The 46,739-nt window shown below is 68.7% G+C and carries 38 protein-coding genes and 1 pseudogene (1 of these 39 cut by a window edge); 11 read left to right on the top strand and 28 right to left on the bottom strand.

Features of this window, described 5'->3' with window-relative positions; genetic code table 11:
• Both B116_RS27775 and B116_RS0105745 read left to right on the top strand, forming a co-directional pair.
• Positions 1–600: pseudogene (locus B116_RS27775) on the top strand (hypothetical protein); the annotation flags it as partial.
• A complete protein-coding gene (locus tag B116_RS0105745) occupies positions 584–1,276 on the top strand; it encodes a class F sortase (RefSeq protein ID WP_027659448.1) in 693 nt (230 codons plus the stop codon). The pseudogene B116_RS27775 and the gene B116_RS0105745, both read left to right, overlap by 17 nt.
• 55 nt (positions 1,277–1,331) lie before the next feature.
• On the opposite strand, the gene B116_RS0105740 is transcribed toward B116_RS0105745, so the two are convergent.
• The 6 genes from B116_RS0105740 to B116_RS0105715 form a co-directional block, all read right to left on the bottom strand.
• Positions 1,332–6,389 (bottom strand): NAD-glutamate dehydrogenase, encoded by a 5,058-nt coding sequence (locus tag B116_RS0105740; RefSeq protein ID WP_027659447.1) that lies wholly within the window; start codon positions 6,387–6,389, stop codon positions 1,332–1,334.
• 323 nt (positions 6,390–6,712) lie between these two features.
• A complete protein-coding gene (locus tag B116_RS0105735; protein WP_027659446.1) occupies positions 6,713–7,840 on the bottom strand; it encodes an arginase family protein in 1,128 nt (375 codons plus the stop codon).
• A 63-nt stretch (positions 7,841–7,903) separates the two neighbouring features.
• Positions 7,904–8,806, bottom strand: coding sequence for a tetratricopeptide repeat protein (locus tag B116_RS0105730; RefSeq protein ID WP_027659445.1), 903 nt, complete (start codon positions 8,804–8,806; stop codon positions 7,904–7,906).
• 113 nt (positions 8,807–8,919) lie between these two features.
• Positions 8,920–10,608, bottom strand: a complete 1,689-nt coding sequence (locus B116_RS0105725; protein ID WP_018720382.1) for an acyl-CoA mutase large subunit family protein — start codon at positions 10,606–10,608, stop codon at positions 8,920–8,922.
• 92 nt (positions 10,609–10,700) lie between these two features.
• Positions 10,701–11,711 carry a methylmalonyl Co-A mutase-associated GTPase MeaB gene (gene meaB / locus B116_RS0105720; protein WP_027659444.1) on the bottom strand — a complete coding sequence of 337 codons (1,011 nt, stop codon included), beginning with the start codon at positions 11,709–11,711 and terminating at the stop codon, positions 10,701–10,703.
• 40 nt (positions 11,712–11,751) lie between these two features.
• On the bottom strand, positions 11,752–12,951 hold the full coding sequence (locus tag B116_RS0105715) for an acetyl-CoA C-acetyltransferase (protein ID WP_018720384.1): 1,200 nt from the start codon (positions 12,949–12,951) through the stop codon (positions 11,752–11,754).
• 402 nt (positions 12,952–13,353) lie between these two features.
• On the opposite strand from B116_RS0105715, the gene mce reads away from it, so the two are divergent.
• The 5 genes from mce (at position 13,354) to B116_RS0105690 (ending at position 20,771) form a co-directional block, all read left to right on the top strand.
• Positions 13,354–13,827 carry a methylmalonyl-CoA epimerase gene (gene mce, locus B116_RS0105710; RefSeq protein WP_026321380.1) on the top strand — a complete coding sequence of 158 codons (474 nt, stop codon included), beginning with the start codon at positions 13,354–13,356 and terminating at the stop codon, positions 13,825–13,827.
• Positions 13,828–14,137: 310 nt separating this feature from the next.
• Complete coding sequence (gene ccrA, locus B116_RS0105705; RefSeq protein ID WP_027659443.1) at positions 14,138–15,493, top strand: crotonyl-CoA carboxylase/reductase; 1,356 nt, start codon at positions 14,138–14,140, stop codon at positions 15,491–15,493.
• A gap of 297 nt (positions 15,494–15,790) precedes the next feature.
• Positions 15,791–17,077, top strand: coding sequence for a DivIVA domain-containing protein (locus B116_RS0105700; RefSeq protein ID WP_018720387.1), 1,287 nt, complete (start codon positions 15,791–15,793; stop codon positions 17,075–17,077).
• Between the two features lie 162 nt (positions 17,078–17,239).
• Complete coding sequence (locus B116_RS0105695) at positions 17,240–19,570, top strand: hypothetical protein (protein WP_027659442.1); 2,331 nt, start codon at positions 17,240–17,242, stop codon at positions 19,568–19,570.
• A 103-nt stretch (positions 19,571–19,673) separates the two neighbouring features.
• Entirely contained in the window at positions 19,674–20,771 is a 1,098-nt protein-coding gene (locus B116_RS0105690; protein WP_027659441.1) for an AI-2E family transporter, read from the top strand.
• Between the two features lie 13 nt (positions 20,772–20,784).
• On the opposite strand, the gene B116_RS0105685 is transcribed toward B116_RS0105690, so the two are convergent.
• The 3 genes from B116_RS0105685 to B116_RS0105675 all read right to left on the bottom strand — a co-directional run bounded on the left by B116_RS0105685 (position 20,785) and on the right by B116_RS0105675 (position 23,853).
• Positions 20,785–21,585: an alpha/beta hydrolase gene (locus B116_RS0105685; protein WP_018720390.1), complete on the bottom strand. Its 801-nt coding sequence runs from the start codon at positions 21,583–21,585 to the stop codon at positions 20,785–20,787.
• Between the two features lie 71 nt (positions 21,586–21,656).
• On the bottom strand, positions 21,657–21,983 hold the full coding sequence (locus tag B116_RS0105680; protein ID WP_018720391.1) for a hypothetical protein: 327 nt from the start codon (positions 21,981–21,983) through the stop codon (positions 21,657–21,659).
• A 79-nt stretch (positions 21,984–22,062) separates the two neighbouring features.
• Positions 22,063–23,853 (bottom strand): 3-hydroxyacyl-CoA dehydrogenase family protein, encoded by a 1,791-nt coding sequence (locus tag B116_RS0105675; RefSeq protein ID WP_018720392.1) that lies wholly within the window; start codon positions 23,851–23,853, stop codon positions 22,063–22,065.
• Positions 23,854–24,065: 212 nt separating this feature from the next.
• Between B116_RS0105675 and B116_RS0105670 the strand changes: the two genes are divergently transcribed.
• On the top strand, positions 24,066–25,562 hold the full coding sequence (locus B116_RS0105670; RefSeq protein ID WP_018720393.1) for an aldehyde dehydrogenase family protein: 1,497 nt from the start codon (positions 24,066–24,068) through the stop codon (positions 25,560–25,562).
• A gap of 35 nt (positions 25,563–25,597) precedes the next feature.
• On the opposite strand, the gene nucS is transcribed toward B116_RS0105670, so the two are convergent.
• A complete protein-coding gene (nucS, locus tag B116_RS0105665) occupies positions 25,598–26,257 on the bottom strand; it encodes an endonuclease NucS (protein WP_018720394.1) in 660 nt (219 codons plus the stop codon).
• A 90-nt stretch (positions 26,258–26,347) separates the two neighbouring features.
• On the bottom strand, positions 26,348–28,369 hold the full coding sequence (locus tag B116_RS0105660) for a protein meaA (RefSeq protein WP_027659440.1): 2,022 nt from the start codon (positions 28,367–28,369) through the stop codon (positions 26,348–26,350).
• A gap of 106 nt (positions 28,370–28,475) precedes the next feature.
• On the opposite strand from B116_RS0105660, the gene B116_RS0105655 reads away from it, so the two are divergent.
• A complete protein-coding gene (locus tag B116_RS0105655; protein WP_018720396.1) occupies positions 28,476–29,324 on the top strand; it encodes an ABC transporter ATP-binding protein in 849 nt (282 codons plus the stop codon).
• The gene (locus B116_RS0105650) at positions 29,321–30,163 is read left to right on the top strand and encodes an ABC transporter permease (protein ID WP_018720397.1); all 843 of its coding nucleotides are present in this window, start codon (positions 29,321–29,323) and stop codon (positions 30,161–30,163) included. The genes B116_RS0105655 and B116_RS0105650 overlap by 4 nt, the downstream gene beginning before the upstream one ends.
• 92 nt (positions 30,164–30,255) lie before the next feature.
• On the opposite strand, the gene B116_RS0105645 is transcribed toward B116_RS0105650, so the two are convergent.
• Together B116_RS0105645 and murA are read right to left on the bottom strand one after the other, a co-directional pair.
• Positions 30,256–31,107, bottom strand: coding sequence for a 3-hydroxyacyl-CoA dehydrogenase family protein (locus B116_RS0105645; RefSeq protein WP_026321383.1), 852 nt, complete (start codon positions 31,105–31,107; stop codon positions 30,256–30,258).
• Between the two features lie 113 nt (positions 31,108–31,220).
• Entirely contained in the window at positions 31,221–32,648 is a 1,428-nt protein-coding gene (murA, locus tag B116_RS0105640) for a UDP-N-acetylglucosamine 1-carboxyvinyltransferase (RefSeq protein WP_018720399.1), read from the bottom strand.
• On the opposite strand from murA, the gene B116_RS0105635 reads away from it, so the two are divergent.
• On the top strand, positions 32,647–33,219 hold the full coding sequence (locus B116_RS0105635) for a cob(I)yrinic acid a,c-diamide adenosyltransferase (protein WP_027659439.1): 573 nt from the start codon (positions 32,647–32,649) through the stop codon (positions 33,217–33,219). The genes murA and B116_RS0105635 overlap by 2 nt on opposite strands.
• A 211-nt stretch (positions 33,220–33,430) precedes the next feature.
• Here the strand turns inward: B116_RS0105635 and B116_RS0105630 are convergent, their stop codons facing one another.
• The 15 genes from B116_RS0105630 to B116_RS0105560 form a co-directional block, all read right to left on the bottom strand.
• Positions 33,431–33,886 (bottom strand): DUF2550 domain-containing protein, encoded by a 456-nt coding sequence (locus B116_RS0105630; RefSeq protein WP_018720401.1) that lies wholly within the window; start codon positions 33,884–33,886, stop codon positions 33,431–33,433.
• 13 nt (positions 33,887–33,899) lie between these two features.
• Positions 33,900–34,184, bottom strand: a complete 285-nt coding sequence (locus tag B116_RS0105625) for a F0F1 ATP synthase subunit epsilon (RefSeq protein WP_027659438.1) — start codon at positions 34,182–34,184, stop codon at positions 33,900–33,902.
• Between the two features lie 114 nt (positions 34,185–34,298).
• Positions 34,299–35,441: an LCP family protein gene (locus B116_RS0105620; protein WP_018720403.1), complete on the bottom strand. Its 1,143-nt coding sequence runs from the start codon at positions 35,439–35,441 to the stop codon at positions 34,299–34,301.
• A 240-nt stretch (positions 35,442–35,681) separates the two neighbouring features.
• Entirely contained in the window at positions 35,682–37,139 is a 1,458-nt protein-coding gene (atpD, locus tag B116_RS0105615) for a F0F1 ATP synthase subunit beta (protein WP_018720404.1), read from the bottom strand.
• Positions 37,139–38,068: a F0F1 ATP synthase subunit gamma gene (locus tag B116_RS0105610; RefSeq protein WP_027659437.1), complete on the bottom strand. Its 930-nt coding sequence runs from the start codon at positions 38,066–38,068 to the stop codon at positions 37,139–37,141. Before B116_RS0105610 ends, atpD begins: the two co-directional genes overlap by 1 nt.
• A gap of 3 nt (positions 38,069–38,071) precedes the next feature.
• Positions 38,072–39,724: a F0F1 ATP synthase subunit alpha gene (gene atpA, locus B116_RS0105605; protein WP_027659436.1), complete on the bottom strand. Its 1,653-nt coding sequence runs from the start codon at positions 39,722–39,724 to the stop codon at positions 38,072–38,074.
• 91 nt (positions 39,725–39,815) lie between these two features.
• The gene (locus B116_RS0105600) at positions 39,816–40,640 is read right to left on the bottom strand and encodes a F0F1 ATP synthase subunit delta (protein WP_027659435.1); all 825 of its coding nucleotides are present in this window, start codon (positions 40,638–40,640) and stop codon (positions 39,816–39,818) included.
• Positions 40,640–41,167, bottom strand: coding sequence for a F0F1 ATP synthase subunit B (locus B116_RS0105595; RefSeq protein WP_018720408.1), 528 nt, complete (start codon positions 41,165–41,167; stop codon positions 40,640–40,642). The genes B116_RS0105600 and B116_RS0105595 overlap by 1 nt, the downstream gene beginning before the upstream one ends.
• 31 nt (positions 41,168–41,198) lie before the next feature.
• Positions 41,199–41,420: an ATP synthase F0 subunit C gene (atpE, locus tag B116_RS0105590; protein ID WP_018815065.1), complete on the bottom strand. Its 222-nt coding sequence runs from the start codon at positions 41,418–41,420 to the stop codon at positions 41,199–41,201.
• Positions 41,421–41,514: 94 nt separating this feature from the next.
• A complete protein-coding gene (atpB, locus tag B116_RS0105585) occupies positions 41,515–42,336 on the bottom strand; it encodes a F0F1 ATP synthase subunit A (protein WP_027659434.1) in 822 nt (273 codons plus the stop codon).
• Positions 42,337–42,558 (bottom strand): MATE family efflux transporter, encoded by a 222-nt coding sequence (locus B116_RS0105580; RefSeq protein ID WP_018216786.1) that lies wholly within the window; start codon positions 42,556–42,558, stop codon positions 42,337–42,339.
• Positions 42,559–42,747: 189 nt separating this feature from the next.
• Positions 42,748–43,236 carry a hypothetical protein gene (locus B116_RS0105575; protein ID WP_027659433.1) on the bottom strand — a complete coding sequence of 163 codons (489 nt, stop codon included), beginning with the start codon at positions 43,234–43,236 and terminating at the stop codon, positions 42,748–42,750.
• Positions 43,237–43,442: 206 nt separating this feature from the next.
• Positions 43,443–45,554 carry a transglycosylase domain-containing protein gene (locus tag B116_RS0105570; RefSeq protein ID WP_027659432.1) on the bottom strand — a complete coding sequence of 704 codons (2,112 nt, stop codon included), beginning with the start codon at positions 45,552–45,554 and terminating at the stop codon, positions 43,443–43,445.
• A gap of 93 nt (positions 45,555–45,647) precedes the next feature.
• Positions 45,648–46,262 carry an arsenate reductase/protein-tyrosine-phosphatase family protein gene (locus tag B116_RS0105565; protein ID WP_018720412.1) on the bottom strand — a complete coding sequence of 205 codons (615 nt, stop codon included), beginning with the start codon at positions 46,260–46,262 and terminating at the stop codon, positions 45,648–45,650.
• Positions 46,263–46,739, bottom strand: partial view of an L-threonylcarbamoyladenylate synthase gene (locus B116_RS0105560; protein WP_018720413.1) — the 3' portion only. Its footprint extends 168 nt past the window's final position; the window shows 477 of its 645 coding nt (coding positions 169–645); its start codon lies beyond the right edge, outside the window; the stop codon is at positions 46,263–46,265.

Genomic DNA, 46,739 nt, shown 5'->3' with positions numbered 1-46,739 from the left:
TACGACCACAACGGCCGCGACCACCACGAAGACCGCGACCACAAGGACGACTGGGACGACAAGCGCCACGACTACAAGGGCGACTACGACCACAACGGCCGCGACCACCACGAAGACCGCGACCACAAGGACGACTGGGACTCCGACAGCCGCGGCGACTGGGACAGCGAGGGGGAACGTCGGCACTCCAGCGGCCCAAGGTCCGCTGAGGACACCGAGGCGGAGTGGGGAGGTCAGGCGGGCGGACACCACGACGACCGCGACGAGCGGCGTGGCCGCGACGACCGGCACGGCGACGACCGCGACGACCGACGTGGCCGCGACCACGACGGGGACCGCTGGGAGCACAAGCGGGACTACGTCTACTACGGCGAAGCCGAGGTGGACAAGCACGCCAAGCCGGGCACCTACAAGCTCAAGGGCTCGTGCGGCGAGGGTGAACTCGTTGTGCTGCCACGGGGCGGGGTTGACGGCGGTGACGGCGGCATGAGTGCCGGCGACAACCGGGGCCTGGCCGTCGGTGGAGCTGGTCTGCTCGGTGCGGCCGCCCTGGGCGGTCTGGTGCTGCTGCGGCGCCGAACCGATGGTTCCCTGGTCTGAGGGGACGACGACCCGGGCCGGTGGCCGTCACGGACTCCCGTGGCGTGCCGCCGGCCCCATCGTCGTCGTCCTGCTCGCCCTGTCCGGCTTCGGCCTGATCGGGGCGTCGTTTACGGAGAGCCCCCCGGACCGTCCCCCGCAGCCTCCCGCGCTGGCCGACTCTCCCGTCGGGGCAGCGGCCATCGGGCCGGACACCGCCCAGCCCGCTCCGTCCGGCCGCCCCCGCTCCGCTCCCAGCCAGATCGTCATCCCCAAAATCGGGGTCAACGCATCGATCATGAAGATCGGGACCAATCCGGATGGGACAGTCGAGGTGCCTCCGCTCGACCAGGCGCAGCTGGCCGGCTGGTACGAGCCGGGAGCGAGCCCCGGCGAAGTTGGCAATGCCGTGATTGTCGGACACGTCGACTCGGCGGAGCTCGGCCCTGCGGTCTTCTTCTCCCTCGGTGAGCTGCGACCGGGCGACACAGTTGGCGTGATCCGTGAGGACGGCGAGCAGGTCGACTTCACCGTCGAGTCGGTGAAGTCCTATCCGAAGACCGAATTTCCGGCCGAACTGGTCTACGGCTCCACCGACCAGATCGGACTACGGGTGGTGACCTGTGGCGGCGTTTTCGACGAGGCGGCCGGCAGCTACCCGGACAACATCGTCGTGTTCGCTACCCAGGCCCAATGACCCAGGGATCGGGTGTCCCGGCGGCCGAGGTCCGGCCGCCGGGACAGCCCGCAAGTCAGGACGCCGCCGAGGTCCGCACCAGGGTCCGGATCTGACGTAGCAGCACCGATAGGGCGGCCAGGTCGGCCCGGGACTCGTCGAACTCCCCCATCGCCCGCTGTGCACGGTGGATCGAGGTAGCGTTCGACTGCTCCCACTGCTGCACCCGTTCCACTGGTGGCAGATCGCCCGGGGTACCGCCCAACACTTCGGTGGTCAGCGCGGCGAGCGCGGCGTACAGGTCGTACCGCAGCGCCATCCGGGCCAGTGTCTGCCACCGGTCCTCTCGCGGCAGCAGCGAGATCTTGGACAGCAGCGAGTCGACCCGGAACCGGTCCGACAGGACGAAGTAGACCGATGCGACTTCGGACACGTCCCGCCCACTGCCCGCCGCGGTCTCGACGACGTCGAGCAGGCCGAAGCTGTATATCAACCGGACCGTCTGCTGCGCCAGATCCCGCGGCAATCCCTTGGCGACCATCGCCTCGATGTGCGCCGCGATTGCCTCCCGTTCGCTGCCGTAGAAGAGCGTCTCCATCCGCGGTAGGAGGTGGGCGACCCCGTCACGCAGCCGCGCGATCTCCGCCGGCACGTCGATCGGAGAGCGACGGTTGGTCACCAGCCACCGCACCGCCCGGTCCAGTAGACGCCGGAAATCCAGGTAGACGTCGGTCTGCAAGTCAGGGGCGACTCGGTTGTCCAGCTCCTCGACGGCGTTCCAGATCCCGCGCAGTCCGAACACCTCGCGGACCACCACGTACGCGCGAAGCACGTCGGCGGCGCTCGCCCCGGTCTCCTCGACCACCCGGTAGACGAACGAGATGCCGCCCCGGTTGATCGTCTCGTTCACCAACATGGTGGTGACGATGTCCCGGCGCAACCGGTGGCGGGACATCCGCTCGGCGAACCGCTCCCGCATCGGCGTGGGGAAGTAGTTGACCAACAGCTCAGTCGTCCACGCCTCGTCGGCCACGCCTTCCGCCAGGATCTCCTTCTCGAGCACGATCTTGACGTACGCGAGAAGCACCGCGAACTCCGGTGCGGTCATCCCGGACTCCATCCGGACGGCCAGTTCCTCGTCCGGTGGCAGCGCCTCCAGCGCCCGGTCCAGGGCACCGGAGCGCTCCAGGTCAACGATCATCCGCCGGTGCACCGGCAACAGCGACGGCGCCTGGGCCTGTGCGTTGCTGATCGCCCGCGCCTGGTCGTAGTTGTCCCGCAGCACCAACTCGGCGACCTCGTCGGTCATCTCGGCGAGCAGCTTGTCCCGCTCACCAACGGTCAGCTCCCCGTCGGCGACCGCCGTGTTCAGCAGGATCTTGATATTCACCTCGTGGTCCGAGCAGTCCACCCCGGCCGCGTTGTCGATGAAGTCGGTGTAGATCCGACCACCCGCCTCGGCGTACTCGATCCGGCCAAGCTGGGTGCAGCCCAGATTGCCTCCCTCACCGACGACCCGGCAGCGCAGGTCTTTGCCGTCAACTCGGATCGCGTCGTTGGACTTGTCCCCGACCTCGACGTTGGTCTGGCTCGAGGCCTTGATGTAGGTGCCGATGCCGCCGTTCCAGAACAGGTCGACCGAGGCGGTGAGGATCGCCTTCATCAACTCCAGCGGGCTGAGCTGGGACACGCCGTCCTCGATACCGAGCGCCGCCCGTACCTCCGGCGAGATCGGCACCGACTTCGCGGTACGGAGGAACACACCGCCCCCCTCGGAGATCAACTCCGGGTTGTACTCCTCCCACGTCGACCGAGACAAGTCGAACAGCCGCTTCCGCTCCACCCAGGAGGTGGCGGCGTCCGGATTCGGGTCGAGGAAGATGTGTCGGTGGTCGAAGGCGGCCACCAGCCGGATGTGCCGCGACAGCAGCATCCCGTTGCCGAAGACGTCACCGGACATGTCGCCGACGCCGACCACCGTGAATTCCTGGGTCTGGGTGTCGTGCCCCAACTCACGGAAGTGCCGCTTCACCGACTCCCAGGCGCCGCGGGCGGTGATCCCCATCTTCTTGTGGTCATAGCCCGCGGACCCACCGGAGGCGAACGCGTCGCCCAGCCAGAAGTTGTGGGCCGTGGAGATCTCGTTGGCGATGTCGGAGAAGGTGGCGGTGCCCTTGTCCGCCGCGACAACCATGTACGGGTCATCCCCGTCGTGGCGAACCACATCCGGCGGCGGCACGATCTCGCCACTGACGATGTTGTCGGTGGCGTCCAGCAGCGCGGAGATGAACTCCTTGTAGCAGGCCACGGCTTCGTCCCGGTCGCCCGGCTTCTGCTTGAGCACGAAGCCACCCTTGGCACCAACGGGGACGATCACCGCGTTCTTCACCATCTGTGCCTTGACCAGCCCGAGTACCTCGGTACGGAAGTCCTCCCGCCGGTCGGACCAGCGCAACCCGCCCCGGGCCACCGGCCCGAAGCGCAGGTGCACCCCCTCGAACCGAGGCGAGTACACGAAGATCTCGAACCGGGGCCGCGGCGCCGGCAGATCCGGAATCGCCTGCGGATCCAGCTTCAGGGCGACATACGGCTTCGGCCGCCCGTCAACGCGCTTCTGGTAGAAGCTCGTCCGCAGGGTGGCCTGGATCAGCGTCAGGTACGACCGGAGGATTCGGTCCTGGTCGAGACTGGCCACGTCGTCGAGCGCGGCACGCAGCTCGGCGACCAGCTCCTTACTCTGCTGCTGACGCTGCTCGGGGCTCGTTGAGCCCGGCGCGAATCGGGCCTCGAAGAGCCGCACCAGCAGGGCCGCGATCCGTGGATACGCGATGAAGGTCGACTCCATGTAGTCCTGGGAGAAGACCGTGCCCGCCTGACGCAGGTACTTGGCGTACGCCCGCAACACGACCACCTGCCGCCAGGTGAGGCCGGCGCGCAGAACCAGCGCGTTGAAGCCATCCACCTCGGCTTCACCCCGCCACGCCGCCGCGAAGGCGTTCTCCACGTGCGGACGAACCTCGGCCAGTTCCTGGTGCCCCTCCGGCAACCGCAGGCCGAAGTCGTACAGCCAGATCCGACCGTCAATGCGCTCTACCTCGTACGGGTGCTCGTCAACCGCACTCACCCCGAGCGAGTGCAGCACCGGCAGCACCGCCGAGAGCATCATTGGCTCGCCGTACCGGTAGACCTTGAACCGGACGTCCATCGACTCGTCGCCGCCGGCCACCCGACTCGCCGCCCGAGGCGCCAACTGCTTCCGGAACAGGTGCATCTCCAGCTGGCCGGGCTCCTCCAGCAGCTCCAGCTTCGCCAGGTCCTTCATCGCCTCGTACGGCGTGTGCCCGTCCTTGTAGCCCTCCGGGAAAGCGTCGGCGTACCGGGAGAAGAGGTGCTTGGCCTGCTCGTCGCCGAGCTTGCGCTCCAACACCAACCGGTAGTCGTCGTCCCAGAGGCGAGTGGCGTCGGCCAGCTCCTCGGCGAGCAGGTCGGCGTCGATATCCTCCGGTGGCTTGGTCGGATCTGTGCGCACGATGAAGTGCACCCGGGCCAGCATCGACTCGGTCACCCGGGTGGTGTAGTCGACCCCGACCCCATTCAGCTCCCGGAGCAGAATGTCCTGCATTCGCAGCCGGTTCTGGGTGGTGAAGCGATCCCGCGGCAGATAGATCAGGCAGGAGATGAAGCGTCCGTACGCGTCCCGGCGCAGGAACACCCGCAGTTGACGGCGGCCCGCCATCCGCAGCACACCGATCACCGCGTGGTACAGGTCATCGGTCTTGATCTGGAACAGCTCGTCGCGCGGATAGGTCTCCAGGATCTGGAGCAGATCCTTGCCGGAGTGGCTACGCAGGCTCAGCCCGGAACGATCGACCACCTCCGCCACCTTGCGCCGTACCACCGGCAGCTCCTGCACGCTGGTGCGGTACGCGGCGGTGGCGAACAGACCGATGAACCGACGCTCCCCGACCACCTCGCCGGCCTCGTCGAACACCTTGAAGCCGATGTAGTCCAGGTACGCGGATCGGTGCACGGTAGCCCGTGAGTTCGCCTTGGTGATGACCAGCAGGCGCTTCTCGGTGACCCGCTGGTGTGCCTCGGGCGTCATCGACGACAACGCCCGGGACTCCGTGGAATCCGAGCGCAGGATCCCGAGACCGGTGCCGAGCACCGCCCGCAGGGCCTTGCCGCCCGCCTCTCCCTCGGCGTCTACCAGGCGATACTCCCGGTAGCCGAGGAAGGTGAAGTGGTCGTGGGCGAGCCAGCGCAGCAGCTCGACCGAGTCGGTGATGTCCTTCTCCGGCACCGGCGGCCGGTTCTCGCTGTTCCGCGCGGCCGCCAGCTCGTCGGCGAGCGTCAGCGCCTGCTGACGCATCCGGGGCCAGTCCTCGACCGCCTCCCGCACGTCGGTGAGCACGCGTTGCAGCTCCCGACGCAGGTTGTCCCGGTCCGCAGCGTCCCGGACCGGGTCGATCTCAATCCGCATCCAGCTCTCGATCAGGCCGCCGGTGGTCACCTCGTCGGGCTCCACGTCGGCGGCCACCTCGATCAGCCGGCCCAGCGGCTCGCGTCGAATCACCAACAACGGATGGACCAGTAGGTGCACATCCAGGTGATGCGAATTGAGCAGCGCGGTCACCGAATCCACCAGGAAGGGCATGTCGTCGGTGACGATCTCGACCACCGAGTGGTGCTGATCGGCATCCGGCTCCTGGATGCGCAGTTTGAGTTCGCCCGGTACCCGCTGCTCGGCCAGCTCTCGGTGCGTACGCACGGAGTCGAGCATCTCCTCGGCGGTGAAGCCGATCAGTTCCTCATCTGGCGCGAACCGCCAGTATCGGCGGACCAGCGACGCCGAGTCGTGGTCGTCGCCAGCGAGCGCGATCGCCTGCGCCACCAGGCGCTCCGCGTTGGGTACCGTCTCGTCGAGGTCCGAATCCTCGGCGTCCTCCCCCAAAGCGCTGGCGGGCAGGCCCAAGTCGTAGATCGAGTCGATGCTCGAACCGGTCAGGCCGGTCACACCAGTCTCGACGTGACCGAAGCCGTCGGAATCGGTTGCCGAATCGAAGTTGTCGTCCCGGCCGGTATCAACCTGCCGGAGGTCGGGTCCCGGTTTGGTAGCCGGACGCCGGTCCATCGGTGCCACTCCCCTCGACCCACCGCGTCGTGGGTCACTCTGCGCCCAGCCTAGGCCCTGCCTATCCGCGCCTTGGTCGGCGGACCATCATCCGGACGTCCGGTTCGGGACTGCCGTCTTTCACCTACTGCGATAGGGGTCGACCCACCCCGGGTTACCCCACCTCCGGATGTTCATCACCCAGTCGGGGCCCGTCTTCGGCCTCTCGACCGCCAGCCGGGGGACGAACGGGCCGGCACAGCCGCATTACGGTGCAGAAGGGCCAGGATTCTGGGGGCTACCGAGGCGACCAACCGGCGTCCGCCGATTGGTCGCCTCCGGGTCTACGGGTGCCTGGGGTCTGCTGCAAGCGCCGCCGGATCAGCAGGCACCGCCGGATCAGCAGGCACCGCCGCGCCAATCGACGGCTCCCGGGGCTGCTCCACCTCGGCCGGCCCACCCTGGTTGACGAGGAGGACCGGCTGCTCCGGGCTCCGGCGGCGCTCCGACCCCCGACGCGGCGAGGCAGCAATAGGCAGCCGGGGCCGGACGGATCCCGGCGCGGTGACCGGGCGGAGACCCCCGACCAGGGTGTTAACGATCTCGGCAGCGTACGACCCGTCCGGGTCGTAGTCCGGGTCAAAGACGGTCAGCTCGACGCCGAGACAGTGCGGGGTGTCGACCAGGCCGGCGAGAAGATTCTCCAGTTCGGCGAAGGCGATTCCGCCCGGGTCGGGAGCGTCCACGGCGGGCATCACGGCCGGGTCCAGCACGTCCACATCAACATGCAGCCAGTAGCCAGCGCAGTGCGTGAGCTGGTCGTGCGCCCACTGCGCGGTACGGGCCGCACCCTCCGCGCGCAGCGCCGGCACCGGTCGGGTAGTGATCCCGGCGGCCTGGAGGTCGAGCCGGTAATCGTCCTGCGCCCGGATGCCCAGCACTACCACGTCGATGTCCCGAAAGTACGGCCGCCGACCTTCAATAGCGGTCAGATCGAGCTGACCACGGCCGGTGACCAGGGCCAGCCCCTCGCCGGCCGCCGCGCCCACGTAAGAGGCGTTGCCGGGGTGCCGAAAATCCGAATGCCCGTCCACGAAGACGAGCCCGATCCGACCACCCACCGCCGCACCGAGCCGATGCATGGCCAGCGCAGAGCCGAGTACGACCGAGCAGTCCCCACCGAGCACCAGCGGGAACTCGCCTCGGTCTATCACCATTCCAATCCGGTCAGCGAGCGCCACCGAGTAGTTAGCGATCTCATACGCGTGACATACGCCATCTCCGGGCCGCCAGTCGCCCGGGTCATACCGGGACGGGGTCAGGCAGCCGGCATCCCGGGCCCGGAGCCGGCCGAGCAGGCCCTGATCGCGCAGGGCACCAGGAGCCTTACCGCAGCCCGGCACCGAGGTGGCCGTGGGCGGGCGCAGCCCGAGGTTGGTGGGCGCGTCGAGGACGGCGATCCGGCGCATCAGGGGCTCCCGTCCTCAAGCTCGTGCGGGCCGGTCGTCACACCGGCCCGCGCCGACGTGACTGGATCAGAACAGGGCGCTGGCCAGTGCCCGACGGGCCAGCGCCACCGCGGCATCTTCGGGGCCGGCGATGGTGAAGAGGCCGACTAGGTGCTGACGCACCTTCTCGCGGTCCTCGCCAGCGGTACGGCGAACCAGCCCGACCAGACGTTGGTAGGCCTGCTCCGCCATCCCACCGAGCACCTCGACATCGGCGGCGAGCAGCTGGGCGTCGATGTTGTCGGCGGCCGCGGCCGCCGCGGCGAGCGCCGCCTGCGGGTCGGCACCGGCGACCCGACGGGCAAGCCCGACCTGGGCCAGCCCCGCCTCCGCCGCGGCGTCCGATGGCGCCTCAGCCAGGATCTTGCGGTACGCCTGCTCCGCCGCGTCCAGATCACCGTTGAGCAGCGATTCGTCGGCCTCGTCCAACCGTGGGTCGGCCGTCTCGGCCACGCTCGCGCCACCAGCCTTGAGAACCGCCTGGATCCACTGCCGCAGCTGCGCCTCGGGCACCACCCCGGAGAACGCGTCGACTGGCTGGCCGCCGACCACCGCGTAGACCATCGGGATGCCCTGCACCCGGAACATCTGCGCCAACCGGGGGTTGGCATCCACGTCGACCTTGGCCAGCACCCAGGCGCCACCGCCCTCGACGGCGAGCCGCTCGAGCACCGGCGAGAGCTGCTTACAGGGTTCGCACCACTCGGCCCAGAAGTCGACGACCACCGGCGTGCTGAGCGACCGTTCGAGGACCTCGGTCTGGAAGGTCGCCTCGGTGACATCAATGACGGCGGCAGTACTCCCGGCGGCGTCATCGGACGGGCCGGACTGGGCGGACGCGGGGGCCGGGGAGGGTGCGGGGGTGCGCAGCGCGCTGAGGTCTACCGCGCCGCGGGTAAAGATCGACGGGGTGATCCGTGGGTCGCTCATGGTTACCTAGTCTCGCACGGGTGACGCCAATCTCCGCCCTTCGGCGACGCCGAAGGTCACGGTTCTCACGCAGGTCACCACACCTCCCCGCCGCGCCGCGCCGATGCCGGTGGTCAGAAGCGAGCCGGTTCGCGGTAGACGCCCCACTCGAGGCGTAGCGCATCGCAGATCTCGCCCAGGGTCGCCTCGGCACGGACCGCGTCGAGCATCGCCGGAATCATGTTCCCGCTGGTCCGGCTGACCGCGACCATCCGCTCCAACGCCGCGCTGACCTCGGCGTCATCCCGAGCTTCCTTCCGCTCGCCGAGCGTGCGCCGCTGTTCCAGCTCAACCTCGTGCGAGATCCGCAGGATCTCCAGGTCCTTGGCGACCGTACTGGTGTGGCAGTTGACCCCGACGATCTTCTTCTCGCCCTTCTCCAGCGCCCGCTGGTAGGCGAACGCCGCCTCGGCGATATGCCCGGTGAACCAACCATCCTCAATGCCCCGCAGGATTCCCGAGGTCATCGGACCGATCTCGTGCGGTCCCTCACCACCGAGTTGCCGGATCCGGGCGAAGATCTCCTCCGCCTCGGCCTCGATCTTGTCGGTGAGTGCCTCGACGTACCAGGAGCCGCCCAGCGGATCGGCCACATTGGTGACCCCGGTCTCCTCCATCAACACCTGCTGCGTCCGCAGGGCGATCTCGGCCGACTCGTCGGTGGGCAGCGCCAGGGTTTCGTCGAGGGCGTTGGTGTGCAGTGAGTTGGTGCCGCCGAGCACGGCCGCGAGGGCCTCCACTGCCGTGCGGACCACGTTGTTGACCGGCTGCTGTGCAGTCAGCGAGACCCCAGCAGTCTGCGTGTGGAAGCGCAGCCACTGCGCCTTCTCACTGGTGGCGCCGTAGACGTCGCGCAGCCAGCGAGCCCAGATCCGGCGCGCGGCACGGAACTTCGCGACCTCCTCGAAGAAATCCACATGGGAATCGAAGAAGAAGCTCAGGCCGGGGGCGAAGACGTTCACGTCGAGGCCGCGGGAGAGGCCCAGCTCGACGTAGCCGAAGCCGTCGGCGAGGGTGTACGCCAGCTCCTGCGCGGCCGTCGAGCCCGCCTCCCGGATGTGGTAGCCGGAGACGGAGAGCGGTTTGTACCGAGGAATCTCCCGGGCGCAGTACTCCATCAGGTCGCCGATCAGGCGCAGGTGCGGCTCCGGGTCGAAGAGCCACTCCTTCTGCGCGATGTACTCCTTGAAGATGTCCGTCTGCAGGGTGCCATCCAGGCGGGAGAGGTCCGCTCCCTGCCGCTCGGCAGCGATCAAATACATGCAGAAGACCGGAACGGCCGGCCCGGAGATGGTCATACTCGTCGTGACACCGGCTAGGTCGATGCCGTCGAAAAGCACCTCCATGTCGGCGGCGCTGTCCACCGCGACCCCACAGTGCCCGACCTCGCCGAGTGACTGCGGGTCATCTGAGTCGCGTCCCATCAGCGTGGGCATATCGAAGGCGACGGAGAGGCCACCACCCCCAGCGCCCAGGATCATCTTGTAGCGCTCGTTGGTCTGCCGGGCATTACCGAAGCCGGCGAACTGCCGGATGGTCCAAGCCCGCCCCCGGTAGCCGGTCGGGTGCAGACCACGGGTGTACGGGAACTCACCCGGCCAGCCGATCCGCTCAAAGCCGGGGTGGTCCTCCCCCTCTGGCGGCCCATACACCGGGGCAACGGTCATCCCGGAGAGCGTGGTGAAGTCGGCATCCCGTTTGCGAGCGGCATCGTAGCGGTCCTGCCAGCGTCTGCGTCCAGCGGCGATCTCGTCGGCGTTCATCCGCGGGGCTCCTCCTCGGGTCTTCGACTCCACCTCCGAGTGTAGATCCCATCCTGAACGATCGCTAAGGACGTTCGTACCGGCCGGTAGGGTTACCCGGTGCTATCGCCGGCGATCTGGGCGAGGAGCTGATCAGCAGCCGCGTACGGGTCGAGCGAACCCGCGGCCACCTGGGAAGCGAGCGTCGACAGCTCCGTGCCGTCACGCAGCGAACCGATTCGGTCCCGGAGTACGCCCAGCGCGATCGCCTCCACCTCAGCAGCGGCCCGTGCCTCCTGGCGACGACGCAGTTCACCCCGCTCGACCAGCCAACCCCGGTGCTTGTCGAGAGCCGCGGCGACGTCGTCGATTCCCTCGCCGCGGACGGCGACAGCGCGTACCACTGCGGGCCGCCACTGCCCCGGCCCTCGCTCCCCCAGCGCGATCATGCCCTGGATGTCCCGGACCGTGGCATCGGCGCCATCCCGGTCGGCCTTGTTAACCACGAACACATCGGCGATCTCAAGGATGCCGGCCTTGACCGCCTGAATCGCGTCCCCCATTCCGGGCGCAAGCAGCACAAGGGTGGTGTCCGCAAGCGAGGCGACCTCGACCTCTGCCTGGCCCACGCCGACGGTCTCCACCAGAACCACGTCGCAGCCGGCGCCCTCCAGCACCCGAACCGCCTGCGGCGTTGCCGCCGAAAGTCCGCCGAGGTGCCCCCGGCTGGACATGGAACGGATATAGACCCCGGGATCGGTGGCGTGGTCCTGCATCCGGACCCGATCGCCGAGGATCGCCCCACCGGTGAAGGGGCTGGACGGGTCGATGGCCAGCACGCCGACCCGGTGCCCCCGGGAGCGCAGCGCTCGCACCAACTCGTTGGTAGTGGTCGACTTTCCCACCCCGGGCGAACCCGTCAGGCCGACCACCTGGGCCTGGCCCGCGTACGGGGCAAAAGCCGCCGCAATCAGCGGCAGTGTCGCGTCCCCGGATTCGACCAACGTGATGAGCCGGGCGACCGCGCGGGGGTCACCCGCGCGGGCTCGCTCGACGAGCATGGGAATGTCCCGGCTGCGACGCACCGGCGGCGCGGCCGGGACATTGTTGACGGCGTCAGTCATGGTGCCTTTCGTTCCCGACCACGGGGCTCGCCGGTCCGGCTCACCCCTGGCTCTCGGCCCCCGCTGGGACGTGGATGATCAGCGCGTCGCCCTGGCCACCACCGCCGCAGAGCGCCGCCGCGCCGGTGCCGCCACCGCGCCGCTTGAGCTCCAGCGCCAGGGTCAGGACCAGCCGGGCACCGGACATACCGATCGGGTGCCCAAGGGCGATCGCACCGCCGTTGACGTTGACCTTGTCCGGGCTGACCCCGAGGTCACGGATTGACTGAATGCCCACCTGCGCAAACGCCTCGTTGATCTCGATCAGATCCAGATCATTGATGGTGAGGCCCGCCTTCCGGAGCGCGTGGCCGATCGCGTTGGACGGCTGCGAGTGCAGCGAGTTGTCCGGGCCGGCGACGTTGCCGTGCGCACCGATCTCGGCCAGCCAGGTCAGCCCCAGTTCCTTGGCCTTGGCCTTACTCATCACCACGACGGCAGCAGCGCCGTCGGAGATCGGCGACGAGCTGCCAGCGGTGATACTGCCGTCCGGGGCGAAGGCCGGGCGCAGCTTCGCCAGCGACTCCGCGGTGGCGTCCGGACGAATGCCCTCGTCCTCGCTGATCACCAGCGGCTCGCCCTTACGCTGCGGAAGAACGACCGGGGTGATCTCTTCGGTGAAGTGCCCGTTCTTCTGGGCGGCAGCAGCACGCTGGTGGCTTCCCGCGGCGAAAGCATCCTGCTCCGCACGGCTGATCCCCTTGGTGCTGCCGTGCCGCTCGGTCGACTCCCCCATCGAACAGCAGTCCCAGGCGTCGGTGAGCCCGTCGAGGGCCATGTGGTCCTTGATCACCACGTCGCCGTACTTGTAGCCACCCCGCTGCCCGAGCAGTAGATGCGGGGCATTGGTCATCGACTCCATGCCGCCGGCCACGACGACGTCGAACTCCCCAGCCCTGATCAACTGGTCGGCCAGGGCGATCGCGTCCAGCCCGGAGAGGCAGACCTTGTTAACAGTCAGCGCCGGAACAGAGAGCGGAATGCCCGCCTCGGCGGCCGCCTGCCGGGCCGGAATCTGACCGGCTCCCGCCTGCAGAACCTGCCCCATGATCACGTACTGGACCTGGTCGGGAGCGACCTCGGCACGCTCCAGCGCTGCCTTAATCGCCACGCCACCCAGCCGGGTCGCGGAAAGATCCTTGAGGTTACCCAGCAGTCGCCCCATCGGGGTTCGAGCGCCGCTGACGATCACCGAAGCCATACCTGCCTCCGAGGGTGCCGACCTGTACGCCTTAACGATTGTTAGGACGCACCTTAGCTTCTGGGAGCAGATCGACGACGGTGACCCCGCGCACATCGACGACACCCGGCGGGCCACCCCGGTGTGCGGCTACTCATCGCCCCGCCGCGCAAGGAGCACTGGAGCTCCTGCGCGACCGTCCGGACAGCGTAGCGGCTCGCACCCAGTCCCGCAGGCCCCGACCGCAGTCCCGGCACCCCCAACGTCGATACAGCCCACCGGCACGGGCGACCGCCGCAGCCTTCCGTGGCACAGCTCCGCACCCTTCCCACAGCGTGAGATAGCCACCCGGCCGCGCTTCCCGCGGCGTGAAAAACCCAACCGGCCGCGCTCCGCACACACGTGTTCGGCCAGACTGACGCCATGGCCCAGAATCCCCCCGTCGAGTCCGCTGCGGACTACGACACAGACATCGGACTGCGCCGCATCGACCACGTCGGTATCGCCGTACCCGACCTGGACGAGGCGATCGACTTCTACCAGCGCGCCTTCGGCATGCGGTGCGTACACACCGAGACAAACGAGGAGCAGGGCGTCCGCGAGGCGATGCTGGCGGTCGGCCCAACCGCCGCCGGCGGCTGCGTGCAGCTGCTCGCCCCACTCTCGCCGACGTCCACGATCGCACGGTTTCTCGATCGACAGGGCCCGGGCGTGCAACAGGTCGCCTACACGGTCGCCGACATCGACGCCGCCTGCACGAAGCTACGCGAGCGGGGACTCCGCCTGCTGTATGAGCAGCCGAAGCGAGGTACCGCGAACTCCCGGATCAATTTCGTCCACCCGAAGGACGCCGGTGGCGTCCTGGTCGAGCTGGTCGAGCCCGCCGCGGACCACTGAGGCAGGGGCCCGCCCTGCTTCCTGCCGGGCCGGGCCCACCCCCACCGTCCCCGGTCCCGAGCCGCCAAGTAGCCGAGCTACCGAGCTCGACTTTGCGCAGTTTCGCACCCCACCGGACAACATCGCTCGTCAATCGATGCACTTTTTCACACAGCACTTCCGGGGATAGCTACTGTTCAGTAGCGTCCGCCTCCACAACAGCGCGGTCGATGCCGGATGCGTCGATACCGAAACGGTGACTGACACACCGGGCGCCGACGATGACAGGCCCCTGCCGGCAACGCGCGGGGCAGACGAACGGGAGGTCGAAGTGCAGGACATCCTCGAAACGATCATGGCTGCGGAGGGTTCGGCGCAGCCCGAACGTGAACTCGCTGGTGTTGCCCGGCTCCCGATTCCGCAGTCCTACCGAGGCGTGGTCGTACGCGCCGAGGAGACCCAGATTTTCGACGGGATGGCCACGCGGGACAAGGACCCGCGCAAGGCGCTTCATGTCCAGAACGTGCCGACCCCGCAACCCGGTCCCGGCGAGGCACTGGTCGCGGTGATGGCCAGCGCCATCAACTACAACACGGTCTGGACGAGCATCTTCGAACCACTACCGACCTTCAAGTTTCTCCAGCGCTACGGCCGGCTCTCCGAGCTGACCAAGCGACACGACCTGCCGTACCACGTGGTCGGTTCGGATGCGGCCGGCGTCGTGCTACGCACCGGCCCCGGCGTAACCCGGTGGCAGGCCGGCGACGAGGTCGTCGCCCACTGCCTCTCCGTGGAACTGGAGGACGCCGCCGGACACGACGACACCATGCTCGACCCACAGCAGCGAATCTGGGGCTTCGAGACCAACTTCGGCGGTCTGGCCGAACTGGCGATCGTTAAGGCCAACCAGCTCATGCCGAAGCCCCGCCACCTCAGCTGGGAGGAGGCGGCGAGCCCAGGGCTGGTGAACTCCACCGCGTACCGCCAGCTCGTCTCCCACCACGGCGCCAACATGAAGCAGGGGGATGTCGTGCTGATCTGGGGGGCCTCCGGCGGTCTGGGCAGCTACGCCACCCAGATGGCGCTCACCGGCGGGGCGATTCCGGTCTGCGTGGTCTCCTCGCCGGAGAAGGCGGAGCTGTGCCGGCGGATGGGCGCGGAGCTGGTGATCGACCGGGCAGCCGAAGGCTTTCAGTTCTGGAAGGACGAGCAGACCCAGGACCAGGACGAGTGGCGCCGCTTCGGTGAGCGCATTCGCGAGCTGACCGGCGGCGAAGACCCCGACATCGTCTTCGAACACCCGGGGCGGGAGACCTTCGGAGCCAGCGTCTTCGTCACCAAGCGCGGCGGCACTGTGGTCACTTGCGCCTCGACCAGTGGCTACCAGCACCAGTACGACAACCGCTACCTCTGGATGCACCTGAAGCGGATCGTCGGCAGCCACTTCGCGAACTACCGGGAGGCGTGGGAAGCGAACCGGCTGATCGCCCTCGGCAAGATCCACCCAACCGTGTCGAAGACCTACAGTCTGGAGCAGACCGGCCAGGCCGCATATGAGGTACACCGGAACGCGCACCAGGGCAAGGTCGGGGTCCGGTGCCTTGCTCCGGAGGACGGCCTCGGTGTGCGCGACCCCGAGTTCCGCGGGCGGCACGAGGCAGCGATCAACCGGTTCCGCGGTCACTGACCATACGGCGAGGCTCGCCACCAATGTGGCGTCTGGGTTCTTTCCATTCGCTGGACAGGATGCCCATTCGCACGAGACCGGCGAACCCGGTACCGGCTCCGAACGGAATGGGGTCGCGGGTCCTTGCTCGCGGCCCCATTCCCGGAGCCACACTTCAGACCGTCACGGCGTCCGAGAGCTGCCAAGATCGCCGATTGGCCCGGCCGCTGCGGTCCAACTGGGTTGACCATGTAATGAGGACGTCAAAGGTCGGGGCGCTCTTGCGAAGGACCCCAGGTCGTCTGCCAGTATGTCCCAATGCCCCAGCAGCAGTCCTCCCCTCTTGCGTTCTTCGATAACGCGAACAGCCAGCCGGACTTCACCGTCACCCTGCGCGGCTACGACAAAGGTCAGGTTGACGACTTCCTTGGTCGGCTGAGCGCCGCGCTGACCCAGTCCGAGCAGGCCCGCGCCGAGGCCGAGCAGCGAATGAACGACGCGCAGCGCCGGCTCCGCCAGGCCGAGCAGCGGATGACCGCCCTCGAGCAGAAGCTCTCCGAGGCCAGCAAGCAACTCGAAGAGAACAATCGGCCGACCCTCTCCGGCATCGGCACCCGCGTTGAGCAGATCCTCCGGCTCGCCGAGGAGCACGCCAACGACCACCGCAACGAGGCGAAGCGGGAGTCCGAGGGCATTCTCTCCGCCGCCCGCCTCGAGGCCCGGGAGATCACCGACAAGGCGCGGGCCGAGGTGGCGGCGATGAAGGCCACTGCGGAGCGGGAGGCGGGCAACGTCCGGACCGCCGCCGAGCGGGAGGCGGCCGAGGTCCGCGTCCAGGCCCGCCGCGAGGCCGACACCCTGCGGTCCGACGCCGATCGGGAGACCAAGCAGCTGCGCACCGTCACCGCGCACGAGGTCGCCGAGCTGAAGTCCACCGTCGAGCGGGAGGTCTCCACCCTCCGCGCCACCGCGGAACGGGAGATCACCCAACAGCGGGCGAAGGCCGCCCGCGAGGCCGAGGAGAAGCGCGCTGAGGCAACGAAGCTCCTCACCGACGCGCGGGACAAGCGGGACAAGGACCTACAGGCCCTTGAGCTGCAGCTGGCCGAGCGGCGGGAGAAGGCCGAGCGCGAGGAGTCGGAGCGGCACGCCACCCAGGTCGCCCAGACCCAGAAGCTGGTCAACGAGGCCGAGGAGCGGGCACGGGCCGCCCAGGAACGGGCCAAGGAGATCGAGCAGCGCGCCGAAGCACGGCGGATCGAGTCGGAACGCACCGCCCATGACACGGTCGAAGAGGCCAAGGCGACCGCCGAGAAGAGCCTGAACGAAGCGAAGACCGAGGCAGGGCGCCTGCTCACCGAGGCCCGCACCGAGGCCGACCTGGCTACTCAGACGGCCCGCCGCGAGGTCGAGGATCTGACCCGCCAGAAGGACGCGGTCACCTCCCAGCTCGGCCAGATGCTCTCCGGGCTCGCCGGCATCGTCCCGGGTACGGGGCCGGACGCCGCCGCTGCGGCAGCCTCCGCCGTGGCCGCCGCCACGGGGTCGAAGTCGGAGGCCTCAGCGGAGGAGAAGAACCGCGAGAGCACCGGCTCCCCCAGCTGACCAGCTCAGCTGGGGCCAGTTCCACCACGCGGGGCGACGCTGGGCATCCGGGTGTCGCCCCGCGCCGTACGTGGTTCCAAGTCCGGATCGCGCCGGTTGAACCGCTGCATCCGACGAGTCCGTATCGCCCCAAGAGGGCCGATTGCGTGTGAGGATGGGGGCATGTCGAACGGCGAGGAACTGTTCGCTCTCGGCGGGGATGTGACCACGGAGCCCAGCTTCGAGGCCGGCCTGCGGGGGTACGTGAAGGGGCAGGTCGACCGGTACGTCGCTCGCGCCGAGCACGAGATCGCCACCCTGACCGCAGAGCGAGAGCAGGCCTACACCCAAATCCATAAGCTGGCCGGCCAGGTGGAGGTTCTTCAGCGGGATCTCGCCCAGGTACGCAAGCAGGTCGGCGTGGTGGACCGCGCCTCCTTCCGGCACCTTGGACCCCGCGTCGAACAGGTCCTCACCCTCGCCGAAGAGCAGGCCGAAGAGATCCTCGCCGCCGCGAACAAGGAGATCGAGTCCCGCCGAGCCGCCGCCGAACACATCATTGACGAAGCGCGGGCGGAGGCGGCCAAAGCAGTCAAGGACTTCGAGCTGGCCCTGGCCGCTCGCCGCGCCGAGGAGGAGCGGCACACCGCAGCTCGGAAGGCGGAGGCAGACGCCGCGGTCAAGGCCGCGGCCAAAGAGGCCGACGCCAGGGTCAAAGCCGCAACCGAACAGGCCGACGCCAGGGTCAAAGCCGCAACCGAACAGGCCGACGNCACGGTCAAAGCCGCAACCGAACAGGCCGAGGCCGCGGTCAAAACCGCAACCGAACAGGCCGAGGCCGCGCTCAAAGCCGCGACCGAGGAGGCCGCCCGGCTACGCAAGACCGCGCAAGGGGCGCTGACGAAGGCCCAGCAGGAAGCCACCCAGCTGCGGGACACCGCCAAAGAGGTGCACACGCGGGCCCAGCAGGAGGCGACGAAGCTGCGCGAGGCGGCCCGCGAGGCACAGGCCAAGGCCCAGCAAGACGCGACCGAACTGCGGGAAGCCGCAAAGGAGGTGCAAGCCAAGGCGCAGGAGGAGTCCAGGCGCCTCGTGGAACAGGCGACCGAGGCGAGCCGGGCCACCCACGCCAAGGCCCAGCAGGAGGCCAAGCAGATCGTCGACGACGCCAGCATCGCCGTCCGGGCCACCCAAACAAAGGCCCGCCAGGAGGCGGAGTTGCTCGCCAAGCAGGCCGCCGACGCGGCGAAGCGGCAACGGGCCGAGGCCGAGGCGTACGCGCAGCAAGCGCGCACCGAGACCGAGGCGTATGCCCGGGAAACCCGAGCCCAGACCCAGCAGGAGCTGGGAGCGTGGCGGGCGGGGGTGGAAATGGAGGTCAACAACCGCCGGACGGCGGCTGACCGCGAACTGGCCCAGCGCCGGGCCGCCGACGACCAGGAGTTCGCCAGCCGCCGCGACGAGCTGGAGCAGCGGCACGACTCCCGGCACACCGAGTTGGAGCAGCGGTACACGTCCCGGCAGCAGGAGCTGGAGACCGAATTCACCACTCGACAGCAGGAGCTGGAGACCGAATTCACGACCCGGCAGCAGGAGCTGGAGACCGAATTCACGACCCGGCAGCAGGAACTGGCGACCGGATTCACCACTCGACAGCAGGAGCTGGAGACCGAATTCACCTCGCGCAAGACCGAGTTGGAGTCCACGTACACGGCCCGCCGAAACAAGATCGAGGGTGCCGCCGAGAGTATCCGGCGGACCGCCGAGCAGGATGCCCAGACCCTACGCGAACGTGCGGAGCAGGAAGCGTCGGAGCTGCTGAGGCAGGCCGAGGCGGCGGCGGCCGAGCAGCGCCGTACCGCCGACGAGTACGCCGCTACCTCCCGACGCCAGTTCGAGGAGTACGCCGCTACCACCCAGCAGGCCCTGGCCACCACCCAACAGCACCTGGCGGCGACCCAGCAGGAGGCCGCAACCAGCCGGCAGCAGCTCGCCCAGGTGATGCTGGAGATCGCGCAGGCGCAGCAGCAGCTCGCTGACCTGCGGCAGGAGACCTGGCGATCACGCCAGGAGTCCGACGACCTGCAGCGACAGCTGACGGAACTTCGGCTGGAGTTGACCGGTGCGGCGAAGCCTGCCCCGGCCGGCCCCACCGACAGCGATTCCGACAATGGTCGAGCCCGCACGGCCGTACCGGCGCCGCCAACTGGCGACCGGACCGGTGTGGGCAAGGTCGAACCGGCGGAGGCCGGCCAGCCGGCCCGCGGACGGATCGAGCCGGCCGTTGACGAGTCCGCAAAGGGCAGTGTGAAGTCGGTTACCACCAAGGACGGTGATGAGGCCAGCGCCGGGGTGGACGGGGAGCCGACCGTCGCGGCCGTACCCGGTGAAGGGGGTCGGGCAGCCGCCCCCACAAAGATCACCAGTACCGGAGAGAACAACAACCGGCCGGCGAAACCCACCACCGACGAGCGCAGCTCCAAGCCGAGCAAGGTCGTCGTTGACAAAGAATGAGCCGACCGGCTGGACAGCGGTGCCGCGCCCGGTTCTCCACTGCCGACGGCTGAGCGAGGCGCGGCGGGCCCGTCGCGGCGCTGGGCGGGCGGCCTGAGCTTCGGTGGCACCGGGCGAGCCGGATTCGCAGCAGCACCGCGCCAACCAGGGGTCCGGGCGGTTCGGCGTACCGGGGCTGCCCCTGCGGCGGAGCAGCTTCCTCGTTGGCTTCACCGGCGGGCTCGGGGCGCTGCTGGCCTACGCCCTCTTCCTCGGCCTACGCAATGCCGCCGGCTTACTCGTCCCCGTAGTAATCGCGCTCTTCCTCGCCGTCGGGCTCTATCCGGCGGTGACGCGGCTGCGCCGGCTCGGACTGCCCCACGGGCTGGCGGTCGCGGTCGTCATGCTGACCCTGCTCCTCCTGCTTTGCAGCGGCGTGGTCGCCCTGGTGCCACCGATTGTCACCCAGTCCAACCAGTTCATCGAGCAGTTCCCCAGCTACCTGGAAGCGCTACGGCGTAACGAGACCATCAACGAGCTGATCGAGCGGTACGACCTGGTGGAAAGGGCGCAGCAAGCCGCGGACACCGACGCCCTCGGCCAGGCACTCGGCGGAGTACTCGGCGGCGCCCAGCTCATCTTCGGCACCGCCTTCCGGACCCTGACCGTACTCGTCCTCACCATCTACTTCCTGGCGTACTTCAACCGGCTGCGGTCGCTCGGCTACGCGCTCGTCCCCCGGTCCCGTCGAGATCGGGTACGCCTGATCGGCGACGAAATCATCGTCAAGGTCGGCGCGTACATCGTCGGGGCGCTCATCATCGCCGTCCTCGCCGGCACCACCACCTTCGTCTTCGCGTTGATTGCCGACTTGCCGTACCCGTTCGCACTGGCCGTCGTGGTGGCGGTGGCCGACTTGATCCCGCAGATCGGCGCCACGCTCGGGGCGGTGATCGTGAGCCTGGTCGGCTTCGCCACGGACCTACCGGTGGGGATCGCCTGTGTGCTGTTCTTCCTCGTCTACCAGCAGGTGGAGAACTACCTGATCTACCCGAAGGTGATGCGCCGATCGGTACAGGTCAACGAGGTAGCGGCCCTGGTAGCGGCGCTGCTCGGCGTCGCCCTGATCGGCGTGGTGGGCGCTCTCATCGCGATCCCCACCGTCGCGGCGTTCCAGCTGATCCTGCGCGAGGTGGTTATCCCGCGCCAGGATTCCCGCTAGGCGGCGATTCCCGCTAGTCGGCCGCGGGACCCGGCACCGGCCGATCGGCGAAGGCCGCCACCGTGCGATCGGCGTACGCGCTGACATCGCCGGTCTCCAGTGGGCCGTCCCAGGTCGTCGGCAGCGGTACGGGGACGGTGGGGTTGACCCGCCGGACGATCTCGTCGAGGACGGTCTCGGCGTCACCGACCCACAGGTGTTTGGCGCCCGGCACGCCGACCACCTCAGCCTGTGGCACAGCGGCGAAACGCTCCCGCGCCTCCTCGGGCCGAAGGTAGTCGTCGAACTCCGGCACCAGCGCCGTGATCGGCTTGTCGGTGGCGGCCCAGTTCGCCAGGTCTTCGGGGCCGGAGAACCGTAGCGGTGGGGAGAGCAGGAGGGCACCCGTCACCGCCGGGTCACAGCCGTACCGCAGGGTCAGGTCAGTACCGAAGGACCAACCCAGTAGCCAGATCTCCGGCAGCTCGTGGAACTCCGCGTACTCGATGGCGGCGGCCACGTCGTATCGCTCACCGACCGCGTTGTCGAAGGTCCCCGCGCTGGTGCCGCGCATGCTGGTCGTGCCCCGGGTGTTGAAACGCAGCACCGCCAAGTCAGCCAGGGCCGGCAGGCGCCAGGCGGCCTTGCGGAACACGTGGCTGTCCATCATCCCGCCATGGGTGGGCAGCGGATGCAGGCAGACCAGCGTGGCAACCGGCGCGCGGTCGGCCGGGCGGGCCAGCTCACCGACGAGTCGCAGCCCGTCGGCGGTGTGCAGCTCGATCTCCTCTCGGCGACCGGGCAGGATCGACGAGGCGCGGATGGGTGTGCTCACCCGCCCAGTCTCCCCCGTCACCGGGCCGGCAACCCGGCCGGGGTCGGGAAGAAGGCGCTCGAGGTCGTGTCTCAACCGTGGCGGGGTGCGCTGCGGCCCCGTTGCACGATCGGTGCCCGCCGGTCCCGGGCCCGCCAACAGCCGCTGTGCCAGTGCCGGCGGTCGGTCAGGTCCCCCCATCCCTGGGCGGGCCACGCCACGACATGCGCCACACCGGGTCGGATCTCCTGGTCGCAGCCGGGGCAACGGTAGGTCTTCACCGACGCGCCGCCGCTGATCAACCGAACCTGCCAGTCGCCGTCCCGCCACCGCTGCACCGACTCGGCCCCCTGCCGCAGCCGCGCGGAATCCAGCTGCCCGCTCTCATCCTGGCGGGATCGGTTACGACGAGGGCTCACACCCTCCAGCGTACGGCGGGACGATGCCGTGCGGCGTCGGCGGGCCGGCGACGCGACCGGCCCGCACCTGCCCTACCGCTCAGCGACGAGTGTGATCGCGGAAGCCCCGGCCAGCCTTCCGGCCCAGATAGCCGGCGGTGACCAGGTGCTCCAGCAGCGGAGCGGGGGCGAACCCCGGCTCACGCAGTTCCAGGTACAACTCCCGCTGAATAGCCAGGGACACGTCGAGGCCGACCACGTCCAGCAACTCGAACGGACCCATCGGGTATCCGCAGCCGAGCTTCATCGCATGGTCGATGTCGTCGGCGGTCGAGTAGCTCGCCTCCAGCATCTTCACCGCGTCGTTGAGGTACGGGAAGAGCAGCGCGTTGACGATGAAGCCGGAGCGGTCACCGCAGACCACACCGGTCTTGCCCAGCTCCCCGCAGACCGCCTTGGCGGTGGCAGTGGTCTCCGTCGACGTGCGGATGGTCTGGACGATCTCCACCAGCGACATGACCGGTGCCGGGTTGAAGAAGTGCAGGCCGACCACGTCCGCCGGACGCTGGGTGGCCATCGCGACATCGATCACCGGCAGCGACGAGGTGGTGGTGGCGAGAACGACACCGGGCTTGCAGATCTCGTCGAGGCTGGCGAAGAGCGCCTTTTTGACACTCAGCTCCTCGATGACCGCCTCGACCACCAGGTCGACGTCGGCGAGGTGCTCCAACGTCGCCGACCACGTGATCCGGCCCAGCGCGGCGTCCCGGTCGGCCTCGCCCAGCTTGCCCCGCACCACGCCCTTGTTTAACGAGGTCTTGACCGCCTCGAAAAGCTTGGCGGACTTCTCCGCCCCCCGGGTCACCGAGACCACCTCGTAGCCAGCCTTGGCGAAGACCTCGATGATGCCGGTCGCCATCGTCCCGGAACCGACCACACCGACCTTCGCGATGCCCCGGGCGCGGGCCTCGAGCGTCGACTCCTCGCTCACCGGTGTCTGGTCGTCCGGTACGACTACCGGCGAACCGGGCCGCTCGTAGGTGTAGAAGCCGCGCCCCGACTTCCGACCGAGCAGCCCGGCGGTGACCATCTGCTTGATCAGCGGCACCGGGGCGTGTCGCCGGTCCCGGCCGCCCCGCCGGTACATCGTGTCCAGAATCTCGTACGCGGTGTCCAGGCCGATCAGATCCATCAACGCCAACGGGCCCATCGGCAGACCGCAGCCGAGCTTCATCGCCGCGTCGATGTCCTCCCGGCTGGCGTACCGCGCCTCGACCAGGCTGACGGCATGGTTGAGGTAGCCGAAGAGGAGGGCGTTGGCGATGAAGCCAGCTCGGTCGCTGATCGTCACATCGACCTTGCCCAGCCGTGCGCAGAGTGCCTCCACGTCGGCAACAACCTCGGCCGAGGTGACCACCGTCCGGACGATCTCCACCAGCTTCATGATCGGCGCTGGGTTGAAGAAGTGGATGCCGATGACCTGGTTGGGGCGGGTCGTGGCCACCGAGATCTCGGTAACCGACAGCGACGAGGTGTTGGTGGCCAGAACCGTCTCAGGCTTGCAGACCCGATCCAGCTCCGCGAAAATCTGCTGCTTCAGATCGAGGTGCTCGGGAACTGCCTCGATCACCAGGTCGACCGAGTGCAGGGCCGCCAGCCCGACCTGCCAGTTGACACGGGCCAGGAGCGCGTCCCGGTCCGCGGCCGCGAGCTTGCCCTTGGCGACCGCCCGATCGGTCGACCCGGTGAGGGTGGCTCGGCCGCGCTCCAGCGCTGCCTCGGTCACCTCGACTGCGACGACGTCGATGCCATTTCGGGCGAAAACTTCAACGATGCCGGCACCCATGGTGCCCAGACCCACCACACCCACACTGGCGAACTCGCGCGTCACGCCAAGCCTCCCTGGTCAGCTCCAAGCAGCCGGCCTCAATGGCCACTAAGGTATGCGCGCGAGTCTGCCATGCGCCGCAAGGTTGTCGAGATGCCGTGGGGTTTGTCACGGTGTCGCGCTGACACCGCCGGCGCACGCCGAGGCCGGTGCGCACCGCAAACGGACGTCGCCTGCCCTACCGGTGAGTAGCAAGCCGGGTCTAAACTTCCGCCATGACGGCTGTACATGTTCCGGGCACCCCGGTGATCGAGGATGGTCGACTCGTGTCGACGAACCCGGCGACCGGCGCGGAGGCCGGGCGCCTGCCGGTCGCGTCCCCCGCCGAGGTCGAAGCAACCGTCGCCCAGGCCCGCGCCGCCAGCGGGTGGTGGGCCGGGCTCGGCGTCGCCGCTCGACGGGAACGGCTGCTGCGCTGGCGGACCCGGCTGGCATCCCGAATCGAGGAGCTCGCCGAGCTGGTCCACGTCGAGGGCGGCAAGCCCGTCGCCGAGGCCGTCGTCGAGGTGGTCACCGCCATCGAGCACCTGGACTGGGCCGCGCGCAACGCCAAGCGGGTGCTCGGTCCCCGCCGGGTACGGTCCCGGTTGATGCTGGCGGAGTTCTCCGCCCACCTGGAATACCAGCCGTACGGGGTGATCGGCGTGATCGGCCCGTGGAACTACCCCGTGTTCACCCCGATCGGCTCCATCGCCTACGCCCTGGCCGCGGGCAACGCCGTGGTCCTCAAGCCCAGCGAGTACACCCCGGCCGTCGGCCAGTGGCTGGTGGACAGCTTTGCCGAGGTCGTCAACGAGGAGCCGGTCTTCTCCGCGGTGCACGGCCTCGGTGACGTCGGTGCGGCGCTGTGCCGATCCGGGGTCGACAAGCTGGCCTTCACCGGGTCCACAGCGACTGCTCGAAAGGTCATGGCTGCCTGCGCCGAGTCCCTGACCCCCGTGCTCATCGAGGCCGGCGGGAAGGACGCGATGATCGTCGACACCGACGCTGACCTGGACGCCGCGGCCGCGGCAGCCGTCTGGGGCGGTCTCACCAACGCCGGCCAGACCTGCATCGGCATCGAGCGGGTCTACGCCGTCGAGGGGGTCTTCGACGGCTTCGTTGACCGGGTGGTCCAGCGGGCCGGACGACTCACTGTGGGCGCCGACGGCACCGACATCGGTCCGATCACCATGCCGAGCCAGCTGGAGGTGATCCGCCGGCACATCGACGACGCGCTGGCCCGCGGTGGCCGGGCGGTCCTCGGCGGGGCAGACGCGGTGCAGCCGCCGTACGTGCAGCCAACCGTGCTGGTGGACGTGCCGGAGGACTCAGCCGCCGTACGCGAGGAGACCTTCGGCCCTACCCTGACCATCAACCGGGTCCGCGACGTTGACGAGGCGGTCGCCCGAACCAACGCGCTGCGATACGGGCTCGGCGGCTCGGTCTTCGGCCGGCGTCGGGCGATGGCGGTCGCGCAGCGGCTACGCTCCGGAATGGCCTCGGTGAACTCGGCCCTGACCTTCGCCGGGATGTCCACCCTGCCCTTCGGCGGCGTGGGTGACTCCGGTTTCGGGCGTATTCACGGCGCGGACGGGCTGCGGGAGTTCGCCCGCCCCAAGGCCATCACCCGACGCCGCGCCCGGTCACTGCTGCCCGCGACCACCTTCGACCGCACCGACGCGGACATCGCCCGACTGGTCAAGATCGTCAAGCGCTTCTACGGCCGCTGACCCGCTCCGCGGCGCCCTGCCCCGGCGCGGGCGGCTCAAAACAGGGTCAGCTCGTCCCGTTCGATGCCGCGCAGCTTGTCGTAGTCCACGACCACGCAGCGGATTCCCCGGTCGGTGGCGAGCACCCGCGCCTGCGGCTTGATCTCCTGCGCGGCGAAGACGCCCTGCACCGGCGCGAGCAGTGGGTCCCGATTGAGTAGTTCCAGGTAGCGGGTGAGCTGCTCCACACCATCGATCTCACCGCGACGCTTCACCTCAACCGCGACGGCGCCCTGCGCCGCGTCCCGGCACAACAGATCCACCGGGCCGATCGCCGTCATGTACTCCCGGCGAACCAGCGTGAAACCCTCACCCAGCGTCTCCGGGCTGGCCGCCAGCAGCTCCTGAAGGTGCGCCTCCACGCCATCCTTACGCAGGCCCGGATCGACGCCCAGCTCGTACGCGGTGTCCTGGAAGACCTCCTCCAGGGTGATCCGTAGCTCCTCACCGGCCTTGTTGACCACCCGCCAGACGCCGGGGGCCTCCTCCAACCGACACGGGGGGCTCATCCAGTTCAACGGCTTGTAGGCCCGGTCGTCGGCGTGGATCGACACCGACCCGTCCGCCTTCACCATCACCAGACGGGTGGCTAGCGGCAGGTGGGCCGAGAGCCGTCCAACATAGTCAACAGAGCACTTCGCAATCACCAACCGCACCCGACGAGGGTAACGGAACTACTGCTCCGGCAGGCCGCGGGCGGCCCGTGCGCGTCAGTGCCCGTGCCCATTTTCGCGACCCGGCACCGGCTAAGGTTCCTCCTCGTCGGGCAGACCGTTGGCGTGGCGAACCACGGTCACCAACTCGTTGACAACCTCGGTGAGCGCGAAATCCTTCGGCGTGAAGACCCGGACGACTCCGGCATCCCGCAGGGTCTGCGTGTCCGCCTCCGGAATGATGCCGCCGACCACGACGGGCAAATCACCCCGTCCGGCGGCGCGCAGCCCCGCCAGGACCGCTGGCACCGCCGCCAGGTGCGAGCCGGAGAGGACCGAGAGGCCGACCAGGTCCACGTCCTCCTCCACGGCAGCGGCCACGATCTGCCCAGCGGTCAGCCGAATGCCTTGATAGACCACCTCGAAGCCGGCGTCGCGGGCCCGGACCGCGATCTGCTCGGCACCGTTGGAGTGCCCGTCCAGACCCGGCTTGCCGACCAGCAGCCGCAGCCGTCCACTGCCCAGTTGCTGGGCGGTGGCGGCGACCCGGGCCTGGACCGCCGACAGCGGACCGCCCCCGCCGGAACCGACCGCCCCGGACAAGCCGGTGGGGGCCCGGTACTCCCCGAAGACCTCCCGCAGTGTGCCCGCCCACTCACCGGTGGTTACCCCAGCGCGTACGCAGTCGAGCGTGGCCGACATCAGGTTCGTGGTGGACGCGGCGTCCGCGCGGAGCCGGGCGAGCGCGGCGTCCACGGCCGCTGCGTCCCGGCTGGTCCGCCAGTGGCGTACGGCAGTCGTGGCGGCTGCCTCCACCGCCGGGTCGACCTGTTCGATCGCCTCGGCGCCGGCCGCAGTCAGTGGGGAGGGCTCGGTCTCGGTGAACCGGTTGACGCCGACCACCACATCGGTACCGGCCTCCATTCGTCGACGCCGGTCGGCGAGCGAGGCGACCAGGGCACTCTTCAGATAGCCGGTTTCGACCGCAGCGACCACGCCCCCCATCTCCAGCACCTTCTCCAGCTCGGCCCGGGCTCCGGAGACGATGTCGTCGACCAGCGCCGTCATCAGGTGCGAGCCATCGAACAGGTCGGGGTACTCCAGCAGGTCCGACTCGTACGCGAGCACCTGCTGCATCCGCAGCGACCACTGCTGGTCCCATGGCCGGGGCAGGCCAAGGGCCTCGTTCCAGGCGGGGAGCTGCACCGCCCGGGCCCGGGCATTCTGGGAGAGGGTCACGCCGAGCATCTCCAGGACGATGCGTTGGATGTTGTTCTCCGGCTGCGCCTCGGTCAGACCCAGGGAGTTGACCTGGACGCCGTACCGGAACCGGCGCTGCTTCGGGTTCGCCACGCCGTACCGATCGCGGGTGATCTCGTCCCAGAGCGTACCGAAGGCACGCATCTTGGCGATCTCCTCGACGAAGCGCACCCCGGCGTTGACGAAGAAGCTGATCCGCTGGACCACATCTCCCATCCGCGCGGCCGGGACCTGGCCGGAGTCACGGACGGCATCGAGGACGGCGACCGCGGTGGCGAGCGCGAAGCCGACCTCCTGGACCGGAGTGGCGCCGGCCTCCTGGAGGTGGTAGGAGCAGACGTTGACCGGATTCCACCGGGGCATCTCCTCGAGCGTGTACGCGATGATGTCGGCGGTCAGCCGCAGGGACGCTGCCGGTGGGAAGATGTACGTCCCGCGGGACAGGTACTCCTTGATGATGTCGTTCTGGGTCGTGCCGGCGCAGCGGTCGAGTTGCGCCCCCTGCTCCGTGGCGACGGTGCTGTAGAGGCCGAGCAGCCACATCGCCGGCGCGTTGATGGTCATCGACGTATTCATCTCGGCCAGGGGAATGCCCTGGAAGAGAGCCCGCAGGTCGTCGAGGTGGGCCACCGGCACACCCACCCGGCCGACCTCACCGGCAGCCAGCTCGTGATCGGGGTCGTACCCGGTCTGGGTGGGCAGGTCGAAGGCGACCGAGAGCCCGGTCTGCCCCTTCGCCAGGTTACGGCGAAAGAGGGCGTTGGTTGCAGCGGCCGAGCTGTGCCCGGCGTAGGTTCGCATCACCCACGGACGGTCCCGCTGGGGCAGCCGACCTGGGGGGGCCTTCTCGTCCATGGCGGGAGTTTAAGTTACTCACTGGTATTGCGAGCTGTGGAATTTTCCACAGCTACCACCAGACCCCGGAGCTCGACCGGTTGCGCGGAGGCAGCACACTTGTTACATGGAGAACGAGCTCGCGATCGTTGCGCGGGGGCTACGCAAGGCATACGGGGAGAACACGGCCGTGGCCGAGGTGGACCTGGAGGTTCGCCGGGGCGAGGTGTTCGCCCTCCTCGGCCCGAACGGCGCCGGCAAGACGACCACCGTAGAAATCTTGGAGGGCTACCGGCGACGCGACGCCGGCGAGGTCTCGGTGCTCGGCAGCGACCCGGCGACCCCCGCCGCAAACTGGCGCAACCGGATCGGCATCGTCCTTCAGGGCGTCGGTGAGTTCGACGAGCTCAGCGTCTCCGAAGTGGTCCACCACTTCGCCGGCTTCTACGCCGACGCCGACGATCCGGAGAAGGTGATCGCCCGGGTCGGGCTGGCGGGCAAGTCCCGGGCCCGCACCCACACCCTCTCCGGCGGACAAAAGCGCCGCCTGGACGTGGCGCTCGGCATCATCGGCCGGCCCGAGCTGCTCTTCCTCGACGAACCGACCACCGGCTTCGACCCCGAGGCACGGCGCGAGTTCTGGCAGCTGATTCGAGATCTGGCAGCGGCCGGGACGACGATCGTACTGACCACGCACTATCTCGACGAAGCGGAGGCGCTCGCGGACCGGGTGGGGGTGATCGCCAGCGGCCGGCTGATCGAGGTAGCCGCACCCGAACACCTGGGCAACCGGCAACAGGCCCACGCGACGGTCTCCTGGCGTACGCCGGAGGGGCTTACCGAGAGCGCGGAGAGCGCGACGCCCACGGAGTTGGTGACGGAGTTGGCCGCGCGCTTCGGCGGCGAGGTGCCCGGGCTCACGGTCACCCGGCCGACCCTCGAGGACATCTACCTGCAGATGATCGGACACCGATGACCACGACGTTGAAGCCCGCCACGGCCGCCCGGGAAGCGAGCCACCAGCCCGGCCCACTCGCCCTCGCGCTGCGGCAGGGCCGGCTGGAGCTGACCCAGTTCCTGCGCAGCCGGGAGTCCGTCGTGTTCACGATGGGATTCCCGATCATCATGATCCTGATCTTCGCCGCAGTCTTCGACGGCGAGATCGCGCCCGGAGTGAGCTTTCCCCAGTACTTCATCACCGGCATGATCGCCGCCGGCCTGATGACCGTGAGCTTCCAGAACCTCGGGATCTGGATTCCGATCGAACGAGACCGCGGGGTGCTCAAGCGCTACCGCGGCACGCCGATGCCGAAGTGGGTGTACTTCGCCGGCAAAGTGATCATGGTCGTGGTGGTCGGCATCACCGAAACTGCGCTGCTGATCGCCGTCTCGGTGGCCGTGTTCGACCTACAACTGCCGGGCACCGCCGCGAAGTGGCTAACCTTCGGCTGGGTCTCCGTCCTCGGCATCACCGCCTGCACGCTCTGCGGCATCGCGATCTCCTCGTTGGCGCGGACGGCCCGCAGCGGTTCGGCGGTCGTTACCCCGGTCGCCCTCATCCTCCAGTTCACCTCCGGGGTGTTCTTCGTCTTCACCCAGTTGCCGAGCTGGATGCAGCAGGTGGCCGCGCTCTTCCCACTGAAGTGGATGTGTCAGGGGCTCCGCTCGGTCTTCCTGCCGGACACCTTCGCCGGGCAGGAGCCGGGTGGCTCGTACGAGCTGGGTCGGGTCGCCCTGGTGCTGGCTGCCTGGTGCGTGATCGGGCTGCTGCTCTGCCTCGGCACCTTCCGCTGGACCACCCGCCGCGACGGCTGAGGCAGCGAAGCGGACCCAGATCAGCCCTGCGGTAGTGGAGGGCCCCTTCGGAGCGGCGGTCTCGAAGGAGCCCTCCCGGCCGTTCAGCCAGGCTAGCCGTACGAGTAGAAGCCCTGGCCGGTCTTGCGGCCCAGGTCACCGGCGGTGGCCATCCGCTGAAGCAACTCCGGGGGGAAGAACTTCTCGTCGGCAGTGTCGGTGTAGATGTTGCGGGTGGCGTTGAGCAGCACATCCACCCCGGTCAGGTCCACCGTCGCCAACGGGCCCATGGCGTGGCCGAAGCCCAGCTTGCAGGCGTTGTCCAGATCCTCGGCGGAGATCACGCCGGATTCGACCAGGCTGACCGCCTCCATCACCAACGCGCAGATCAGTCGAGTGGTCACGAAGCCGGCGGTGTCTCGGTTGACGACCACGACCGCCTTGCCGATCTCCTCGGCGAACGCCTTCGCCGAGGCAATGGTGGCGTCGCTGGTCTTGTAGCCACGGACCAACTCGCACAGCTTCATCATCGGCACCGGGGAGAAGAAGTGGGTGCCGACCACCGACTCGGGGCGCTCAGTGGCGGTGGCGATCTGGGTGACCGGGATCGCCGAGGTGTTGGTGGCGAGCACCGCATCCGCCTTGCAGATCTTGTCCAGCGCGCGGAAGACCTCGTGCTTGAGCTCAAGCTTCTCAAAGACCGCCTCGACGACGATGTCCGCGTCGGCGGCAGCCCCCAGGTCGGTGGTGGGGGTGATCCGGCCGAGTGCCGCCTCGGCATCGGCCGACGAGATCTTCCCCTTCTCGGCGAACTTCTCCAGCGACCGCTGGATGCCCGCCAACCCCCGCTTCGTGGCCGTGTCGTCCAGGTCTCGCAGCGTCACCTGCCAGCCCGCCTGCGCCGCGACCTGGGCGATTCCCGAGCCCATCAGTCCAGCACCGACAACCGCGAGTCGACCCGCCATCTGCTCACTCCCTCACTGCGATTGGTGTCTGCCTGCACCCTAGCCGGCAGACCTGAACGCAGCTTAAGGGCAGGGCGGCGGCCGCCCGAGGACCCGCAAGGCCTACGGCGTCCTCACCGTCCGAGGGAGATCCCCCCGTCGGTAGCGCCACCCCGCTGCACCTCGACGCCGAGGGCCCGCAGGTCCGCCACGAAGTCCGGGTAGCCCCGGTCCACGTGGTGCACCTGGGAGACCTCGGTAACGCCTTCGGCGCAGAGCCCTGCAATCAAGAGACCTGCTCCGGCGCGGATGTCGGTTGCCCGCACCGGCGCCCCAGAGAGCCGCTGTCGCCCCCGGACCACGGCGTGGTGGCCGTCGGTCTGAATGTCCGCGCCGAGTCGCATCATCTCGTTGGCGAACATGAACCGGCCGTCAAAGATGTTCTCGGTAATCAGGGAAGCACCGTCGCTGACCGCCGCCAGCCCGATCGCCATCGGTAGCAGGTCGGTGGCGAACCCCGGGTAGGGCAGGGTGACCACATCCACCGCACGGGGGCGATCCACCATCCGGATCCGGAAAGCATCTCGCCGCGTCTCCACCAACGCACCGGCGGAGACCAACTTGTCCAAGGCGATGTCGAGGAAGGCCGGGGAGGCGCCAGTCACCGTCACGTCGCCCCGAGTCATCGCCGCGCCGAATGCCCACGTACCCGCGACGATCCGATCCCCGACGGTGGCGTGCCGCACCGGATGCAGCCCGGGCACGCCGACGACGGTCAACGTCGAGGTGCCGGCACCCTCGATGAGCGCACCCATCTGCCGGAGCATCGTGCAGATATCCACGATCTCCGGTTCCCGGGCGGCGTTGTCGATGACCGTGGTGCCCTGAGCGAGCACCGCCGCCATCACCAGGTTCTCGGTGGCGCCGACGCTCGGGAAGTCCAACACGATCTCGGTGCCGCGCAGCCCGTGCGGGGCCGTGGCGACCACGCAGTCGCGCTCACCAGAGATCTCGGCGCCCATCCGGGTGAGTCCGGCGATATGCATGTCCAACCCGCGCGAGCCGATCGCGTCGCCCCCCGGATGGGCCACCCGAACAGATCCACGACGCGCCAGCAGAGGGCCGAGTACGCAGATCGACGCGCGCAGCCGGCGAACCAGATCGCAGTCCGCGTCGATACCGGGGGTCTCCGGCACATCAATGGTGACTGACCGGGAGCGGGGAACCCCGCCGTACGCCACCATCGGGTCCACCGGATCATCCGCGTCGAACTGAACCCCACAGCCAAGCCGACGCAGCACCTCTCCCATGATCGCGATGTCGGTGATCCGTGGGACGTTGGTGATGACGCTACGGCCCGGCGCCAGCAGTGCCGCGGCCATGAGCTTCAAGGCCGAGTTCTTGGCACCCACCACGTGCACGGTGCCGGTCATTCGGGTGCCACCACGCACCCGAATGACGTCGTCACCCGCTGTGCCGTCGGCGTCGCCCGGGCCGGTCAGCCAGGCGGGGTCCGGCCGGTCCGGGATCGTCAGATCCGGTGTCCGTAGGCTGTGCGTCATGGCCGTCCACCTCACGCGCATCTACACCAAGGCCGGCGATGCCGGCACGACCAGGCTGAGCAACAACGAGCAGGTTCCGAAGACTGATCCCCGGATCGCCGCGTACGCGGACGTAGACGAGTGCAACGCGGCGATTGGCGTGGCGCTCGCTCTCGGGCAACTCGACGAAGAGCTACGCACGATACTCGGATCGATCCAGAACGACTTGTTCGACGTGGGGGCCGACCTGGCCACGCCGGTTGAGCCGAACCCGAAGTACCCGCCGCTGCGGGTCACCGAGGCGTACATCGAGCGCCTTGAGGCCTGGTGCGACGAGTACAACGCCCGGCTGAGCAAGCTCGACTCCTTCACCCTCCCCGGCGGCACCGCTGGCGCGGCGCTTCTGCATGTTGCGCGGACAGTAGCCCGGCGCGCCGAGCGTGCGGCTTGGGCCCTGATCACCCACGACCCCGACCGAACCAGCATGCTCCCGGCAAAGTATCTCAACCGGCTCTCCGATCTGCTCTTTATCCTGTCAAGAACGGCAAATCCGGCCGGAGATGTGCTATGGGTACCCGGCGGCAAGCACTGACCGAATAGCCGTCCGACGCGCCGGTGTAGGAACCGGCGCGCCGCACCACGCCGAGGCCTGCATACCCGACCTGCCGGATACCATCCGCGCCCAGCGGCAGCAGCTCGGCGGGGGGAAACCGCTCAGCGAGGGGATAAGCAGCCCCTGCCCGGTCGAGGCTTCCTCGTACCGTTGGACCGAGGGGCCTTGCACCGGCCCGCGACTGGGGGCCTCAGGCCGCTGGCCAGTCCTGAGCGGTCAGATTCGGCGAGGCCGCCCCCGGAGGAGCGGCCTCAAGCCAAGAGAGAAACCCGGTGACGGTCGAGCGCGCCATAGCAATCTCGACCGGGGCGTGGTGGCTGGTACAGCGGAGAATGATCCAGTCGGCGGGCATCGAGAACCGCTCCTGCCCTTCAGGCAACCGACGGCGTTCCACCGCGAGGCCCTTACGGGAGAGCGTCCGCCGGGGGCGGAGGGCGAAACTAAACATCCGGTAGAGGCGGAGCTCGTCCCCCACGAAGCGGCCGAAGCCCGGGGCCCAACCCCTCCCATCGAGGATCGTGGAGGTACGGACGTTGAGCCGGATGATTCCTCCGCTACGAGTTACCAACCCGCGCCGGACAAAGAGAGCCAGAAGTGCGCCGATGACGACGGCGATGCCGATGGCGATCCCTTCGACGATCCCCATCGCCGGGTGGCGCTCAGCTACCCTGCGCGGCCGGGACCGGGCTGGCGCTCTCGGCCAGGACGGTGACGCCCTTGTTGCTCACGGAGAGGAAACCGCCGCCCACCTCGTAAGAGAGCTGCTCGCCTCCGGCGACCTTGATCCGAACCTGGCCGGACTCCGAGAGCTGGCCGAGCAGGGGCGCATGCCCTGGCATCACGCCAAGCTCACCCTCGGTCGTCCGGGCCATGACCATCTCGGCCTCGCCGGACCAGACCGTCTTTTCGACGGCTACGAGCTCGACGTGAAGCTGCTGTGCCACGCTGTCTCCTTGCTGCGGCGGCGGGTTGCCGAAATTCTAGTCTCGCCATCAGGGCGCCGGTAACGCGGGTGGCGAGACGTACGCCACTCGGGTTGGGATTCGGTGCCGATGCGATCAGATCTTGTTCTGGAAGTCCGGATGCTCCAGCATGAACGCGTCGATTTGCTCGTCTCGCAGCGCCTGGAAGAAGTCCTGAACGGCCGGTTCGAAACGCTCGCCCTTGTATTTCCCGCCATCCATGATGCCACCACCCGGCAGCTTGATCATCTGAATGTTGCCCGGCCGGAGGTCCTTCAAGGCCAGGCCAAAATCAATCACGTTGTGTCCCCGGCCGTTGAAGACCAGTGACTCACCGGCGGCCCGAAGCACCCGGTCCAGCTTGATCGGGTTGGTCACCACATCAGCGCTGAGGGCCTGACTCGCCATTGCCTTGACAAACTGCTGCTGGTGCCGCTGGCGGCCGTAGTCACCGTCTGGCACGCCGTTCTCTGGGTAGCGCTGACGGACGTAGTCCAGCGCCTGCCAGCCCTCGAGAAGCTGCTCTCCCTCCGGGTAGACCGCCTGCTCACCGACGTACCCCCCACCGCCGGGGCGTGGCTCTCGGTGCGTGCCGTCAGGGCGACGATGCCTCGAGCGCACCTCCTGCTCGATGTCCATCGTGACGCCACCCATCGCATCCACAATCTTGATGAACCCACCGAAATTGATGATCGCCCCAGCGTCGAACCGCTGGATCCCGGTGATCGACTGGACCGTCTTGGCGAGCAGTTCGAAGCCCTGCGCCGTGCTGGGGTTCTCCCCCTGCACCCGGCTGCCGTAGGACATCGCCGCGTTGAGCTTGTCCGTACCACCACGGAATCCGGCCTTGTCGAAAGCGGGGATCTGAACGTAGAGATCCCGGGGCATCGAGAAGAGGTATGCCTGGTCAAGCCCCTCCGGCACGTGTAGCACCATGATCGAGTCAGCCAGCGGTAGCTGCTCCTCTTTCCGGGGGTCAACGCCGACGAGGAGGATGTTGAGCGGGCCCTTGATGTCGCTCGTGCGTTCATTGGCTCCCGCCGCCTGGTCCCCGAACAGGTCCGCCTTGCCCACCGCACCCTCGTACCGGGCCAACAGCGCCTCGACCCCGACCAGGGACACGCCGCTGAAGAACATCAAGACGGCGCCGAAGACGGTGCAGACCTGGGCCCACCGCGGCACGCCCGCCCACACCGACGGCTTCTTCTTGCCGCCTTTGCCGGCCTTACCCACGATCATCTCCGTTCGTCAACGTCTAACAGGGACGGGCGTACGTCAGCGAATGATTGCACGAATGCGCACACAGTCAGCGCGACGCGCGTGAAACGGTACCTCGCCACTCATCAAGATCACTGGCCGGTGAAACGGGGTCCACGACCAGAATGGCGGCGACAGATGCACGGAAAGGCCGCCCCGGCGTGCACCAGGGCGGCCTTTCATCGCTACTCGCGCGACCTGCGGCGTAGCCGCAGCTGGGGCTCAGCCCTCCGCCATCAGCTCCTTAGCCTTACGCTCCAGGTCGTCCAGGCCGCCGCACATGAAGAAGGCCTGCTCGGGGAAGTGGTCGTACTCACCCTCACTGATCTTCTTGAACGCGTCGATGGTCTCCTTGATCGGGACCGTCGAGCCCTTCATGCCCGTGAACTGCTCAGCGGCGTAGGTGTTCTGCGACAGGAAGCGCTCGATCCGACGCGCCCGGCCGACCGTGAGCTTGTCCTCCTCGGAAAGCTCCTCAATACCCAGGATCGCAATGATGTCCTGCAGGTCCTTGTAACGCTGCAGGATCCGCTTCACCTCGGTGGCCACCGTGAAGTGCTCCTGGCCGACGAACTCCGGGGCGAGGATCCGGGACGAGGACGCCAGCGGGTCTACCGCCGGGTAGATGCCCTTGTCGGAGATCGAACGCTCCAGGTTGGTGGTCGCGTCCAGGTGGGCGAAGGTGGTGGCCGGCGCCGGGTCGGTGTAGTCGTCCGCGGGCACGTAGATCGCCTGCAGCGAGGTGATCGCCTGCCCCCGGACCGAGGTGATCCGCTCCTGGAGCTCGCCCATCTCGTCGGCGAGCGTCGGCTGGTAGCCCACCGCGCTCGGCATCCGGCCGAGCAGCGTGGAGACCTCAGAACCGGCCTGGGTGAACCGGAAGATGTTGTCGATGAAGAGCAACACCTCCTGCTTCTGCACATCCCGGAAGTACTCCGCCATGGTCAGCGCGGAGAGGGCGACCCGGAGCCGGGTGCCCGGCGGCTCGTCCATCTGGCCGTAGACCAGCGCGGTCTTGTCGATCACGCCGGACTCGGTCATCTCGGCGATCAGGTCGTTACCCTCACGGGTACGCTCACCCACCCCGGCGAAGACCGAGGTACCACCGAAGTTCCGGGCAACGCGAGTGATCATCTCCTGGATCAGCACCGTCTTACCCACGCCGGCGCCACCGAACAGACCGATCTTGCCGCCCTTGACGTACGGGGCGAGCAGGTCGATGACCTTGATGCCGGTCTCCAGCATCTCCGTCTTCGGCTCCAGGTCCGCGAAGGCCGGGGCCTTGCGGTGGATCTGCCAGTGGTCGTCCGGACTCAGCGTCTCACCCGGCTCCAGGTTGAGGCACTCCCCGATCGCGTTGAACACGTGGCCCTTGACCGTGTCACCCACGGGCACCGTGATCGGCGAACCGGTGTCCCGCACCTCAACCCCGCGGACCAGACCGTCGGTCGGCTGCATGGAGATGGCGCGGACCAGGTTGTCCCCCAGGTGCTGGGCGACCTCCAGGGTCAGCGTCTTCTCGCCGCCGGAGAGGGTCACGTCAACATGCATGGCGTTGAACAGGTCCGGCATCGCGTCGCGCGGGAACTCGGCGTCGACGACCGGGCCGATGACCCGGACCACGCGACCGGTGGCCGCGTTGGTGCCGGCCGGCCCATCAGCAGTAGCGGAAACAGTCATCACACTTCACTTCCCGACGCGGCCAGCGCGTTCGCGCCGCCGACGATCTCGCTGATCTCCTGGGTGATCCCGGCCTGGCGGGCCGAGTTCATCTCGCGCGTGTACTTCTCGATCATCTCTTCGGCATTGTCGGTGGCGCTCTTCATCGCCCGCCGCCGCGACGCCGACTCGCTCGCCGCCGACTCGACCAACGCCGCGTAGATCCGGGTGTTGATGTACTTCGGCAGCAGCGCGTCGAGAAGCACCTCCGCCTCCGGCTCGAATTCGTAAGCCGGCAGCGCACCTTCGGAGCGGGGCCGGTCCTCGATCTCCATCGGCCCGAGGATCCTCGCGACCGGCACCTGGGTCATCAGGGACTTGAACTCGGTGGAGACGATGTGTAGCTCGTCCACACCGAAGACCCCGTCCGGCCCCGGATCCCCGTCGCCGTCGTCCACACCGGCGGTGAACGCCTTGATCAGCGACTCACCCACCTCACGGGCGTCGGCGAAGGTCGGCTGCTCCGAGAAGCCGGTCCAGCACGCCGTGATCGGCCGGTTGCGGAACCGGTAGTACTGCACACCCTTGCGACCGATGACGTAGAGCGAAGGCTCCTTGCCGTCGGCGCGCAGCCGGGCGAGCAGCGACTCCGCCGTCTTGATGGCGTTGGAGCTGTAGCCGCCGGCCAGACCCCGGTCACTGGTGACCAGCAGCACACCAGCCCGCCGTACCCGCTCCCGGGGAGTGAGTAGCGGGTGGTTGATCCGCGTGTTGGACGCCAGCGCCGTGAGCACCTCGGTGATGGCCCGGGAGTAGGGCAGGGAGGCCGCCACCTGCTCCTGGGCCTTGGCGATCCGGCTCGTCGCGACGAGCTCCATCGCCTTGGTGATCTTCTTCATCGACTTCGCCGCGCGGATGCGTTGGCGGAGTACGCGTACCTGGGCGGCCATCGGTCAGCTTCCAGCCGGACGGTCGGTCGGCTCGTCCTGGAACCGGGTAACCGTCTCCCGGTCCTCCTCGCCGGCGAGCGGCTCGGCGGCCGGCTCGTTGATCCGCCGCTCGTCCTCCTTGCCCAGGAAGAGCTTCTTGAAGTCGCTGATCGCCGCGTCCAGGGAGGCGATGACGTCGTCGCCCCAGGTGCCGCCCGCGATCTGCGTGAGGATCCCCTCGTGCTTGTGCCGCAGATACTGCAGGAACTCGGACTCGAAGCGACGGATCTCGCCGACCGGGATGTCGTCCAGCTTGCCCTCGACACCGGCCCAGACCGAGACGACCTGATCCTGCACCGGGAAGGGCGAGTAGTTCGACTGCTTGAGCAGCTCGACCAGGCGGGCACCCCGCTCCAGCTGGGCCCGGGAGGCCTTGTCCAGGTCCGAGGCGAAGGCGGCGAACGCCTCCAGCTCACGGTACTGAGCCAAGTTCAGCCGCAGCGAACCAGAAACCTTCTTCATCGGCTTCACCTGCGCGGCGCCGCCAACCCGGGAGACCGAGGTACCGACGTTGATCGCCGGCCGGACGCCCTGGTTGAACAGGTCGGTCTCCAGGAAGATCTGGCCGTCGGTGATGGAGATGACGTTGGTCGGGATGAACGCCGAGATGTCGTTCGCCTTGGTCTCGATGATCGGCAGACCGGTCATCGAGCCCCCGCCCATCTCGTCGGAGAGCTTCGCGCAGCGCTCCAAGAGCCGGGAGTGCAGGTAGAAGACGTCACCCGGGTACGCCTCGCGGCCCGGCGGGCGACGCAGCAGCAGCGACACGGCCCGGTACGCCTCGGCCTGCTTGCTCAGGTCGTCGAAGACGATGAGGACGTGCTTGCCGCCGTACATCCAGTGCTGCCCGATCGACGAGCCGGTGTACGGGGCGAGGTACTTGAAGCCGGCCGGGTCGGACGCCGGGGAGGCCACGATGGTGGTGTACTCCATCGCGCCCGCCTCCTCCAGCACGCCCTTGATCGAGGCGATCGTGGAGGCCTTCTGGCCGACGGCGACGTAGATGCAGCGGACCTGCTTCTTCGGGTCGCCGGAACGCCAGTTGTCCCGCTGGTTGAGGATGGTGTCCAGGGCGACGGTGGTCTTACCGGTCTTCCGGTCACCGATGATCAGCTGGCGCTGACCCCGGCCGATCGGCGTCATCGCGTCGATGGCCTTGATGCCGGTCTGCAGCGGCTCGTCGACCGACTTCCGGGACATCACGTTCGGGGCCTGGAGCTCCAGCTCCCGGTAGCCCTCGTTCGGGATGTCGCCGAGGCCGTCGATCGGCTCGCCGAGCGCGTTGACCACGCGGCCGAGGAAGGCGTCGCCGACCGGAGCCGAGAGCACCCGGCCGGTGCGCTTGACGCGCTGCCCCTCCTCGATGCCGGCGAAGTCGCCGAGGACGACGACACCGATCTCCCGGACGTCGAGGTTCAGCGCCACACCGATCGTGCCGTCTTCGAACTCGAGCAGCTCGTTGGTCATGGTCGAGGGCAGGCCCTCGACGTGGGCGATGCCGTCGCCGGCGTCAGCGACGGTGCCGACCTCCTCGCGGGACACGCCGGACTTGTAGGAGGAGACGTAGCGCTCCAGGGCGCCGCGGATCTCCTCCGTCGAGATGGTCAGCTCGGCCATCCTCTGCTTCCTTAAGTATCAGGGGCCCGGGATACCTAGTACCGACCGGTCCGAATGACGTCTAGTCAGGCGCTGGCGCGGCAGTTCCGGCTCAGCGCTTAGCGAGCGCGTTACGGGATTCGTTGAGGCGGCGCAGGACGGTGCCGTCGTACAGGTCGGAGCCGACCTGGACGCTGACCCCACCGAGGACCTCGGGGTTGACCGACTGCTTGACGGTCACCTCGCGACCGTAGATGGCGGAGAGGCGGGCGACCAGGCGCTGCTCCTCCTCCGCACCCAACGGGGCCGCGACGGTCACGTACGCCACCTGTCGGTCCCGCTGGTCGGCGGCGAGCTCGACCAACCGGGTGAGCGCCCCGACGAAGGAGCGCCCGCCGAACCCGCCGAGCGCCACCTCGACCAGCCGGACGGTGACCGGGCGGGTCTTGCCGGCGAGCAGCTCACCGGCGAGAGTGGCCCGCTGCGCGGCCGGGGCCGCCGGGTCCGACAGCACGTTGGAGAGCGCCGACTGGCCGGCCACGACCTGACCGAAACGGAACAGCTCGTCCTCGACCTCACCGAGGTCGCCCGCCTTGTCGGCGGCGGCCAGCAGCGCGGCCACCCCGAGCCGCTCGGCACCGTCGAGGAGTTCCGACGGGGCCGACCAGCGGTGGGAGACCAGCGTGGTCAGCAGGTCGAGCGCGTCCCCGCCGACCTTCCCGCGGAGGATTCCGGCGAGCAGGTCGGCCCGGTCCGCACCGGAGCGGGCCGGGTCAACGAGGGCCCGGCGCAGCCGTGGCTCGCGCCGGAGCAGGTCGGCGACGGAGAGAAGGTCGTCGGCGGTGGCGGCCACTGCCGAAGACTCCGCGCCCCGGACGTACTCGTCGAGGCGGTCGGCCGCGATCTTGTACGACTCCCGGCTGGTGGCGGCCTGCATCAGCGGGCCCCCGCGCTCTCGAGACCGTCCAGGAACCGGTCGACCGTGCCGGCGCGGCGTGCCTCATCGGCGAGCGACTCACCAACGATCTTGCCGGCCAGGTCCACCGCGAGCGTGCCGACCTCGGTACGCAGCTCGCGCACGATCGTGGTCCGCTCGGCGACGAGCTGCTCCTTGCCCGCGGCGATGATCCGGTCGGACTCTTCCCGCGCCTTGGCGAGGATGTCCTGTCGGATGCCCTCCGCGTCGGCCCGGGCGTCGTCCCGGATCCGGGCCGCCTCGGTGCGCACCTCGGCCAGCTGGGCCCGGTACTGCTCGAGCAGCTGGTTGGCCTCGGCCTGGGCAGCCTCGGCGCGCTTGAGGCCACCCTCGATCGCGTCCACCCGCGCCTGGTACATCGTCTCCATGCGCGGCATGACGAACTTCAGCAGCACGAAGACGAGTAGGGCGAAGGCGATGGTCCCGACGACGAGCTCTTGCCAGATCGGCAGGATCGGATTGTGCCCACCTTCGGCGGCGAGATACATGTCAGACCTCCGGGTCGGGGAAGGGTACTCGTCAGCCGATGGCGAAGGCGAGCACCAGGCCGAAGAGGGCGAGCGCCTCGACCAGGGCGAAGCCCAGGACCAGCCAGGTGCGGTTGAAGCCGGCGGACTCCGGCTGGCGGGCGCTGGCCTGGATGTAGGCCGCGAAGACCAGCGCGACACCGATACCGGGGCCGATGGCGGCGAGGCCATAGCCGACGGTGTTGATGCTGCCTTCGAGGGCGAGAACGTCCATTGCGGGTATTCCTCCTAGCTCACACGTGAGGTCTCACGCGTTCGGGGTTTGTACCAGAAGCTTGGTCGGGCCGGGCAGCCCGCCGAGCGGGATCTCAGTGCTCCTCGGCCAGCGAGGTGCCGACGTAGTTGGCGGTCAGCGTGACGAAGACGTACGCCTGCAGCACGGCCACCAGCGCCTCGAAGAAGGCCATCACGATCGCCATCGCGAAGGAGAAGACCGAGGTCACCTGAACGAAGAGGTTGTCCGCGGAGAGCATCACGAAGCCACCGACGGTGAAGACCAGCAGAAGTAGGTGACCGGCGAACATGTTGGCGAAGAGTCGGAGGGCCAGGGTAACCGGCCGCACGACGAAGTTCTGCAGGAACTCGATCGGGACCAGCAGGAAGTGCATCGGCCACGGCACGCCCGGCAGGATCAGGCTCATCTTGAGGTACTTGAGGAGACCGTGCTTGCGGACCCCGACAGCGAGGTAGAGCACGTAGGAGATCGCGGAGAGCACGATCGGGAAGGCGATGTGCGAGTTCGGCGAGATCTGCAGCCCGGGAACGATGCTGAAGAAGTTGGTGATCAGAATGAAGCTGAACAGCACCGTGAAGTAGGGGGCGAACCGGATGCCGGCATTACCCATCTGCTCCCGGGCGATGTTGTCTCGAACCAACCCGTAGACCGACTCGGCCAACCACTGCCCCTTACTGGGGACCAGCTTCGGGTTCCGGTAGGCGGCCATGTAGAAGATGATCACCAGACCGACGGCCAGCCAGACCATGAGGGTGAACTTCGTGACCCACGGTCCAGCCACCGCTGGGGGGTAGAAGTCATTGACGCTGGGGGGCCAGGGAAGGTCCTGGGCGACGACCAGCTGTCCGCTCACCGTGTCATCCTCCACACTCGACAGACCGGCGCGTGCCGACACTCAGGCACCGAGCCTCTTCATGATCAGGTAGATCGCTGCGGCTGCGCCGAGCATCATGCCGACGGCGATCCCCACGCCGGCCGGCACGCCGAGGAAGCCCTCCGCCAACCAGCCGAGAAATCCCCAGACCAGGATGCCGGCAAGGAGGTAGCCAAGCACGGCACCCGCCACACCCTCCGACGAGTGCGCGTCGGACGGTTCGCGGTCTGGGTTGTCGGCCATTACGACGCGTACATTATCAGTCGTAACTTGCAGGAGTGTGCGGCACCCCCCACACTGCAGGGCGGCGTGCGGGCGGCGGCTGGGGCATCAATCCGGGCCAGCCTACTCCTGTCCGACACACCGCACAGGACATCAAAACGTCGAGTTAACGCCAGTCGTACACCTACGGCCGCCCGCCCGCCCGGCCGCTCAGCTCCGTGGCGACGAGTCAACTGTGGGCAGTGGAGCGCGGAGTGCCCAGGTCAGGTGGGCGGCCGTCCAGACCACCACGGCGGCGATGATGGCCACCCCCATATCCGGCAGCCCGGCCCAACCAGTCGCGGCGACCGCCGCCATCACCACACCCAGCACGACGATCTTCGTGACGTAGGTGACCAGCCCAACCGACATGATCAGCTGCGGGCTGACCGCGTCCGCCCAGGCCACCGAGAGACCGGAGACCAGGTAGCTCACGACAACGAGCGCGATCCCCGCCGCCACCGCGACCGCGGAGGTGGTGCCCCGGGCAGCCGCCGCGACCGGTACCGCGGTGACCGCGAGGAGGGCACACGCGGCCAGGGGCAGCCGCAGGTAGGGCAGCCGCGCGCGAATCGCGCCTGGCTCGCCCGCGGCCGGATCGGTCGCCCGCGGCTGGTCGTCGTCCCGCTCCTGGGCGGTCGGCGTCGTCTCGGTGTTCACAACACCACAGTCTATTGCTTCCCGTGCCGGTGGCCGTGCGACGCCAGGTGGGGCGGTGCGACGGGCACACCGGCGGACCGCTCCCGCCCCACCGGGAAGGCGCGCGCCCCACCGGGCAAGACGCGCACCACCGGGCACGACGCGCGCACCACCGGGCACGACGCGCGCACCGCCCGACAAGAACATCCGCCCCGCGGCGAGGGCTCCTACTCCCCGTTCCGGGCAGGGGTGACGTCGAAGGCGGTTACCTCGCTCGGCGGGACGAAGTCCCGAACCGGCTGCCCCCGCAGAGCTACGGACATCAGCTCCGCCACCCCGTCGGCCATCCGCGCCTGGACCGCGTGCCCCACCGCATCGCGCGGGTCATCCGGGTTGGTGGCGATCGCCGCCACCGCGAGCTGCGGCGTGACGGCGACGATGGACTCCGTGCCGTACCCCTCCGAACTGCCGGTCTTGCCGGCTACCGGGCGTCCCAGCTGGGAGCGGAGCTCCGGTGCGGTACCCCCCTCACAGCCCCGGTACATCGACTGATCTCCGACCGGACAGCGCGCGGCGTCCACCGCGGCCCGGGCCACGTCCCGGGCCACGACCTGCCGGCAGTCCGGCGTCCCGGCCGCGACCGTCCGCCCGGCCGAATCGGTGATCCGCAGCACCGGCAGCGGCGCACACCACCGCCCGTCGGCCGCGACGGTGGCGTACGCGTTCGCCAGGTCCAACGGAGTCGTGGCCGAGACACCCAACGTGAACGGACCCCACGCGCGGGCACCGTGCCGGGCCAGCTGCTCGTCACTGGGCGCCCGGAACACGATGCCCAGCCGCTCAGCCATCTCCACCACCCGATCCGCGCCTACCCGCTCGGTCAACCAGGCGAAATACGTGTTGACCGACTTGCCGAACGCGCTCCACATGGTGTGCTCCCCATCAACCGACGAGCTGGCGTTGCGGGGGCACCACCTCCCATCACAGCTCGCCCGACCGCTGACCGGAAAGTCGGTCACGATCCGGTCGGGCGCGTCGAACACCGTGTTCAACGGCAACCCAGCCTCCACCGCGGCCAGCACGGTGAAGAGCTTGAACGTGCTCCCGCCCTGATAGCCCTGGATCGCGCCGCCGCCCGCGACCAGCTGGTTGACCGTGTTCGGGCGGTTCTTCCACCCGACCGGGTTCGGCTGCACGCCGTAGGTGCGGTTGACCGCCATGGCGAGCACCCGCCCGGTGCCGGGCTGGACCACGGCGGTCGGCAGCGCGTACCGGTGATTCTCCGAGTAGATCTGCTGCACCTGCTCGATCGCGGCCTGCTGCACCGCCGGGTCCAGGGACGCCACAATCTCGTAGCCGCCCCGACGCAGGGCGAGCTGCCGCTCGTCAACCGTCGACCCGAACGCCTCCTGCGAATTCCACCAGCGGGTGAACCAGTCGCAGAAGAAGCCCCAGTCATTCTGCTCCGCCGGCACCGCCGCGCAGTCGTTCGGCGTCTCGGTGGGGTGCAGCCGCAGCGGTTGCGCCGCCACCCGGGCCGCCTCGTCCACTCCGACCTGACCGGCCTCGACCATCTGGTCCAGCACGTACGCCCGGCGTTGCAACGCGGCATCGGCGTCCCCGTTGAGCGGGTCGTCGGTGTGCGGGGACTGGACCAGCCCGGCGAGCAACGCCGCCTCGGCCAGGGTCAAGTCCGCCGGCGACTTGGTGAAGTAGCGCTTACTCGCGGCCGCCACCCCGTACGCGCCGGCGCCGAAGTACGCGATGTTGAGGTATCGGGCGAGGATTTCGTCCTTGCTCAGCTCCCGCTCCAGCGCCAACGCGTACCGCACCTCCTGCACCTTGCGTACAGAGGTGACCTCGGTGGCGGCCCGGCGCTGCTGTTCGGTTAGGCGTGGGTCGCTGGCCAGAACGTTGCGGACGTACTGCATGGTCAGGGTGGATGCCCCCTGCCGGACCGCACCGCCGCGCTGGTTGGCGGTGAACGCCCGCGCCACGCCGCGCAGGTCCACCCCCCGGTGCTGATAGAAGCGGGCATCCTCGGCGGCGAGGATCGCCTGACGCATCACCGGGGCCACCTCGTGTAGCGGCACGTCCACCCGGTCCTCCTGGTAGAAGGACGTGATCAACGTACTGCCGTCGTTGGCGTACAGGTTGGACCGCTGCGGGGTGGGTGGCGTCCGCAGGGTGTTCGGCAGCTCCGTATACGGCGCGGCGAGCGCCGAGAGGCCAACTCCGTACACCAGGGCGGCGGGCAAGGCCGCCACCGCGAGCCCGAGACCGGCCAGCAGGCCGGCGAGCAGGACTGTCATCAACTTGTTCAGGTGTGCCCGGGTCATCAGCTCTCCCCGCAGGAGCCGGCAGGACCCGTCAAGAATGACCTGAATGCGCCTCTTGTCTGCCTCGTTCCGCCACCGGGTAACCCGGGCGGGTTACGGCAACAACACCGCCGCCAACGGACGCACCGTCTCCTCGACCTCGTCCGCGACCCGGCCGAAACACTGGTCGCCCCGGCCCCACGGATCATCGAGGTCATCCACAGCGAGCGGCCCGACCCCCGCCCGAACGGCGTCCATCGCCTCGACCAGCGCCACGCCGCGCGCGTACACGGCGGTGGGGTTCAGCCCAGGCGCCGGCAGACCAGCCAGGTCCACCGCAGGCAGCAAGCGGCCGAACTCACCCAGCACGAAGGTGCGGGAGACCGCGTCCGGCCGCAGCCCCGACACGAACTCCTGCTGTTCGCCGGTCGCGGTGAGCACCAGGTCAGCGCCGTCGATGTGCTCCGAACGCAGCTTGCGGGCCACGAAACCGTCGGTGCCACCGCCCCGCCCGGTCACCTGTCGGGCTGCCGGCGGATTCATCTCCTCACCGGCGTGCCAGCCGCCCGTGCCGGCGCTGTGACTGTGTAGCAGCTCATCGGCGAGCCCCGGTGCGGCATCGCCGCACCGCGCCAGCCGCTCCTGAACGGCCAGAACCAGCAGCCGCTCCGCCATCGGTGAACGACAGATGTTGCCCATACAGACATGGAGCACGGTAAACGGCGGCATTCAGGCCACCCGGGTCGAGTCGATGTCCGGCACCACATCCCGCAGCCGGTCCAGCTCGATCGCACCCGCCCGGAGCAGTTGGGGCACTTCCCCGGTCAGGTCCACGATCGTGCTCGGCACGGGCGCAACCGGCGGACCGGCCTCCAGATACGTGCGCACCGAGTAGGCGAGCTGACCACGGGCCGCCTCGGCGGTGGTGGCCGCGGGCAGGCCAGCCGTATTCGCCGACGCCACCGCCATCGGGCCGGTCTCCCGAAGGACCTCCAGCGCGACCGGATGCAACGGCATCCGCACCGCGACCCGGCCCGCGGTCTCCCCCAGATCCCACCGCAGACTGGGCGAGTGCTCAACCACGATGGTCAGCGCACCCGGCCAGAAGGCCGCCACCAGGTCACGGGCCGCGCTGGGCAAGGAGAAGACCAAACCATCCAAGGTGTGCCGGGAGCCGATCAGCACCGGTGGCGGCACCGGCTGACC

Source organism: Salinispora fenicalii, assembly GCF_000514815.1.
GTDB classification, from domain to species: domain Bacteria; phylum Actinomycetota; class Actinomycetes; order Mycobacteriales; family Micromonosporaceae; genus Micromonospora; species Micromonospora fenicalii.
Note: the sequence above shows the minus strand (reverse complement) of the source record. Positions and strands in the feature narration are given on the sequence as shown.

Bases quoted from the DNA above. Each gene is read 5' to 3' on its own strand.
- B116_RS0105725 (WP_018720382.1), bottom strand. From the start codon at position 10,608: ATGAACGCCGACGAGATCGCCGCTGGACGCAGACGCTGGCAGGACCGC.
- B116_RS0105635 (WP_027659439.1), top strand. From the start codon at position 32,647: ATGGCCGTCCACCTCACGCGCATCTACACCAAGGCCGGCGATGCCGGC.
- B116_RS0105660 (WP_027659440.1), bottom strand. From the start codon at position 28,369: ATGGACGAGAAGGCCCCCCCAGGTCGGCTGCCCCAGCGGGACCGTCCG.
- atpD (WP_018720404.1), bottom strand. From the start codon at position 37,139: ATGACTGTTTCCGCTACTGCTGATGGGCCGGCCGGCACCAACGCGGCC.
- meaB (WP_027659444.1), bottom strand. From the start codon at position 11,711: ATGACTGACGCCGTCAACAATGTCCCGGCCGCGCCGCCGGTGCGTCGC.
- B116_RS0105670 (WP_018720393.1), top strand. From the start codon at position 24,066: ATGACGGCTGTACATGTTCCGGGCACCCCGGTGATCGAGGATGGTCGA.
- B116_RS0105595 (WP_018720408.1), bottom strand. From the start codon at position 41,167: ATGTATCTCGCCGCCGAAGGTGGGCACAATCCGATCCTGCCGATCTGG.
- mce (WP_026321380.1), top strand. From the start codon at position 13,354: ATGGCCCAGAATCCCCCCGTCGAGTCCGCTGCGGACTACGACACAGAC.
- B116_RS0105630 (WP_018720401.1), bottom strand. From the start codon at position 33,886: ATGGGGATCGTCGAAGGGATCGCCATCGGCATCGCCGTCGTCATCGGC.
- B116_RS0105655 (WP_018720396.1), top strand. From the start codon at position 28,476: ATGGAGAACGAGCTCGCGATCGTTGCGCGGGGGCTACGCAAGGCATAC.
- B116_RS0105745 (WP_027659448.1), top strand. From the start codon at position 584: ATGGTTCCCTGGTCTGAGGGGACGACGACCCGGGCCGGTGGCCGTCAC.
- murA (WP_018720399.1), bottom strand. From the start codon at position 32,648: ATGACGCACAGCCTACGGACACCGGATCTGACGATCCCGGACCGGCCG.
- B116_RS0105650 (WP_018720397.1), top strand. From the start codon at position 29,321: ATGACCACGACGTTGAAGCCCGCCACGGCCGCCCGGGAAGCGAGCCAC.
- B116_RS0105715 (WP_018720384.1), bottom strand. From the start codon at position 12,951: ATGGCTTCGGTGATCGTCAGCGGCGCTCGAACCCCGATGGGGCGACTG.
- atpE (WP_018815065.1), bottom strand. From the start codon at position 41,420: ATGGACGTTCTCGCCCTCGAAGGCAGCATCAACACCGTCGGCTATGGC.
- B116_RS0105610 (WP_027659437.1), bottom strand. From the start codon at position 38,068: ATGGCCGCCCAGGTACGCGTACTCCGCCAACGCATCCGCGCGGCGAAG.
- B116_RS0105730 (WP_027659445.1), bottom strand. From the start codon at position 8,806: ATGAGCGACCCACGGATCACCCCGTCGATCTTTACCCGCGGCGCGGTA.
- B116_RS0105620 (WP_018720403.1), bottom strand. From the start codon at position 35,441: ATGATCGTGGGTAAGGCCGGCAAAGGCGGCAAGAAGAAGCCGTCGGTG.
- B116_RS0105600 (WP_027659435.1), bottom strand. From the start codon at position 40,640: ATGCAGGCCGCCACCAGCCGGGAGTCGTACAAGATCGCGGCCGACCGC.
- B116_RS0105645 (WP_026321383.1), bottom strand. From the start codon at position 31,107: ATGGCGGGTCGACTCGCGGTTGTCGGTGCTGGACTGATGGGCTCGGGA.
- B116_RS0105580 (WP_018216786.1), bottom strand. From the start codon at position 42,558: ATGGCCGACAACCCAGACCGCGAACCGTCCGACGCGCACTCGTCGGAG.
- B116_RS0105740 (WP_027659447.1), bottom strand. From the start codon at position 6,389: ATGGACCGGCGTCCGGCTACCAAACCGGGACCCGACCTCCGGCAGGTT.
- B116_RS0105565 (WP_018720412.1), bottom strand. From the start codon at position 46,262: ATGCCGCCGTTTACCGTGCTCCATGTCTGTATGGGCAACATCTGTCGT.
- B116_RS0105570 (WP_027659432.1), bottom strand. From the start codon at position 45,554: ATGACCCGGGCACACCTGAACAAGTTGATGACAGTCCTGCTCGCCGGC.
- atpA (WP_027659436.1), bottom strand. From the start codon at position 39,724: ATGGCCGAGCTGACCATCTCGACGGAGGAGATCCGCGGCGCCCTGGAG.
- B116_RS0105700 (WP_018720387.1), top strand. From the start codon at position 15,791: ATGCCCCAGCAGCAGTCCTCCCCTCTTGCGTTCTTCGATAACGCGAAC.